This window comes from Richelia sinica FACHB-800 (assembly GCF_014698825.1).
Classification (GTDB): Bacteria; Cyanobacteriota; Cyanobacteriia; order Cyanobacteriales; family Nostocaceae; genus FACHB-800.
In genome coordinates, this window is record NZ_JACJTT010000013.1 from 57,672 (window position 1) to 115,342 (window position 57,671).

The 57,671-nt window shown below is 40.1% G+C and carries 50 protein-coding genes, 2 tRNA genes and 1 pseudogene (2 of these 53 cut by a window edge); 27 read left to right on the forward strand and 26 right to left on the reverse strand.

Annotated features, from left to right (window positions below; translation table 11 throughout):
* Both H6G73_RS11620 and mltA read left to right on the forward strand, forming a co-directional pair.
* Positions 1-67: the final stretch of a proton extrusion protein PcxA gene (locus H6G73_RS11620; RefSeq protein WP_390839734.1), read on the forward strand. The gene continues 1,244 nt to the left of window position 1, outside the view; only the last 67 of its 1,311 coding nucleotides appear in the window; its start codon lies off the left edge, out of view; it ends in the stop codon at positions 65-67.
* A gap of 164 nt (positions 68-231) precedes the next feature.
* Entirely contained in the window at positions 232-1,491 is a 1,260-nt protein-coding gene (gene mltA, locus H6G73_RS11625) for a murein transglycosylase A (RefSeq protein ID WP_190604514.1), read from the forward strand.
* Here mltA and H6G73_RS11630 read toward each other — a convergent pair whose 3' ends face one another.
* Positions 1,492-1,980: a YcxB family protein gene (locus H6G73_RS11630; protein WP_190604516.1), complete on the reverse strand. Its 489-nt coding sequence runs from the start codon at positions 1,978-1,980 to the stop codon at positions 1,492-1,494.
* 7 nt (positions 1,981-1,987) lie between these two features.
* On the reverse strand, positions 1,988-2,521 hold the full coding sequence (locus H6G73_RS11635) for a class I SAM-dependent methyltransferase (RefSeq protein WP_190604518.1): 534 nt from the start codon (positions 2,519-2,521) through the stop codon (positions 1,988-1,990).
* Positions 2,522-2,832: 311 nt separating this feature from the next.
* Between H6G73_RS11635 and H6G73_RS11640 the strand changes: the two genes are divergently transcribed.
* From H6G73_RS11640 to H6G73_RS11670, 7 genes are all read left to right on the forward strand, one after another.
* Entirely contained in the window at positions 2,833-3,258 is a 426-nt protein-coding gene (locus H6G73_RS11640; protein WP_190604520.1) for a hypothetical protein, read from the forward strand.
* Between the two features lie 142 nt (positions 3,259-3,400).
* Positions 3,401-5,977: a CHAT domain-containing protein gene (locus tag H6G73_RS11645; RefSeq protein ID WP_190604523.1), complete on the forward strand. Its 2,577-nt coding sequence runs from the start codon at positions 3,401-3,403 to the stop codon at positions 5,975-5,977.
* A 188-nt stretch (positions 5,978-6,165) separates the two neighbouring features.
* Positions 6,166-7,149, forward strand: coding sequence for a DUF928 domain-containing protein (locus tag H6G73_RS11650; protein ID WP_190604525.1), 984 nt, complete (start codon positions 6,166-6,168; stop codon positions 7,147-7,149).
* A 233-nt stretch (positions 7,150-7,382) separates the two neighbouring features.
* Positions 7,383-10,190, forward strand: a complete 2,808-nt coding sequence (locus H6G73_RS11655; protein WP_190604528.1) for a CHASE2 domain-containing protein — start codon at positions 7,383-7,385, stop codon at positions 10,188-10,190.
* Positions 10,187-11,491, forward strand: a complete 1,305-nt coding sequence (locus H6G73_RS11660) for a hybrid sensor histidine kinase/response regulator (protein ID WP_190604530.1) — start codon at positions 10,187-10,189, stop codon at positions 11,489-11,491. The genes H6G73_RS11655 and H6G73_RS11660 overlap by 4 nt, the downstream gene beginning before the upstream one ends.
* Before the next feature lie 493 nt (positions 11,492-11,984).
* Positions 11,985-12,758 carry a GTP-binding protein gene (locus H6G73_RS11665; protein ID WP_190604610.1) on the forward strand — a complete coding sequence of 258 codons (774 nt, stop codon included), beginning with the start codon at positions 11,985-11,987 and terminating at the stop codon, positions 12,756-12,758.
* The gene (locus tag H6G73_RS11670) at positions 12,755-13,564 is read left to right on the forward strand and encodes a metallophosphoesterase family protein (RefSeq protein ID WP_190604532.1); all 810 of its coding nucleotides are present in this window, start codon (positions 12,755-12,757) and stop codon (positions 13,562-13,564) included. The genes H6G73_RS11665 and H6G73_RS11670 overlap by 4 nt, the downstream gene beginning before the upstream one ends.
* 382 nt (positions 13,565-13,946) lie before the next feature.
* On the opposite strand, the gene H6G73_RS11675 is transcribed toward H6G73_RS11670, so the two are convergent.
* Positions 13,947-14,945: a transposase gene (locus tag H6G73_RS11675; protein WP_190604611.1), complete on the reverse strand. Its 999-nt coding sequence runs from the start codon at positions 14,943-14,945 to the stop codon at positions 13,947-13,949.
* 19 nt (positions 14,946-14,964) lie between these two features.
* Complete coding sequence (locus tag H6G73_RS11680; RefSeq protein WP_190604534.1) at positions 14,965-15,819, reverse strand: hypothetical protein; 855 nt, start codon at positions 15,817-15,819, stop codon at positions 14,965-14,967.
* Between the two features lie 97 nt (positions 15,820-15,916).
* Between H6G73_RS11680 and H6G73_RS11685 the strand changes: the two genes are divergently transcribed.
* Positions 15,917-16,078, forward strand: coding sequence for a hypothetical protein (locus tag H6G73_RS11685; protein WP_190604536.1), 162 nt, complete (start codon positions 15,917-15,919; stop codon positions 16,076-16,078).
* A 38-nt stretch (positions 16,079-16,116) separates the two neighbouring features.
* Here H6G73_RS11685 and H6G73_RS11690 read toward each other — a convergent pair whose 3' ends face one another.
* Positions 16,117-16,776: an Npun_F0813 family protein gene (locus H6G73_RS11690; RefSeq protein WP_190604538.1), complete on the reverse strand. Its 660-nt coding sequence runs from the start codon at positions 16,774-16,776 to the stop codon at positions 16,117-16,119.
* A gap of 350 nt (positions 16,777-17,126) precedes the next feature.
* Here H6G73_RS11690 and H6G73_RS11695 point away from each other — a divergent pair.
* Positions 17,127-17,199 (forward strand) — tRNA-Arg (locus tag H6G73_RS11695).
* 49 nt (positions 17,200-17,248) lie between these two features.
* On the opposite strand, the gene H6G73_RS11700 is transcribed toward H6G73_RS11695, so the two are convergent.
* Positions 17,249-18,211: a DNA polymerase III subunit delta' gene (locus H6G73_RS11700; RefSeq protein WP_190604540.1), complete on the reverse strand. Its 963-nt coding sequence runs from the start codon at positions 18,209-18,211 to the stop codon at positions 17,249-17,251.
* Between the two features lie 11 nt (positions 18,212-18,222).
* Positions 18,223-18,855, reverse strand: coding sequence for a dTMP kinase (gene tmk / locus H6G73_RS11705; protein WP_190604542.1), 633 nt, complete (start codon positions 18,853-18,855; stop codon positions 18,223-18,225).
* A gap of 132 nt (positions 18,856-18,987) precedes the next feature.
* On the opposite strand from tmk, the gene pgsA reads away from it, so the two are divergent.
* Entirely contained in the window at positions 18,988-19,512 is a 525-nt protein-coding gene (pgsA, locus tag H6G73_RS11710) for a CDP-diacylglycerol--glycerol-3-phosphate 3-phosphatidyltransferase (protein ID WP_190604544.1), read from the forward strand.
* A gap of 631 nt (positions 19,513-20,143) precedes the next feature.
* On the opposite strand, the gene H6G73_RS11715 is transcribed toward pgsA, so the two are convergent.
* The 6 genes and pseudogenes from H6G73_RS11715 to recQ all read right to left on the reverse strand — a co-directional run bounded on the left by H6G73_RS11715 (position 20,144) and on the right by recQ (position 25,459).
* Positions 20,144-21,085 (reverse strand): 5'-nucleotidase, lipoprotein e(P4) family, encoded by a 942-nt coding sequence (locus tag H6G73_RS11715; protein ID WP_190604546.1) that lies wholly within the window; start codon positions 21,083-21,085, stop codon positions 20,144-20,146.
* A gap of 313 nt (positions 21,086-21,398) precedes the next feature.
* Positions 21,399-21,536, reverse strand: a complete 138-nt coding sequence (locus H6G73_RS24980; RefSeq protein ID WP_313947784.1) for a hypothetical protein — start codon at positions 21,534-21,536, stop codon at positions 21,399-21,401.
* Between the two features lie 218 nt (positions 21,537-21,754).
* A complete protein-coding gene (locus H6G73_RS11725; RefSeq protein ID WP_190604548.1) occupies positions 21,755-22,111 on the reverse strand; it encodes a hypothetical protein in 357 nt (118 codons plus the stop codon).
* A 15-nt stretch (positions 22,112-22,126) separates the two neighbouring features.
* Positions 22,127-22,519 (reverse strand): hypothetical protein, encoded by a 393-nt coding sequence (locus H6G73_RS11730; protein ID WP_190604550.1) that lies wholly within the window; start codon positions 22,517-22,519, stop codon positions 22,127-22,129.
* 144 nt (positions 22,520-22,663) lie between these two features.
* Positions 22,664-23,191, reverse strand: a pseudogene (locus tag H6G73_RS11735) (nitrogenase component 1); the annotation flags it as partial.
* A gap of 105 nt (positions 23,192-23,296) precedes the next feature.
* A complete protein-coding gene (gene recQ, locus H6G73_RS11740; RefSeq protein WP_190604552.1) occupies positions 23,297-25,459 on the reverse strand; it encodes a DNA helicase RecQ in 2,163 nt (720 codons plus the stop codon).
* Positions 25,460-26,016: 557 nt separating this feature from the next.
* On the opposite strand from recQ, the gene H6G73_RS11745 reads away from it, so the two are divergent.
* Complete coding sequence (locus H6G73_RS11745) at positions 26,017-26,580, forward strand: DUF4114 domain-containing protein (RefSeq protein WP_190604554.1); 564 nt, start codon at positions 26,017-26,019, stop codon at positions 26,578-26,580.
* Positions 26,581-26,704: 124 nt separating this feature from the next.
* Here the strand turns inward: H6G73_RS11745 and H6G73_RS11750 are convergent, their stop codons facing one another.
* The 3 genes from H6G73_RS11750 to trhO all read right to left on the reverse strand — a co-directional run bounded on the left by H6G73_RS11750 (position 26,705) and on the right by trhO (position 29,022).
* The gene (locus H6G73_RS11750; RefSeq protein WP_190604557.1) at positions 26,705-27,412 is read right to left on the reverse strand and encodes a M15 family metallopeptidase; all 708 of its coding nucleotides are present in this window, start codon (positions 27,410-27,412) and stop codon (positions 26,705-26,707) included.
* A gap of 44 nt (positions 27,413-27,456) precedes the next feature.
* The gene (locus H6G73_RS11755) at positions 27,457-27,987 is read right to left on the reverse strand and encodes a retropepsin-like aspartic protease family protein (RefSeq protein ID WP_190604559.1); all 531 of its coding nucleotides are present in this window, start codon (positions 27,985-27,987) and stop codon (positions 27,457-27,459) included.
* A 129-nt stretch (positions 27,988-28,116) separates the two neighbouring features.
* Entirely contained in the window at positions 28,117-29,022 is a 906-nt protein-coding gene (gene trhO, locus H6G73_RS11760; RefSeq protein ID WP_190604612.1) for an oxygen-dependent tRNA uridine(34) hydroxylase TrhO, read from the reverse strand.
* A gap of 99 nt (positions 29,023-29,121) precedes the next feature.
* Here trhO and H6G73_RS11765 point away from each other — a divergent pair.
* A tRNA-Ala gene (locus H6G73_RS11765) sits at positions 29,122-29,194 on the forward strand.
* Here the strand turns inward: H6G73_RS11765 and H6G73_RS11770 are convergent.
* On the reverse strand, positions 29,185-29,826 hold the full coding sequence (locus H6G73_RS11770; protein WP_190604561.1) for a DUF938 domain-containing protein: 642 nt from the start codon (positions 29,824-29,826) through the stop codon (positions 29,185-29,187). The two genes, H6G73_RS11765 and H6G73_RS11770, sit on opposite strands and share 10 nt — an antisense overlap.
* Before the next feature lie 85 nt (positions 29,827-29,911).
* Between H6G73_RS11770 and H6G73_RS11775 the strand changes: the two genes are divergently transcribed.
* On the forward strand, positions 29,912-31,321 hold the full coding sequence (locus H6G73_RS11775) for a lysophospholipid acyltransferase family protein (RefSeq protein WP_190604564.1): 1,410 nt from the start codon (positions 29,912-29,914) through the stop codon (positions 31,319-31,321).
* Between the two features lie 16 nt (positions 31,322-31,337).
* On the opposite strand, the gene hemW is transcribed toward H6G73_RS11775, so the two are convergent.
* On the reverse strand, positions 31,338-32,519 hold the full coding sequence (gene hemW, locus H6G73_RS11780) for a radical SAM family heme chaperone HemW (RefSeq protein WP_190604566.1): 1,182 nt from the start codon (positions 32,517-32,519) through the stop codon (positions 31,338-31,340).
* A gap of 252 nt (positions 32,520-32,771) precedes the next feature.
* On the opposite strand from hemW, the gene H6G73_RS11785 reads away from it, so the two are divergent.
* Both H6G73_RS11785 and H6G73_RS11790 read left to right on the forward strand, forming a co-directional pair.
* The gene (locus H6G73_RS11785) at positions 32,772-33,848 is read left to right on the forward strand and encodes a PIN/TRAM domain-containing protein (RefSeq protein ID WP_190604568.1); all 1,077 of its coding nucleotides are present in this window, start codon (positions 32,772-32,774) and stop codon (positions 33,846-33,848) included.
* A gap of 86 nt (positions 33,849-33,934) precedes the next feature.
* Positions 33,935-34,483 (forward strand): DUF3124 domain-containing protein, encoded by a 549-nt coding sequence (locus tag H6G73_RS11790; protein WP_190604570.1) that lies wholly within the window; start codon positions 33,935-33,937, stop codon positions 34,481-34,483.
* Here the strand turns inward: H6G73_RS11790 and gloA2 are convergent.
* The 4 genes from gloA2 to H6G73_RS11810 all read right to left on the reverse strand — a co-directional run bounded on the left by gloA2 (position 34,480) and on the right by H6G73_RS11810 (position 40,201).
* Positions 34,480-34,863 (reverse strand): SMU1112c/YaeR family gloxylase I-like metalloprotein, encoded by a 384-nt coding sequence (gloA2, locus tag H6G73_RS11795; protein ID WP_190604572.1) that lies wholly within the window; start codon positions 34,861-34,863, stop codon positions 34,480-34,482. The two genes, H6G73_RS11790 and gloA2, sit on opposite strands and share 4 nt — an antisense overlap.
* 256 nt (positions 34,864-35,119) lie before the next feature.
* Positions 35,120-37,021: a macro domain-containing protein gene (locus H6G73_RS11800; protein ID WP_190604575.1), complete on the reverse strand. Its 1,902-nt coding sequence runs from the start codon at positions 37,019-37,021 to the stop codon at positions 35,120-35,122.
* A gap of 622 nt (positions 37,022-37,643) precedes the next feature.
* On the reverse strand, positions 37,644-38,948 hold the full coding sequence (locus H6G73_RS11805) for a vWA domain-containing protein (protein WP_190604577.1): 1,305 nt from the start codon (positions 38,946-38,948) through the stop codon (positions 37,644-37,646).
* Positions 38,945-40,201 carry a vWA domain-containing protein gene (locus tag H6G73_RS11810; RefSeq protein ID WP_190604580.1) on the reverse strand — a complete coding sequence of 419 codons (1,257 nt, stop codon included), beginning with the start codon at positions 40,199-40,201 and terminating at the stop codon, positions 38,945-38,947. Before H6G73_RS11810 ends, H6G73_RS11805 begins: the two co-directional genes overlap by 4 nt.
* 370 nt (positions 40,202-40,571) lie before the next feature.
* On the opposite strand from H6G73_RS11810, the gene H6G73_RS11815 reads away from it, so the two are divergent.
* The 10 genes from H6G73_RS11815 to H6G73_RS11860 all read left to right on the forward strand — a co-directional run bounded on the left by H6G73_RS11815 (position 40,572) and on the right by H6G73_RS11860 (position 49,754).
* Complete coding sequence (locus H6G73_RS11815) at positions 40,572-41,234, forward strand: ATP-dependent Clp protease proteolytic subunit (RefSeq protein ID WP_190604582.1); 663 nt, start codon at positions 40,572-40,574, stop codon at positions 41,232-41,234.
* A 109-nt stretch (positions 41,235-41,343) separates the two neighbouring features.
* Entirely contained in the window at positions 41,344-41,937 is a 594-nt protein-coding gene (locus H6G73_RS11820; protein ID WP_190604584.1) for an ATP-dependent Clp protease proteolytic subunit, read from the forward strand.
* 205 nt (positions 41,938-42,142) lie between these two features.
* On the forward strand, positions 42,143-42,751 hold the full coding sequence (locus tag H6G73_RS11825; RefSeq protein ID WP_190604586.1) for a J domain-containing protein: 609 nt from the start codon (positions 42,143-42,145) through the stop codon (positions 42,749-42,751).
* 5 nt (positions 42,752-42,756) lie between these two features.
* Positions 42,757-43,017, forward strand: a complete 261-nt coding sequence (locus tag H6G73_RS11830) for a MoaD/ThiS family protein (protein WP_190604588.1) — start codon at positions 42,757-42,759, stop codon at positions 43,015-43,017.
* A gap of 253 nt (positions 43,018-43,270) precedes the next feature.
* Positions 43,271-44,296: a multicopper oxidase domain-containing protein gene (locus tag H6G73_RS11835; RefSeq protein ID WP_190604590.1), complete on the forward strand. Its 1,026-nt coding sequence runs from the start codon at positions 43,271-43,273 to the stop codon at positions 44,294-44,296.
* Between the two features lie 523 nt (positions 44,297-44,819).
* The gene (locus H6G73_RS11840; protein WP_190604592.1) at positions 44,820-45,329 is read left to right on the forward strand and encodes a ferric reductase-like transmembrane domain-containing protein; all 510 of its coding nucleotides are present in this window, start codon (positions 44,820-44,822) and stop codon (positions 45,327-45,329) included.
* 154 nt (positions 45,330-45,483) lie between these two features.
* The gene (locus H6G73_RS11845; RefSeq protein ID WP_190604594.1) at positions 45,484-46,704 is read left to right on the forward strand and encodes a WD40 repeat domain-containing protein; all 1,221 of its coding nucleotides are present in this window, start codon (positions 45,484-45,486) and stop codon (positions 46,702-46,704) included.
* Positions 46,705-47,094: 390 nt separating this feature from the next.
* Positions 47,095-48,132 carry a helix-hairpin-helix domain-containing protein gene (locus H6G73_RS11850; RefSeq protein ID WP_190604596.1) on the forward strand — a complete coding sequence of 346 codons (1,038 nt, stop codon included), beginning with the start codon at positions 47,095-47,097 and terminating at the stop codon, positions 48,130-48,132.
* A gap of 173 nt (positions 48,133-48,305) precedes the next feature.
* A complete protein-coding gene (locus H6G73_RS11855) occupies positions 48,306-48,740 on the forward strand; it encodes a ferritin-like domain-containing protein (protein ID WP_190604598.1) in 435 nt (144 codons plus the stop codon).
* A gap of 66 nt (positions 48,741-48,806) precedes the next feature.
* Positions 48,807-49,754 carry an FTR1 family iron permease gene (locus H6G73_RS11860; protein ID WP_190604600.1) on the forward strand — a complete coding sequence of 316 codons (948 nt, stop codon included), beginning with the start codon at positions 48,807-48,809 and terminating at the stop codon, positions 49,752-49,754.
* A gap of 514 nt (positions 49,755-50,268) precedes the next feature.
* Here the strand turns inward: H6G73_RS11860 and H6G73_RS11865 are convergent.
* The 4 genes from H6G73_RS11865 to H6G73_RS11880 all read right to left on the reverse strand — a co-directional run.
* The gene (locus H6G73_RS11865) at positions 50,269-50,583 is read right to left on the reverse strand and encodes a nucleotide pyrophosphohydrolase (protein ID WP_190604602.1); all 315 of its coding nucleotides are present in this window, start codon (positions 50,581-50,583) and stop codon (positions 50,269-50,271) included.
* Positions 50,576-52,771 carry a tetratricopeptide repeat protein gene (locus H6G73_RS11870; protein ID WP_190604604.1) on the reverse strand — a complete coding sequence of 732 codons (2,196 nt, stop codon included), beginning with the start codon at positions 52,769-52,771 and terminating at the stop codon, positions 50,576-50,578. The genes H6G73_RS11865 and H6G73_RS11870 overlap by 8 nt, the downstream gene beginning before the upstream one ends.
* Positions 52,771-53,283 carry a phospholipase D-like domain-containing protein gene (locus H6G73_RS24800; RefSeq protein ID WP_190604605.1) on the reverse strand — a complete coding sequence of 171 codons (513 nt, stop codon included), beginning with the start codon at positions 53,281-53,283 and terminating at the stop codon, positions 52,771-52,773. The genes H6G73_RS11870 and H6G73_RS24800 overlap by 1 nt, the downstream gene beginning before the upstream one ends.
* A 128-nt stretch (positions 53,284-53,411) precedes the next feature.
* Positions 53,412-57,671, reverse strand: partial view of a DEAD/DEAH box helicase gene (locus H6G73_RS11880; protein WP_190604606.1) — the 3' portion only. It continues 696 nt past the right edge of the window; 4,260 of the gene's 4,956 nt are visible here — the last part of the coding sequence; the start codon falls outside the window, past its right edge; it ends in the stop codon at positions 53,412-53,414.

A 57,671-nucleotide genomic window follows, 5' to 3' on the forward strand; every position in this document is an offset into this window, starting at 1 on the left:
GATTTTCCGATATTTAAATCGTATTTCTCCCTCTGCCGTGGCTACATATCACAATATGAATGAATAGCCTCAGTGTAGGGTAAGTGTACATTTAATGCACCAAGTAACAGATTGATTCAATAGCAATTTTAAATCTATCTAAACCCAAAATGTTTTATAGCATCAACAAAATCTCATTAATGTTGATTTGCTGATTTATCTGCCAAATTTATTTACAGTAAAAACTTAACAATGAAAAGGATTATCTCTAATTTAACACTCAGTTTGCCGATATTTACATCGGTTTTTCTGGTGTCCTTACAACCAATTAGAAATCAAGAAATAAGTAATCCTGAATGCCGAGTTACCAAATGGCAGTTACCCACATCTTTAACCGATAAAACTGTCAAAACATCATCTGTACTTTTAGCACGTACACCAATTACTTGTTGTGAAAAGGATAGTTCTTGTTTAGATGACATGATCTATGCAGATGAGGATGGAGATAAAAAAGCTTTATTACAGGCAATTGACCAGAGTTTAAAATATTTACAGACCCGTAATGCGGCGATCGCATATCAAAAATATCCCGTTCCCACCATCACCCGCGATCGCGTTTACAAAAGTTTGCAAAGATTCCGACAATTATTACTCACCACTACCTCCCCCCAAGCACTCCAAGCAGCGATAGAAAAAGAGTTTGTGCTCTACCAATCCGTAGGTAAAGATAATCAGGGTACAGTGTTATTTACAGCTTATTATGAACCACTATATTTAGCTAGCCGCACTCCCACCGAGGAATTCCGTTATCCTGTCTATCGTCTCCCCTCGAATTTAGGGTCTTGGTCACGACCCCATCCCCAACGCTTAGAATTAGAAGGAGCAGATGGTTTACAAGGCAGCAAAGGCAAATTAAAAGGGTTAGAATTGTTTTGGTTTCGCGATCGCCTCGAACCATATATTATCCAAATTCAAGGTTCTGCTAGACTGCAACTGACAGACGGAACCCAGACCACCATTGGTTATGCAGGGAATACTGCTCATAACTATAAAAGTTTAGGACGCTCTTTAGTCGATGCTGGTAAACTGCCTTTAGAAGGGCTAACCATGCCCATTATTCTCGACTATTTCCAAAAATATCCCCAAGATTTAAATATTTACATTCCCCGTGACCCTAGCTTTGTTTTCTTTCGGGAAACCCACGGCAAACCAGCACAAGGTTCTATTAGTGTACCATTAACACCAGAGCGTTCCATCGCCACAGATAAATCTCTCATGCCTCCTGGTGCATTGGCTTTAATTCGTGCCCCTTTTCCCTATGTGAATGCTAATAAACAACTAGAACATCGCATAGTTAGCCGTTATGTACTGGATCAAGATACAGGTGGTGCCATTAAAGGTGCAGGTAGAGTAGATTACTTTTTGGGAACTGGTAAAATAGCAGGCGATCGCGCGGGAGTAACAGTAAGTAATGGACAATTATTTTATCTACTATTGAAGCCCAAACAATAATCATTTCCACAGTTTGATTAATTGTTTGCCTTCTAAGAGCAATTCAAACCGATGAATATCCTTTTCTGATTCAAAAGCAGACACAGGTAAATAATTGAGTTGTCCAGCAGCAGTCAGGTACAAACAATAAAATTCCTGCTGTTTCACAACATTAATTAAATGCTCAAACCGGAATTTAGTAAGACTGCCATCTTCATAATAAATACAGATAAATTCCTCATCTATTTCCCAGTATCTGGCAATAAAATTGCACACTGGCATAGTCTTTTTAAAATTAATGAGAAACGGCACTATCATCATATATATAAAGGAAACTATTAAATATATTGATAAAAGTCTGCCAAATTCGTTATTTGCTGAGAGCAATATCAAAACAGTCGTAGCTGCATACAACAGTAGTATAATCCTTCTTTGTTGGAAATAAATACTAGTAATTAACCGACGTAGTTCTTGGGGTGTGATATTGAATTCTTTGGTTTTAATGAGCATAAAAATCTTAAATTGATTTTTGAGCAACTACATTTAAACTAATCAGCGTTTCTAGAATCCGCAGAGAACTACAATCGTTGAATAAATTAAATTCGCTGACTCGTTCGTAAATTTGAAATCCTGCTTCTTCTAAACAAACAGCTAAAATTTCAAAATCAAACCCTACTTTATGCACATCATAAATATTCGTCTGTCCTCCAAACATAATTTTCATAATTTTGACTCTATCAACCAAAGTCAAATCTGGATGAAGATACATCCAGCATAATTTTTGTAAATCGGGAACGCTAATTAATAAATCTCCTCCTGGCTTGAGAACCCGATGCCATTCTTTAAGAGTATTGATTAATTCATTATCAATACCATGATAAAAATGCTCTAAAACATGGCTAGCATAAATAGCTGCAATGGAATCATTGGCAAATTGACTTAAATCAGTAGCATTGCCAAGATAATCAACCTCTGGACGTGCTTCAATATCCAAAATTTTCCAATCTGGATGAGATTCTTTACCACCAATATGTAATTTTATTTCAGACATATACAACCAATGAAAAACTAAAAATTCAACTGCGTGGCTAAATCAGAGTATGCAATGCAGCAATTATCCTTATTTTTTCTTTATACCTTGGCATGAAACAAATTCATATTCTCAATCAGCAACGCTAATTAAATATGAATCAATGTGATTTGACAAGGGTTTCAAAGTGGGCATCTGTTGCTGAATTTGGGTGAGTTGGCAATATTGTGTTTATTGGGCAATGCAAGTATATTTAACCACAGAAGTGAAGAGAAAGACCTTCGCTTGGCATAGAGATTTGTTGAGTAATTTATACAAGGTGTGAAGAATTTATGTCTAAGTTAGCCTCTGCTACGTTCTTAGCGACAGCCTTGACAATATTGACTGTACCAGGCAATTCACAGATTTCCTTAGCGGGTACTTGTGCCTCACATTGTGGTCAGCGTCCCATCCAGTTTACACCTGGCCAATATCTTCGAGTCCAAGTAATTAATAGCACTGCCAAAGTAATCAAGTTAGAGAAACTACCGGAAATGCAACGTTTTTCTCTCCCATCTGGGCAAAAATTTCAATTAGATATTCCCGGTGGTGCAGAATCCAACCTATCTTTATTGTTTTGGGATGAAGCAGGAAAGTCTTTAAAAGCTGTAGTTTCTAAACCAAATTTCGGGACTTTGCGTGTAGAAATCAGACCTGGTGGTGCTAATAGCCATCGCTCTCTAGAACTGCTCAATGATGGTCGCATTCGTTTATTTTAGCCACTAAGCTTAGATTGTATACAGCGATCGCTCCTCCTCAAAACAAAATTTTTCGATCATGTTAGTCTTAGGTCAATTCTGGGAATACTCATACCATAGGGATGACTGTCATTGACATTGAACACTCACCAGCGGTAAATTTATGAATCTTTTTATTAAACAGCGCCATTGGCTGTATACCTGTTTGGGTATTCTCAGTCTTTGTATAGTAGTTACAATTAAACCAGCGCGAGGTGCTTCCCCTGTAACTAGCACTCCTAACTCAAATCCAGCCCCATCAGCTTCTCTGTTATCTACCAAAAGCAGCAACTTGTTAGAACAGGGAAGAAACCTTTATCAATTGGGTAACTTTACAGAAGCTGTGAAAGTTTGGCAGAGTGCAACCCAACATTACCGCAATTACCATGATCACCTCAATGAATCCCTGAGTTGGAGTTATCTATCATTAGCACAGCAAGAACTCAACCAGTGGGAAGCAGCCCAGGAATCTATTAACAATAGCTTAAAAATTTTACAAGCAGTCCAACCCGCTGGTGATGCCATGATCTGGGCCCAGGTACTCAATACCCAAGCTAGTTTACAACTCCAGACTGGTAAAGCAGAAACCGCTATTACAACTTGGCAACAAGCTCAAAAATATTACGAGCAAGCAGGAGATACCATAGGTAGTCTAGGTACTCAAATTAATCAAGCCCAAGCTTTACAAAATTTAGGATTTTACCGCCGTTCTAAACAACAATTAGAAAGTATTGCCCAGAAATTGGCACTGATGCCAGACTCAGAAATTAAATTGAGTGGGTTGAGATCCCTCGGTTTAACTTTACAGATTATTGGTGATATACCTAAAAGCCAAGAAGTTCTGACCCAAAGTTTAGCGATCGCTGAGAAAATAGGAGCAAAACCCCATTTAAGCTCGATTTTACTACATCTGGGTAAATCTGCCTCCGAATTACAAGACCCCCAAACCGCCTTAAACTACTTTGATGAAGTTGAACAAGTAGCCACCAATCCCAGTGAACAGTTACAAGGACGGTTAGCCCAATTAAAATTATTTTTGAATTACAATAAACCAGAATTAGCTGCTCCACTGGCACCACAAATCCTCAAACAATTAAAAGAATTACCCCCCAGTCATACTTCCCTCTACGCAGCCATTAATTTTGCCGCTACCCTCAATCGAGAAAATAATCCTGAAAAATTCTTGCCCCTCAAGGATTTAGGGGAGTTGATGGCCTCCACAGTCAAATCTGCACAACAGATTCAGTATGCCCCAGCCGAAGCCTATGCACTGCACCAATGGGGCAAACTTTACATTAGAACCAAACAATATGCACAGGCACAGAAACTAGCAGCAAAATCCTTAGCCATTGCCCGTCAAATCCATGCCGACGATATTATTGCTCAATCTGCATGGCAAGTAGGCAGACTATATAAACAACAAGGTAACATTCCTGCTGCTATTGATGCTTATACAGAAGCAGTCAAAGCCCTAAGCGCACTACGGGGAGATTTAGTTGCCATTAACGCCGATGTGCAATTTTCCTTTCGAGAAAGTGTTGAACCCGTCTATCGCGAATTAGTGGGTTTACTCCTCGAACAACAACCAACTCAAGATAAATTAGTCAAAGCCCGTGATTTAATTGAAGCATTACAAGTTGCGGAATTGGATAACTTTTTTCGTGAGGCTTGTTTAGATAAAGCTAAACAAATTGACCAAGTTGATCCCACCGCTACGGTTATTTATCCCATTATTTTACCTGACAGATTGGCCGTAATCATCTCACAAAGTGGTCAACCTCTGCACTATTATGTTACTTCTAAAACCCAAGGGGAAATCGAACAAGTTTTAGATAAGTTATTAGCCGGATTAAACCCAGTTTCTGACTCGAAAGAAAGAGATAGAATTTCCCAACAACTATATGATTGGTTGATTCGTCCAGCGGAAAAAGACCAAATCTTTAAAAATACTAAAACCTTAGTATTTGTCTTAGATGGTAAGCTGCGGAACATTCCCATGGGGGGATTATACGACGGTGAAAAATATTTAGTTGAAAAATATGCGATCGCCCTTTCCCCCGGTTTGCAATTGATGACTGCCCAGTCCATTTCCTCACACCGCATCAATGCAATTGTTGGTGGTATTAGCCAAGCTCGTTCCGGGTTCAGCGCCTTACCAGCCGTAGAAGCGGAAGTCAAGGAAATTGCCAAAGCTGTATCCTCAGACATGTTGCTCAATCAGGAATTTACCAGTCAAGCTTTAGCAGAAAACGTTAAATTCAGCAGTGCCAGTGTAGTGCATTTAGCCACCCATGGACAGTTCAGTTCCCGTCTAGAAGATACTTTTTTACTGACATGGGATGGAAAAGTTAATGTTAAAGAATTATCTGAACTATTACAAAATCGCGGTAGTGATCCCAGCAAAGCGATCGAATTATTAGTGCTGAGTGCTTGTGATACAGCCACTGGTGATGACCGGGCTGTTTTGGGATTAGCGGGATTGGCAGTTAAATCAGGTGCCCGTTCCACCATTGCTACCCTCTGGCCTGTCAAAGACAAGGCAGCCGCAACCCTGATGACTAATTTCTACGAACAATTAAGAAAACCCAATATTACCAAAGCTGAAGCACTGCGGCAGGCACAAATTAACCTGATTCGCCAAACAGATTTTCATGATCCTTTCTTTTGGTCTGGCTTTGTATTAGTTGGTAACTGGTTTTAAATCAATGTTATTACTTAGGAAATTGGAAATAATTTATGCAAGTCTTCACAAATTTACTACTTTATTTTCGTTTATATTAGAGTAAGTAATTCCCCAGTAGACTTGTAGCCAGACTTATTATAAAAGCCTCTTCCTACAGTCACAGTTGATTGTATTTCTGCTCAGGGTTAAAACATGAGGTACAAGTGATGAAACATCGATATTTAGCTAGTACATTGAGCATCATAGCTATGCTGGCTAGTGGTACATGGAATAGTGCCAGTGCGGTGACATTTAATCCACCCACAAAAAATCCAGCACCGAGCCAAGCCACAGGTGGTGCTTCCCGTGGCACACTTTTCACCCCTGCTGTGGGCAAAAATGCACCGAGCCAAGCCACAGGTGGTGCTTCCCGTGGTACCCTTTTCGCCCCTGTAGCTGGGAGACAAGCTCCTAATCAAGCCACAGGTGGTGCTTCTCGTGGTACCCTTTTCGCCCCTGTAGCTGGGAGACAAGCTCCTAATCAAGCAGCAGGTGGTGCTTCTCGTGGCAACATTTTCGCCCCTGTAGCTGGGAGACAAACTCCTAATCAAGCAGCAGGTGGTGCTTCCCGTGCTGGTATTTACTACTTAAATAATTCCACAGTATCAACAGGTCCAGCCGCGTTGATTGCCCTTCTGCCCCAAAACTTCTATGGGACAACAGTTGCTGAACGTCCCACCATCTTGGTCTATCTGCCTGATTCCAATGCCGAAGAAGCTGTTTTCAGCTTGAAGGATGAAGCTGGTAACATGCAGTACCAAATGACCATCCCTGTGGCAGAAAAATCAGGGGTAGTAGCCATTAAATTACCAGCTGATGCACCTGCATTGGCTGTTGGCAAAAACTACAATTGGTTTTTGGCCTTAAAAATCAACGGCACTCTCAGTCCTAGCACACCCTATGTGGATGGTTGGATTCAGCGTGTCGAACCCAATGCCGAATTAGCAGCAGCCATGAAGCAGCCAGATGGACTCAAACAAGCCGCTGCCTTTGGCAAAAATGGAGTTTGGTATGACTGTGTAGCCACACTGGCAGCCCTCAACACAGTGACATCCGACAATGACACAATCGCCAAGGAATGGGACGAACTGCTCTCTTCTGTAGGCTTAAAGGAAATTGTCAAAGCCCCAGTAGTAGCGTTTGCTAACTAAATACTTAACTCAATCCATACCCTCAGTGAGTGTTGGTGGCATTCATCCCCATCAACACTACAACTAGAGTCAACAGAGAAAAAAGAAATTATTGGGCATTGCTAAAGAGAAATATGAACCATGAATCCTTAGACCCCTAACATCAGGATGATTCATAGGACTTGATAGCGATCGCCCTTCCTACACCACATTTTGGTGCTTAAATATTAAACAATTAATTGCATAGCGCAAATATGTGGCGCAAAATCCAGGCTTTTATTCAACGTACTCGCAGCATTCTGATTATTACCCCTAGTGTTGCTATGACAGTGATTGTCGGGCAGTCCTTGGGGCTTTTAAATTTACCTGAATGGAAAATTCGTGACCAATGGTTTCATCAACGTGCTGCTGATGTCGTGGCTGATGAAATTGTGATTGTGAGTATCGATGAACAAGATATTCAATCGGTGCGTAAATGGCCAGTTCCAGATTGGGCCCTAGCCCAATTACTAGATAAAATTCGCCAACAAAAACCCCGTGCCATTGGTTTGGATCTCTATCGAGATTTACCGGAAGGTAAGGGACATGAAAAACTGGTAGAAATATTTCGTACAACCCCTAATTTGATTGGTGTGGAGAAAATCACTGGTGAGCGTGTGAAACCACCCCCAGAATTGAAAAAACTCAATCAAGTGGGTTTAGCAGATTTAGTCTTAGATGGCGATCGCTATGTACGTCGGGCCCTGCTGACTGCGGGGGATGAACAAGAAGAAGGTACCCTCAAAGCTGGACTAGCAACCTTAGTCGCCCTCAAATATTTAGAAGCAGATGGCATTACCTTAGAAAATATTGACCCTCAACAGCAAAAGTATCGATTGGGTAAACAAGTTTACTTACCTTTGCAAAGTCAAGAAGCTGGTTATAGTGATGCTGATGTAGGTGGTTATCAAATCCTGCTGAATTGGTATGGCCCAGAAACAGCTTTTCGCACCGTAGCCATGCGGGATGTTTTAGCTGGGAAAGTACCAACTAACTTAATGCGCGATCGCATGGTCTTTATTGGTTCCTTTGCCACTAGCACCAATGACTTCTTTAGTACCCCCTTCAGTTCTGCCTGGATGTCTGCCCAAAAACCTACGCCAGGGGTAGTTATTCACGCCAATATTGCCCATCAATTAGTGTCCGGGGCAAAAACAGGTCAAACATCCCTCCATGGTTTTTCCGGTCAAGCTTTGTATATATGGGTGTTCTTCTGGTCAGTCCTGGGTTCTACAGGTAGTTGGTGGTTATCTGGGGTGAATCTCAAATTCCGCATCCCTGGTGGTAAAGTTTTGTGGGCAACTGTAGGCATTGGTGGGGCTTGTTTATTAGTTGGTTATGGCCTGTTTTTACAAGGATTGTTAATTCCCATAGCACCCTCCTTAGCAGCATTCTTTGGCAGCGTCATTGCCACAACCAATGCCTATAAGCAGCAAAAGCTAGAAGAAACCAATCAACAATTAGAAGTAGCCAATGGTCAACTGTTGGATTATTCCAAAACCCTAGAACTAAAAGTGGAAGAACGCACCCATGAACTGCTAGAAGCCAAGCAAGCCGCTGATGCAGCCAACCAAGCCAAGAGCGAATTTCTCGCCAACATGAGCCATGAATTACGCACACCCCTCAATGGTATTCTTGGCTATGCCCAGGTGTTAGAGCGATCGCCCAACATGACCCCTAGTAATCTGGAAGGAGTCAGCATCATCCACCAGTGCGGCTCTCACCTGCTCATGCTGATCAACGATATCCTCGACCTCTCCAAAATCGAAGCACGCAAATTAGAATTGGTTGCCACCAGTGTACATTTACCGAGTTTTTTACATGGTGTCACCCAAATTTGTGCCATCCGCGCTGAACAAAAAGGTATCGACTTTAATTTTGCCATCAGCGATAAATTACCTGTCGCCATTGAAATCGATGAAAAACGTCTGCGTCAGGTGTTGATTAATTTGCTCGGCAATGCCATTAAATTTACTGACAACGGCAGTGTCACATTTACTGTAGAACCCATTGACACTGAATCTCAACCCAGCCAATCACCCAGCGCGGGGATTCGCTTCCAAATCAAAGATACAGGTATTGGCATGGCCCCTGAGCAGCTAGAAAAAATCTTTTTACCCTTTGAACAAGTAGGCAGCTTGGGACGACAATCAGAAGGCACCGGTCTAGGTTTAGCCATTAGTCAACGCATCGCTAAATTAATGGGTAGCCAAATCCAAGTTCAAAGTGCCCTCGGAGAAGGTAGTATATTTTGGCTAGACTTGGCAGTACAAGTACCAATAGTTACTGACTGGGACCTCCAGGCGATCGCTTGCCTACCCCAAACTATTGTCGGTATTCAGGGTGCAAGTCTGCACATGCTCATTGTTGATGATGATGAAAGTCATCGTTCCATCTTGAAAAATCTGCTCGAAAACATTAGTTGTCAAACCCTAGAAGCCGATGACGGTAAAACAGGCTTACAAATGGCCATTGAACATCAACCAGATGTGATATTGCTTGATTTGAATATGCCTAACATGGATGGCTTTGAACTCATGGTAGCTCTTCAAGCTCATGCAAAAACTGCCTCTATCCCCATTATTGTTTCCAGTGCCAACGTCTTTGATGAAAATCGGCAACGTAGTCTCAAAGCAGGGGCTAAAGCATTTGTCCCTAAACCATTAGACAGAAACGAACTCCTAGCGGCTTTACAATCTGCCTTTAGTACCAATACTAATGCCTCCTCACCAAACATTGAGTGGGTTTATGTCCCCTTAGTCACCGAAAAGCCCCCTTCCTCTCCTGTCTCCTCATCACAGAAGGAAATGCTCTTACCTGCCCAAGAAGTTTTACAAGAACTTTATCATCTAGCAATGATGGGAGATATTCCCGGTATTGAGGGCATGATAGAGAATATATCCCAAGAGAATACAGAATTAGTTGCTTTTGTATCTGAATTACGTAAATTGACCACCAATTTTCAAACTGGAAAAATTCGTAAATTTATTAAATCTTTGATAAAAACGGAGTCAGATCAATGACCACTGATAATATTTCTCCATCAATACGCATCTTGTTGGTAGATGACAATCCCAATAATCTCAAAGTCCTATCCGAAGCTATTCAGGGACATGGTTGGAAAGCCCTCATGGCCACCGATGGGGAATCAGCCCTAGAACAAACCGAATATGCCCATCCTGACCTCATTCTCCTCGATGTCATGATGCCTGGTATGGATGGCTTTGAAACTTGTCGCCGCCTCAAAGATAATCCCATCACCCAGAAAATACCCGTTATTTTTATGACTGCCCTAGCAGATGCTAAAGATAAAGTCCAGGGATTAGAAATAGGAGCCGTTGACTATATCACTAAACCATTCCAACAAGAAGAAGTTATTGCTCGATTAAAGTTACATCTGAAAATTGCTCATCTGACAATGACTTTGGAAGAAAAAGTCAAAGAACGTACCGCAGAATTAAGTAATTCTCTCGAACAATTACAACAAACTCAACTTCAGTTAATTCAAAGTGAAAAAATGTCTACTTTGGGTCAATTAGTTGCGGGCATTGGACATGAAATCAATAACCCTGTGGGTTTTTTAGGTGGCAACTTTTCCCATATTGAAGGATATGTACAAGACTTGGTTAGGTTAGTCAATCTTCAACAACAGAAATTACCTACTGTAGATCCAGAAATTCAAGAATTAGTTGAAGAAATAGATTTAGAATATCTGATTGAGGACATACCACAATTACTGGCATCAATGCATCAAGGAATCAGTCGGTTAAAGGAAATCAGTCTTTCTTTAAGAACTTTTGCCCGCTCAGATATTTCCTCGAAAGTAGAGTTCCAAGTTCATGAAGGTATTAATAGTACGATTATGCTCTTGAAACATCGACTCAAGGGTATGGGTAATCGTCCAAAAATCCATGTAATTACAGAATACGAAGATTTACCACCTATCTATTGTTATCCTGGGCAATTAAACCAGGTTTTTATGAATATTGTGGCCAATGCCATTGATGTATTCGATGAAATAGACACGAAAAATTATTATAGTCAAAATGGCGATTTAAACCCAACAATTACAATTACGACATCCTCAAGTCCACAGCTAAATCAGATTCATATCTGTTTCGCTGATAATGGTTATGGAATGACTGAGGATGTCCTAAAGCGGATCTTTGAACCATCTTTTACAACCAAACCAGTAGGTAAAGGAACCGGTTTAGGTTTAGCAATTAGCCGTCAAATTATTGTCAATAAACATGATGGAGATATTCAATGTCTATCTAGTCCTGGTGCCGGGACAAAGTTTATAATTACCTTACCAGTTGAGTAATTTCTGAAGGGGCATTTTGCAGTATATCAATTTGATTTGGTGATGAGGGTTTATCCCGACGGGACATAAAAAATTAAACATATAAAATTAAGATTCACAATTTATAATTCCAGAAATTAAGAATACAAATTACCATCTTTACAGTAAAAGGCGGGAGGCATAGATAATAATTACCACTGGTGTAGAAAAATTGGTACAATCTTTCTCTCCCCATCCTGCTCAAGCAAAGCCAACTGTGGCATCACTAGACACATAATTATATCCACATGCAATAATGATAATAATTATCATTGATGTTTTTGCAGAAAAGGAAAATCAAACACCCTACTAATACCAAATCTAAAAGTGTTGGCAACAGATGATTACCCCACCCGCGCTGCCGCGCACCCTCCCCGCTTGCTCTGAGGGTTGGGGAGGGGTTTTCTCAATGTGTTGGTTGCTTTTGGCGAATTGGTATAACACCTAATCTTAAACAAATAATGTTGAATTTATGATGTCTAAGCCAAAAATTACAGTCATTGCTGGTGTATCTGGTACTGGAAAAACTACTTGGATTTGCCAACAAATACAAAACCAACCCGATGTTAATAACATCATTTACTTTAGCCCAGGAACTGGTAATGTTCCCATTGACCAAAACCGCATAGCAAGCGAATATCCAGGGTTGAAAGTTTTTGGTGATGGTCAAGAAATTGAATTTATCAACCAAATACCCAAATCCAGGGTAGTTTACATTGAATTGGGGTTTTATTTAGAGTTAAATGCCATCACACCCATCTTAGAAAATTTCACGTACCATACCGTAGCAGTTATACCCAAGCATCTCCAAAATTCTGAGTACCATACTTGGGGAAAGCAAATTGTTCATGGTGCACCAATCCCAAGTGATAATGTTGATGCTTTATGGCGGGTTAGCACCCAAGGAGAGGTGATAGACGAAAATAGTTTAGAGGAATTGTGGTACGAAATTACCCATGGTGCTTATGGGCAAGTGGCTCGTGCTAAAGGTATCTTTGACGTGAATGATGGGCGATCGCTTTATTGTGATTTTGTAGCTGGGATTCCGCAAACAGATTTCCTGGAATTAGACTTACCACGTCATTTGCAAGGTAGGCCCCAAAGATTTAGTGGTTTAGAGGTAGTAGGACATAAATTAGATCAAGTAGGTTTAAAACAAACTTTATCGGATTGCTGTTTACCAGAAACGGCAATTTTACAGTACCAAGAACAGGTGAGACAGGTGTTATTGACGGGACAAGAACTATGAAAATAGCTGTTATGTCATGTATTCATGGCAATTATGAAGCATTAGATGCGGTACTCTTAGACATCGACCGACAAAAAGCTGAAAAAATCTTTTGCTTAGGTGATTTGGTCGGTTATGGCCCTTATCCCAATGCGGTTGTTACGCAAATTCGTTCTTTAGATATTCCCACCTGTGCTGGTTGTTGGGACGAAGATATTGTGGAAGGCTTGAATGCTTGTGAGTGCAGTTATCCCTCATTATTGGCAGAAAAGAGAGGCATCCAGGCTCATGAATGGACTAACAAAGAAATTCATCCTGAGAATCGTGAATTTCTAGCTAATTTACCCTACAGTCTGCAAGCAGATAATTTAGCTTTTGTTCACGGTAGCCCCTATAGTAACCATGAATATCTATTGCCGGAATTGGATGCTTTTGTCGCCCTAGAACGGGTACTAGCTACAGGAGCAGATGTATTATTTTGTGGGCATACCCACATTCCCTATGTCCGTACTCTCGATGGGGGACAGTTACAGGTGCGAGTGGATACTCAAGGGGAATCGCAAAATCTCAGCTTTACCACTCCCGTCAAACAAATTGTCAATGTGGGTTCGGTAGGAGAACCCAGACATGGACGACCCAATGCCACCTATGCCATCTACGACACAGACACACAAGAAGTGACATTGCGAGAAGTACCCTATGATTATCAGCAGACCTGTGCAGCTATCATCGAGAAAGGATTACCAAAAATTTTTGCTTGGCGGCTAGCTCATGGTTTGGAGTTTGCAGAAAGGGCAGACGATCCCACACATGTTTGTACAAGATGAGGAGTATGCCTACGGCACGCTGCGCGAACAGAAGTTCAGGAGTTCAGGAGTTCAGGAGTTCAGGAGTTCAGGAGTTCAGGAGTTCAGAAGTTCAGGAGTTCAGAAGTTCAGGAGTTCAGAAGTTCAGGAGTTCAGGAGTCAGTAGGGGCGGGTTTACAGATATCATCAACTATGAACGAGAATTTTGGTAAACCCGCCCGTACAGAAGTATGCCTACGGCGGCACACTACGTGAACGCGAACAGGAGTTTAAAAATTCAAGAATTAAACAGTAATGGTATGAATTATTCTGTAACTCCTGCAACTTCTGTAACTTCTGTAACTCCTGAATTCCTGCAACTCCTGCAACTTCTGTAACTCCTGTAACTTCTGCCCCCTGCCTCCTATACCATAGACAGAGAATATACCTGGCCATCAATCAATAGCCGGGTAATACCTTTGGCTTGGAGATGGGTACGGGCTTTATGGAGCATTCTGCTGTCAGGCACTTTAATCACGCGATCGCGTTTGGTGGAGAAACGTTTTGCCACTCGGTGGTTATCAAAAACTGGCAGGGTTCTCTGCTGGGTTTCGATGATGGGAATGGTGCCTAAATCACCAAAATCCTTGAGTGGTCTAGTAATTAACTCCGCCGACCGGTCAATGACCAAGTAGCAAGTTTTAGGTAGATGGGCGACTGACAATGGTAAGACTTGAACAGGGGCTTCCCCTGGTCTGCGTCTCGAAACTAAGGGTGTTGGCTCCCCATAGTCTTCATCGTCAAAGTCTTCATCATCTTCATAAAAATCGTCGTCTAAATCATCTAGATCATCACTATCATCTAATTCCTCTCCTAACATCTCCGCTAAAGCCGTGACTTCTGGACGGTCATCATCCAGTAGGGGGCGGCTGATGGGAGGGCTAATGGGAGAAATTTGGGGTGGTTTGTGTCTGATGATTTCTAATTCTTCATTGACCTCTGGTGCTGATGCTGGCGCTGGTGGTTGTTCGTTGGCAGAAGAGCGTGTTTTCACCCTTCTAATGACTGGCACAGGACGGGGCACCGTTGGGGCTTCAGCGACTGCTTCTAATTTTAGTTTGGCCGGCTGTACCTCCGGTAGTTTTACTTCTACACTGGGGCTAAATTGCTCTGTTTCTGGCTCTGGTTGAGTCAATAGAGGTATTTGCTCATAACTCACCTGCGCTCTGCCTTCAGGGGTTCTAGCGGCGCGTTTGAGAGAAACCAGATATTCGTACTCTTCTTCTGCTAAAGTGCTCTTGAGCAGACGGCTAATGGTGGAATTGCTCACGTCATATCTTTCTGCCAATGTTGAAGTTGTTTCGGCAGTCTCTCGATATAACTTGAGAATTTCTTTTTTGTCGGAATCGGTTAATTTTCTCACGGTAGATACCAAATTTTTGCTAAGTTCGTTTGCGTCCACTGGCACGCCGCTTGAGGCTTAAGGATGCGTCGTATTCTAGGACAGCGCCCATACCAAATAACACTCCACTAAACACCCAAAATACTTCTAGTATGTCTCCACTTTGATAATTGGGAAGATCCTTGGCATACCCAAACCACATATCTGCAATGTAAAGGGAAAATGCGGCGGCGGCAATCATCCGCCAGGATAGAGAAACTTTTCCTCCCCAAAAAGCTAGGAGCATGATGGTGGCGATAATTAATAGCACCACATCACTAACTATGTAAAACCAGTTGAGGAGCAAGGCCAGTTGATTTGAGGAGGGTTGCTGTTGTTGAGAAATCCACCAAGCTAGAAAGCTTCCCAATCCTCCTACCAAAACCACAGTTAACCATTGCCATGCTTCTAAATTGATTCGTCGGGAGAATAAGGCTAAAACCATTCCTGTTCCCAAGCACAAATAAGTCAAAACAAAAAATATATCACCTATAGATACATCCGGCTCCTCTTTTAACACTAGCTCTGTATAGCCAAAAAAGATGCCACCGACAAAATAGGCCAGCATACCTATACCAATCAGCATCCATACTTTACGGCTACTAATGATTTGGTTACTACGCCAATTCCTCAAGCATAGAAGACTAGCACCTAAATATGCCACAGCTTCAAAAATATTTGTGCCAATTACATACCATTCGGCGCGGGTTTCTATGCCTGTTGGTCCAGGAATTTTGGCACTAAATAGCAAAAAGTACAGCAGGGCTAGGACTCCCCAACTCAAACTTGCCAAGATGAGGTTTTGAGTGGTTAAAATCGATTTAGAGCGATATGAATTTTCGTAGGATTTACTCATAGGATTCAACTAGGTAAATGCTAGTAGTATTTTTGGCATAATTGTTGCTTTATTTCTGGGAGAAGGAACGGGGGTCAAGGATAAAGGCAATGGGTGAATGGAAAGGGATAAAAAACAACAGCTATATCTGAGTTGGAGTCAACTGGTGGTTAAATTCTTGTTGTCTGCATGGGATTTAACTTTTGATTTGCCTTTGGTGGGGCGGTCTGAAGTTAAAAGTTTCGCAGACTATACATATTTTGGCGTAAAAAGCAAGTAGTTAAAGGCGGTGCCTTCAATCATGAATTAAGATCCATGCTACTGCCAAACCTTGCGGAGTGGGGATTGATTTAACCAATTGAGAAACAGCGATCGCTCGTCATCTTCCATGTCTTGTAACCGTTCATCTAGTTGATGAGCAAAGTTAGTATCACCAAAATAAGTTTTTCCTAACCTGTACAGTTCTTCCAGGAGAATAATCACATGTGTTTCTTGCCAAGGTGGCAATTGGGGCATCTGGGTTATGTCTGAGGTTAATAAGGCTTTCACTGAGTCAATGGAGGATATGGCAGGAAATTGCTTTTGCACTAGGACTGTGGCCATATCTTTTTCAAATAACCCAGCTTGGCGATTACCTAATAACTCTTCAATGTCTAAATACACAGCTTGCAGCAGTGTCAGTGTACCTACAGTTAACGCTTCTGTTTTACTGTGGTTACCTGTGTCATTAGATAGCTGCTCTAGGCGGATTTTACCCCAAACGCTGTAACGTTCTGGTTCCTCTAGCAACACACAAGCTTTGCGTCGATTGTCAGTAAGCGATCGCCAAAAGGCTTTAGCTTCTACTTCTTCACTAGCTTTGAAAACGCTGATTAGGCGAAAGGTCTGCCCCTGATAATAGAGGACCGGCACCTGCTGATCTTTTGATGGGTGCTGAATAGTCGAAATTTCAACATCCTGCCGCTTAAGAATAAACATGGCACTAGCAAATAACTCCTCTCAGGGGCATTGGTAGGATAAAGTATATAGTCAGAGGTGAAAACATTACCCTGAGTATAATTTATTATTAAACATCAAGGATTTTTCTGGAGCAAAATACATCAATTTAGTATGAAAACTAACGAGCATTTGTACTAGTCAGAAATTTGCCCTTGACACCACAATATATCTAAATATTCGATTTATTTCGTTTTTAGTGTACATCAGCTAACCAAAGTCGGAAATCACAACTGGGAAATATAAATTTTTCTATTGACTATTGCCAATAAATAGAAATTATGAATATAATCACATAGGTGCTTTGTTGGAAGTACCAAACATCGAGGAAAGGGCGCGTAGCTCAGTGGATAGAGCAATTGCCTTCTAAGCAATCGGCCGCAGGTTCGAACCCTGCCGCGCTCGTAATTACCCAGATTTGATAGTGAATTTTATCACCCCCAAGCATCTGGGATCATCTGATGGTATTGGCTTTGGATATTTGCCACAAGGCAAGAAATGTACATTCCCACACTAAGCGAGGCTGGGCGTAACAAAGCAAATTTTTGCGAGTTTTTTCTAATTGTGCAATCATTTCCGGCTGGTGTTGTAGCTGCCAATAGGATTGTTGCAGATAATCAATTAACCATAACTGAGTTTCTGTATCTAGTTCTTTGTCGATTTTTTTGGCTACTTCCAAAGCTTGACGCTGGGATGAGGGAATTTTGGCAACTTGTTCTAGTAGTTCCTGGGGGATATTTTGCAGTTGTTGGTAGGAAGCGATCGCACTACCTGGGCTACCAGATGCTATGTTGAGAATGGCGGGATACTGTAAAATTTCACTGTGACCTGTTTGGGTCAACACCTGTGCCACACCAGCATTATCTAACCGATAAAAGGGAATGCGTTGACAGCGTGACACCAAGGTAGACAAAATTGACTCTGGAGAAGGGGCAATTAAAATTAAAGTTGCCTGTCCTGGTTCTTCCAAAGTTTTCAGTAAGGCATTGGCCGCAGCTTCCGCCATAGTTTCCACCTGTTCCAGTACAACTATATTTCTTGGTGCTGACAATGGTGGACGGGATAAAAACTCTGTGATTTGGCGAATTTGTTCAAGACGTATCACCGGCGGTGCTTTACGTTTTACCCCCTTTTCTGCGGCTTCCGCTGCGGTCAAACGTTGTCCTTGGTATTGGTAGGTGGGTTCCACCCATAACAAAGCTGGGTGGTTTCGCTGACGAATTTGATTTTGTAAAATGGGAATTTGCTCAGGTGCCAGTTTGGTAGAGAAAATGAGTTCAATCCAACATTGTGCCGCTAAACTTCTGCCCACACCATCAGGGCCAACAAATAGATAAGCTGGTGCTACTCGGTTGTGCTTGACAGCTTGGGTGAGTAATTCCACAGCTTGTTGTTGTCCGACTAATGGTGCAAACATAAATTCTCAAATTAGCAATTTAACAAGCGATCGCCTAAAATTTTCTTAATTAGTTGATGTACAGCATCTGGCTGTAAGTTGCCATCTATAGCCACAATACGAGATGGGTTTTGGCTAGATAACTCAGAATAGCCTTGTTGAACACGACGATGGAAAGAAATATTTTCCTGTTCAATGCGGTCTAAAACCTCTTCACTACCACGTTTTCTGGCTAGTCCTACTTCTACATTTACATCTAACCAAATTGTTAAGTCACTTTCTAGCCCACCAGTGGCAATATGATTGAGTTGATTGATTAAACTCATACTTAAACCACGGCCATAACCTTGATAGGCAATGGTAGAGTCAATATAGCGATCGCACAAAACATACTTACCTGCCGCTAGGTGCGGTTTAATTTCCTGTTGTACATGCTGGGCCCTATCTGCTGCATACAATAATAATTCTGTCACTTCACCAACAGGCTTATCCTCTGACTTTTCTAATAATAACCGCCGTAACTCCCTTCCTAACTCCGTTCCCCCCGGTTCGCGAGTTAAAATTACAGGCACTCCTAAATCTTCTAACCACTTCGCACATAGGTGCATTTGTGTTGTCTTGCCGCAGCCTTCCACACCTTCAAAGACAATAAATTTGCCAGCCATTTCTAGGTATTTATGTAAATTTTTAATCTATAGCAATCCTAAAATGATAGATGAAAATACCTCTAACTATCTGTCCCCTGTAACCTGTAACCTGTAACCTGTCCCCTGTCCCCCGCTATCCGCATATTTCTTATGACCATACCCAACTGGATTACTTTTTCGCGACTGCTGGGAATACCGTTTTTGCTGTATGGATTATACAATCCTAGTATTGAAGCACAATGGATATGTTTGACAATATTTTTAATTGCTGCTTTAACTGATTGGTTAGATGGCTATTTAGCGCGGAAGCTAAACCAGATTAGCGATTTAGGCAAATTTCTCGACCCACTGGTAGATAAATTCCTGATTCTTGCACCTTTATTGGTGCTGGTGGAGTTAGGAAAAGTCCCAGCTTGGGGAGTATTTGTAATTTTAGCGCGAGAACTAGCGATCGCTGGTTGGCGAGTCAACCAAACCAAAATTTCCGGTGCAAACATTTGGGGTAAGCTGAAAACCGTCAGTCAAATTATCGCTGTCTCTCTCCTCATCGCACCTTTATCACCCCAGTCAGACATTCCTGCTATTATTGCCTTTTGGGTTTCTGTCGCTTTAACGGTAATTTCGGGAATTATTTATTTAATACCAACCCAGCATCAACAAACAAGCACCATGTGATACCAATTTAAAAAATGATTGTTACAGATGTAGGTTGGGTTTCACTTTGTTCAACCCAACCTACGCATCTGTCGCATTCTTTTATGGAATTGGTATGAGAAGGGAAAGACTTGTTTAGATATAAGACTTACGCAAGATTAATACCAATTCGCCAAAAGCAACCAACACATTGAGAAAACCCCTTCCCAACCCTCCCCGCTTGCGGGGAGGGTGCGCGGCAGCGCGGGTGGGTTAATCATCTGTTGCCAACATTTTTAGATTTGGTATAGCGTATTTTCATCATTGCGAACCCAGTAGGGGTTTAGCATTGCTAAACCCTGTAAATAAGTCGGTGGAAACAATCTAATGTATATGAAGAAATATAAATTGCACGTAGGGTGTGTTATGCCGTAGGCTAACGCACCTTATAGAACTGAGAGGGACATTCTCATCTGTCATTAGCATCATAAAATCTAGCTTTTAAGCCTCTCCCCGTTGCGGGGAGAGGTTTGGAGAGGGGTCATACTATTTTCGTCAAATTCACATTGATAAAACATCATTACATTAGCGAAGCTTGGCATTACCCATCTGCAACAAAGTGGAATGAAACAATCCCAATATTTCCATTTTAAGTTGTTTCATGTTGACCTATTTAGTCAGCTAACCAACGATTTAAAGACTCCTTCCGTTGTTGACTTCTTTCTCCAGGAGTCATTTCCAACGTAGTTTGTTTATTAAATGGTTTTGGGTCATACATTCCTATTTCCCAATTACCATACATAGGATTGGGTATAGCAATATAAGCTGGTTGTATCATACCTGCATTTGTGATATCAAAAACCCCATAAGAATTACGGTTTTTATCTACATAATCACGACGTTGCTGGTTATTTCTCCCTGCTGCCTCATCAAAGTCATTCAAACTATCACCAACAAAAGCAACAATTGTATGTTTATTTCCATCAGCGATACCATTGTTGATAGCATCTAATCGCCATTGTTTAGAGTTATTTTCCTTTCCATTAATAACTTTACTAAACTCACCTCTGAGCAATACAGTTTGTTCATTTACACCTGTAAAGCCAACAGATTTTAAATTATTAATAGTCGCTGCTTCCAAATCGTTAATTTTCCCATCCTTTGTACTTTTGGCATCTCGATTAGAGATGAAAAATACCTTGCCACCATTGCTATTTACATAATTAACAAATTCAACAGACCCTGGCACAGCTTTCGCCTTTGCAGCTTTTAGCCATTTATTCCAACTCTGCAATTCAAAGCCATTATTTGTATCGAATAGCCCTGCTTGATAAGGGCTATTATCCAGCACTGTTTCATCAATATCAACAATTACTGCTGGACGACTAATATTTTTGGTTTTAGCCGTGTCAAAAATAATTTTTCCTATATTAAATGCTTGATAAACTAAAGCTCTATATTCTCCCGATTGTTGCACCCAATTCACTGCCATCAGTGATTGTTCATTTAATTGTTTGTTGGTAAATGCTTCTGGTGTTTCAGCTTGTGTACCTGAGACTATTAATGTAGGAATTAAGGCAGTAATCGCCACAAATTGATATGGTAATTTAGGCATTTTGTTTAGCAGAATATACAAGAAATTGAGATAAAAATTTTTATCTACACAAATTAAAGTAGGTCTTTCTATTAATAAGACTTCCGCCAGATTAACATATTTTCGTCACTGCGACCGAAGGGAAGGAATCTCAAACTTTAATTTCTTGGTGTTTGGGTTCATCCTTCTTCTTCGTTATCAATTCCCAACTCCTGACGTAGTTCATTGATACTTTGCGGTTTTAAAGTTCTGGCTTTTGCTCTTTCTAAAGCAGTTATTAGACGCGCTGCATTGTTCGGAGAGCGCAGTAAATGAGTTGTTTCTAATAAACTTTCTAATTCGTCAGCAGCAATGAGGGCAAGTTTTCACCGTCAGGTCGGGTAATAATCATGACTTCTCTATCTGCTACTACTTCAGCGCAGATGTTATCTAGGTTATTACGCGCATCAGTTAAGCTTGTTTGTTTGGACATGGTGGAATTTTCCTCATACAGAAATTACATCTAGATTTTCACCATCTGCAAATACTTCTAAAATATATCCTGGTTATGGCTGCGTCTTTTTAGGGTTGAGATGATCAAAAAAACCCCCCTATTACCAGCTTTTACATGACTGTTGGGAACATCTTTTTTTTAGTTCTACCCACTGAAATAGGGTGGCTGTTTTCATGGTTTAATTTTCTGACTATCTCTTAAACATAAGCAGGAAGAGAAGATTCTAATTCATTCATATCAGTGACAACTTTACGCAAAGTTTCACTGAAATAAACAACTTCATAATTAGGTGTCAGTTCTTTTTGCAGTTGTTTCCACAAACTAATGCCTTCTGCTTCAAAAGCTGCTTTAGCCTCTAAACTGGGAAAACCTGATAAATTAGGGTTTTCCCAGTTCAATTTGGCATCATAACTATCTGCCCATTTTTCTAATCGGTTAATAGTTTCTTTGCTGAGTGGCAGTGTCTCAGGCTCAATATCTCCAGCTTTATCGGAACTAGCCCACCAGAGAGGGTAGCATCCATAATCAGCCATGAGTTTGATTGGTTCTGCCATAGTTACTTTACCGAATTATAGGGAAGTTCTGGGATTAGCTCCTACTATATATCCATTATCGCTTACAGTTACAGAGATATAGTGAGTTTTGCCATTAAAGTTAAATTCATAAATAGTGCGAGTTTTTTTTCTTCCCTGATAACCAACCATTTTACCTTCGGTTAAAGCTGTAATAATTGCATCTGGTATTTGGTCTGCTCCTATTCCCTGATCAGCAAATTGTGAAGAATGTTCTTCTAATATGTGCTGAAGTCCTGCGTCTGCGCTTCCCTCTTCTAAAAACACAATTTTGCCATTTACTTGCTTGGCAATTCGCACTATTTTTTCAGGAGTATGCTTAATGCCAGCCTCAGCTAGTTCTGCTAACAATGCTAGTCTGGCTTGGAATATATTCAGTTGTTTTTTCATTTATAGTTAATCTTAATATTTTTTATAATAATCTTAATATACTTTTAACTACAGGTATTTGTCAATCCTTAGAAGCAAAAAAATTAAGAGGTAAAGATGATAAATAAATCCTTACCTCGTAATGTTATCAATTCACTCCAAAATCTATGCCCCTACAGCCTCCTTAGCTGCATACAAAACCTCAGCCGAGATATCCTTAATTCCTCGTTCACGGGCAAACTTTTCTGTATTTCGCTTCACTTTACCCCGAACAAAACCAGGAATCTTATTCAATTCCGCTAAACCATCTTTAGTCCAATTCAAATCAGATTCTGCGGAAATTCCTTTGGTAATTACTTCTTTTGTATCGTGTCCACCAAAGATTTCTAACAGGTGGTCTTCCATTCCCAAAGTGAAGGAATTGTAGATTAAATCGGTGATTTGATTGGTACCTTCATAACCCATAAATGGTTTGTAACCTATGGGGAAATTTTGCACGTGAATAGGTGCAGCGATGACACCACAGGGAATGTCCAAACGCTTGCCTACATGGCGTTCCATCTGTGTACCAAATATAGCAGAAGGTTCAACTCGTGCGATCGCATCTCCAATGGCTCCATGGTCATCTGTAATCAGCACTTCATCGCAATATTCGCTCACCTGTTCTCGGAACCATTCAGCATCATATTTGCAAATAAATTTGTCTAAAATAGATGAACAAATACAAACACGAAATATTAGTCGAACGTGGAAATTTTTTAGCCCATCTCCCGACGAGGTTTATACAACAGCATAGTTTTAAACTTTTTTCGCCTTTTCTTTTCGCCATCTGCCTCTGACTAAACGAATTTCATCAAAACTATAACTATCGCCTAAATATTCTTTGATGGGTGTGAGGGAAATATCCCCTAGCACTTCTAAAACTTGCCAAATCTTTTTTTGTTTTTCTAAAGGAATTAATTGATTCAAATCTACAGGTTGATTTTTTTCAATTAAATCTGATAAATGGCGGATAATAGTTGTAGGACGAATGTTGCGTTTTTGGGCAATTTCTGTGACGGTTAAACCCTGTTGATATAAATGTAATGTGGTTAATTCTGTATCGGAAACAGATTCAGGGTAGAGAGAAGAATTGAGTTGCGTTTTTTGAGAATCTTTGTGATGAAGATAAGCTTGGATTTCCGCGATAAATCTTTCACCATATTGGTCTAATTTATGGCTACCTACACCAGAAAGTTGACCAAATTCATCTAAGGTTCTCGGCTGCATTTGGGCCATTAATTTGAGGGTAGAATCAGGAAAGACCATGTAAGGTGCGACATACTGTTCATCAGCTAGTTGCTTACGTAGCGATCGCAATCTGTACATCAATTCCTCTACTTCCGCAGCTTTGCCGGTTCTGTCTTCCCAGGTAATTTTGGGTGTTACAGGCACTGCAATTAGCACTTGATGCTGTTTTCGCATCACTTCCCAACTGAGGGGGTTCAGCTTTAAAATAGAGTAACCATCGCTGCTTTGGTCGAGTAAGCCTTGATGCAAAAGCGATCGCCCCAACATTCTCCACTGATCTACAGTTCTATCTTTGCCTATGCCATAGGTAGATAATTGGTCGTGTTTATTCTGGGTAATTTTCTGATTTTTCACACCCCGCAACACATCAATAATATAGAGCATTCCATATCTTTCTTTGCACCTAGCCACACAAGATAAAAACTTCATGGCTTCAATAGTCCAGTCTTCCACCGGTTTAGGATAGCGACAGTTATCACAATTGCCACAATTCCCTGCAAATCTTTCACCAAAATAACCTAATTGAATGGTGCGACGACACACAGTGCCTTCAGCGTAATCAATTATTTGTCGTAATTGTTGTTTGGCAATTAATTGTTCTTGGGAATCAGGTTTTTGATTAATACTCCATTCAATGGTTTTTACATCACTGTAACTATAAAAAAGTGTACATCTTGACGGTTCTGCATCTCGTCCAGCCCTACCTGATTCTTGATAGTAACTTTCGATGTTGCGTGGTAAATCATAATGGACTACAAACCGCACATCTGGTTTATTAATTCCCATGCCAAAAGCAATTGTAGCTACCATTACTCGCACATCATCCCGAATAAATCGCGTTTGATTTTTTGCCCTTTCTTCATCACTTAAACCAGCATGATAAGACAGGGCAGAAACTTTATCATTTTGCAGTTTAAAAGTTAATTCATCTACCTTTTTTCGAGTTAAACAATAAATAATTCCCGAACCTTCATTTTCTCGGACTATTTCTAATAATTCTGCATAGGTGCGTTTACTTTTGGCCCGGACTTCATAATATAAATTTTGACGATTAAAACTAGCAATGTGAATACTTGGCTGCTTTAATCCTAATTGTTGAATAATATCAGCCCGGACTCTATCTGTAGCTGTGGCAGTTAAAGCAATTGTTGGCACATGGGGATATCGTTTGCGGAGAAGAATTAATTGTCGATATTCGGGACGAAAATCATGGCCCCATTCGGAAACGCAGTGTGCTTCATCAATGACGAAATTAGCAATACCGACTTTTTCCGCAACTACATCAACAAGAGGCAGAAATCTTTCACTCACAAGACGTTCTGGGGCTACATAAAGTAGTTTAACCTTACCTTTCATCAGGGCATCTTCCCGCGATCGCACCTGATACTGATTTAAGCTACTATTGAGGAAGGTCGCTGCAATGTTGTTATTTCGCAACGCTTCCACCTGGTCTTGCATCAACGCTATCAACGGTGACACCACCACCGTTAACCCTGGCTTTAATAGGGCAGGTAATTGAAAGCACAAAGATTTACCGCCACCTGTTGGCATTACCACCATTAAATCCCGATTTTGTAGCGCATCTTCGATAATTTGTTGTTGTCCAGGACGAAAGTTGTCGTAACCGAAGTGATATTTTAACGCTTTTTCCAAATGGGGATACTGGAGCATGGTGAATAGCTATGCAGGTTATGCCTGTGTAGTGATGAAGATACCAGGATTTTAACAATTTCATCTCTATTCTTCCGAGGGGGCAACATCACTTGAAACCAGGAAGTACGGTATTTTGTCCCTCATTGATGATTAGGTTGCTAGTTAATCAACCTGATTCAATCCATTGTTAACCTGCAAACCCACAGCAGATTGACGTAATTCCTAGCAAACTAAAAACCTCACATTCATATTTTTACTACTCTGTCAGTAATTTCTGTGCCTGGGATTTTGAGGTTATGTATCAAGAGTAATATGAAATTTTCTCTACCTAAAGAGAAGCTTTACATTATCTTTATAAAGTTTTTGCGGATAATTGTAACCACTTTACTGACCAAGATAAGCCCAGAATCGTCTGATTATAAGCATTGAAGCACCACGAATAACACATGTATAACTATTCTGATTGTAATTTTTATATGAATTTTCTCTGTATTGGCTTGTCGTCAACTTTAACAACAGGGTATATTACTTAAGTATGTAAGACAAACAAATATCAGCACTTTCACTTAAGATATATGACACCATCAGCTCTTTTGCAAAAATTATCACTGGCTACTGCTGGCGCAGCAGTTATGGCGTTAGGAACCGCAGCAACTGCTGAAGCAGGAGTATTAGGTGGAAAACTCTTCGCTTCAGGTGGAGATGTTACAGTAACAATACTGCCTAGCACTGCTGGTTTCACCAACATCCTTGAGTTAGTTTCTCCCACTGGTATAGTAATTGGAAACAACAAGGACGATGTTGGTAAAACTTTTAACTTAGGACCCTTCGCTGATGGACAAGAATTAATCTTTGGTATAAATGTCACAAATACTGGAGATTTCTTCAAAAATGGACCCGGTAGCCGTAATGCAGATGGTTTGGCGCATAACCTCAACACCGATGAAGGAAACGGATCAATCCTGGTAGGATTTGAGGATCTTTTTGGCGGTGGTGACCAGGACTACGATGACGTTGTATACAGATTCACTGGACTCAAAGCTGTTGTTCCTGAACCAACTTCTGCTTTGGGTGTTGTAGGTTTTGCTGCTTTAGTAGCTATCTCTCAGCGCAAAAAACTGCAAAAAGCTTTCAAATAATTTTTTCTTGCTAGTCTGCATTCAACCAAATTCTTTGATTCTTCACTTAATTAGCGAAAGCCTAAAAGATAAATGTTGATGATATTGAAGGTGTGTTAACAATTGTGTAACACACCATTTTTATTTATATAACTCTGCCATAGCGTGCAGATGTAGAACCATCAGCATTAAACTGATTACACAACCAGGCCCACATTTGATCACCAAAAGAAAAGTGCCACCATTCCTTGGGATTCCGTTGAAACCCAGCTTTTAACATCACATCTTTTAATAATTCGCGGTGAGAATGATAGTTTTGGGACTGGGGATGGTGATGATGGGCATAATAATCTGGATGCGATCGCTCTGACATTTCATCAATTGGTGAACCCATATCGACAACTTGCCCAGTATCATCTACCAGTGTAATATCTACTGCTGCTCCTGTGCTATGGGGAGGAGGTGTATTTAAGTCTAAACTGGGGACTGCCCAAATTTCATAGACAGCTTGCCAAACTTCTTCTTGTTGCTGGGGTGATAATTCTGCTGCCTTCAGTCCCCGTTGTCGTAATGCTTCCCCAAAACTGTAATCAACCATAAACTGCTGCACTGCCACTGGACGATAACCATCAAAGATTTGGATGTGCCAATGGGGACGCAGGATATGTAGATAATTTTGAGCCTTGATTAAATTCGCGACCACCGTTTCCCGCAGATAGTAGGGTGAATATTCCCCATAGGTTGCCCCTAATTTTTCATAGGGATGGGGAGATTCGACGGCAAATAATTCTAGGGGAATCTTAACTAACGGTTCACCACATTCAATGATAGGGATTTGATGATAGGGCCGCATTCAGATGTTTAATAATAACTTAGCTGGAGTATGGCGATCACATTTTAACGCTGCCGCAGTTCAATATAGTTGTCTAGAATTTGTACATCATAATTCTCAAAGAAACCATGGCCTAGCAGACCTATGTTTGCCCTGGGAGCAATGGTAACTCTGGGATTATTCACCACCGCACTACCTACAGCCACAGATGCAATCATGCCTGTTGAGAATTCTACTATACTACCATCGGCAATAGTGGCTTTCATTGTTCCCTCTGGTTTCACCTTTAAAGCCGTTGCCATGGTCTGAGTAATTAAAATGCCACTAGCACCAGTATCAAACACCATCTCATACACTTGATTGCCATTAAATCTGACATCAATGATGGGAGTTTTCGCTTGACGACGTTTAATCGGTACACGAATTACTGTGTCCGTTGGAGTTGTCACCTTACACAGTTGACCCAAGCTGACAGTTTTGCCTGATGATGTCACCATAAAACACAGGCCAGGATCGTTAGCTGTGGCCACCGATGGCACAGAAACTAGCAACCACCCAAATACAACTGCAATCCATCTACTCTCTAGAGTTCTCATCCTTAGCTGCTCTCCGAGATGGGTATAATTTATGTTTAAATACTTTAGTTTTTCTGAGACTTACTATTTTCCCTTAAGTACAAATTATACCAAATCTGGAGAAGTTGTCCGTTACCTATACCTGAATTGTCAAAGAGAATGGCGCTGTATTTTTAATTGATACTGTCGCCATTTTTCCTGCTGACGCAATCTTTTTTCCTCAGTCAAACCATCAAAACAATGGGGACAAGAAATCCCTTCTGCGTATTTTGGTGAAGTTTTATCAGCGTCCGCAATAGGATGTCCACAACAGAAGCACAACTCATAATCTCCCGCTGCCAAACCGTGACCGACCCCGACTCGTTCATCAAAAACGAAACATTCCCCTTGCCATAAACTTTCCTCTGGGGGTACTTCTTCTAAATATTTGAGAATACCGCCTTTGAGGTGATAGACTTCCTCAAATCCTTGGGCCAGCATATAGGATGTAGCTTTTTCGCAACGAATACCCCCGGTGCAGAACAACGCCACCTTTTTATGGGTACTGGGGTCGAGATTTTGACTCACGTATTCTGGAAATTCCCGAAATGACTGGGTTTGAGGATTTTGCGCTCGTTGAAAAGTACCCATCATCACTTCATAATCATTGCGGGTATCCACCACCGTCACTTGTGGATCAGAAATTAGCTGATTCCATTCTTGGGGTGTGACATAAGTTCCCACTAACTGATTAGGGTCAACAGTCGGTATACCCAAGGTAACGATTTCTTTCTTTAACCGCACCTTCATCCGTTCAAAAGGTGGTGTATTTGTGTAGGACTCCTTATGTTCTAAATTTGCTAACCGGGGGTCAGCACGGAGAAATGCTAAAACAGTGTCAATAGATTGACGAGAACCAGCGATCGTACCGTTAATTCCCTCTTTTGCTAAGAGAATTGTCCCTTTAATTCCTTGCTCCTGGCAAAAAGATAAAAGGGGTGCTTGCATCTCGTTATAATCAGGCAAGGATACAAATTTATACAGGGCTGCTACAACTAAAATATTTTCTTGGCTCATCATCTTGGCAAAAAAAGAATATTAGGTTAAGATACTGTCAATACTTAAAATTTACTTTTTTCTTGCAAAAAAGAATATTAGTAATTTTAAATTATTCATGGGGGTTTAGCTCAGTTGGTAGAGCGCCTGCTTTGCAAGCAGGATGTCAGCGGTTCGAGTCCGCTAACCTCCATTACACCTTTTAAATACCACCGAAAGGTTATTAGCTGGCATAGGATGAACGCTTTGCAAAACTAAGCTCTGGGCTGTGGCTGCGGCAATCACATCTTCTAAATGGCGCACACCCCAAGCGGAATTTTGCGCTTTCAAAAACTGATCAAACGCCGCATTACTCGGTGCAGTATGTTCTCCATGTTGTTTGTAGGGCCCATACAAATAGAGGATACCCCCTGGTGATAAAATTCGCTTTGCACCTGCCATTAGTCCCAGACAAGCAGACCAAGGGGAAATATGAATCATATTAATGTTGACTATGGCAGTAATTGGGGATTTGGGTAAGGGTTCTTTCTCTACTACCCACTCTGAACTAGTGGCATCAATATCAATGGGGGGATAAAGATTGTCGCTAGGTAACAGTTCTGCCCACGCTACAATGCTCGCACGTAATTGGGGGTCAGCTTCAGAAGGTAGCCATTGACGAGGTGCAAGACGAGGTGCAAAAAACACAGCATGTTCACCAGTGCCACTAGCTATTTCCAAAATCGTACCCGTTGCAGGCAGTACCTCCAACAACAGTTCTAGAATAGGTTCCCGGTTACGTTGAGTAGCCGGTGCAAACTGTCTCAAGTTTTGTGATGTATTCATCTCCTCAACCCTGAATGATCATAATTAAGCTATCAATATAAATTTACCTTGGGGATCACTTTCACCATCTTATTAGGAGACTAAATTGCCTAAATCAATCCATTCTACCCAACCACCGCTCAAATTTATTCCTGAACGATATAATCCCTTGGTCTTGCAGCTATTTTCCTGGGTTCTTCCTTTTATTTTGCGGGTGAGAACTAGACCTTGGCTTCCTGCGGGTATTGTGCGGATAGAAGCCAAAAACGCGGAGATATTAGCCAAACTATATCAAGAATTTCAAGCCGGGAAAATTCGCTTTTTATTGGCGTTTCGTCACCCAGAAGTAGAAGATCCTCTTTCTATGCTATATCTGCTATCCCGTATTGTCCCCCAAGTCGCGCGTCAGCAAGGAATTAAACTGCAATACCCAGTTCACAGCCATTTTATGTATGAACGGGGAATGACATTATGGGCAGGAAATTGGTTAGGATGGTTATTTTCCCGTGCTGGTGGTGTTCCTGTGCGTCGTGGTAGAAGGGCTGATAGACAGGCGATTCAAAGAGCGCGAGAATTATTTTTAAATGGGAAAATGCCCATTGCTGTTGCCCCAGAAGGGGGAACTAATGGACATAGTGGTATTGTTAGTCCTTTAGAACCGGGGGTCGCACAGTTAGGATTTTGGTGTGTGGAAGATGTGCAAAAAGCCAACCGAGAGGAAACGGTGTTGATTGTGCCAATTGGGATTAAATATAGTTATATTAACCCTCCTTGGACAAAAATAGATTGGTTATTAACTAAGTTAGAAAGGGATAGTGGTTTACCAGGTGCTGAAATCAGTCAAGGTGGTAAGAAAGAAGATATTTTATATCAACGCTTGTTGCGTTTGGCTGAACATTTAATCACCGAAATGGAAGAATTTTATCGTCGCTTCTATCATCGAGATTTACCAGAAATTACAACAGATAATGATACTGAAAAAAATGAAATTTTAATCGCCAAACTACATCGACTCATGGACACAGCTTTACAAATTGCTGAAGAATATTTTCATGTCCAAGCCCAGGGTAATTTTATTGATAGATGTCGGCGGTTAGAAGAAGCTGGTTGGAATTATATTTATCGCGAAGATATTGAAGATATTGGTAGTTTATCTCCCTTAAAACGTGGTCTGGCTGACTGGATTGCAGAGGAAGCTGATTTAAGAATGCAACATATGCGAATAGCTGAAAGTTTTGTAGCTGTTACAGCTAATTATATTCAGGAAAAACCAAAGGCGGAAAGATTTGCAGAAACTGCTTTATTAATGTTTGATATGTTGTCCCGCATTAAGGATTCTACGTTACCGGGAAGACCCCGTTTAGGTTGGAAACAGGCAACGATTACGATTGGAGAACCGATTTCTGTTAGTGAAAGATGGGAGAATTGTCAGGGAAATCGACAAGCTTTAAGAACAGGAGTGAGTGATTTAACCAGGGATTTATTTGTAGCTATAGAAGAGTTAATAAAAGATTGATGTTTCCAGGAAATCATTACGCCAGTTTTTCAAATAAATCTGCTAACACAACATTAGAAAACAAAAATCCTTGGGGGTCAGTTAAATGGAGTCTATCTTGATAGATTTCTACCCAACTCTGTTGAAAATAAGGCTGTAAATGTTGTTGAATTTCCCCTACTATGTGCTGACCAAATTGGGTGGCTAAAGTGGGTAAATGAATTCCTTCAGCTAGACGCAATCCTAACATTAATGTTTCTAACAAAACTTCCTCTGGAGGAGTGATTTCACAGTCAATTACAGCACCAGCTTCTAACCATTGATAATAGGTTTTTGTGGTGCGGGGACGGGTGAAGCGTTTACCTTGCACATAACTAGCTGCACCCATACCAAAACCATAGTAGGGAAGATTTTGCCAATAAACTCGATTATGCTGGCATTGATGGCCTGGTTGAGCATAATTGGAAATTTCATAATGCTGATAACCGGAATTGGTCAAAACTTGCTGACCCAATTGGTACATTTGCACAGTGGTTTCATCTGTAGGGAGGGGAGTATCACCTGGATGGTAATAACGACCAAAGGGTGTTCCTGGTTCAATAGTTAGGTCGTAGATAGAAATGTGAGTTGGTGCAATATCCACCACTTTTTGCAGAGATTCTTGCCATTGCTCTAAAGACTGATGTGGCAAACCGGATATCAAGTCTATACTAAATTCGGGAATCTCGACTTGGTTTATTAACTCTACAGATGAGAAGATATCTGCAACTGAGTGCGATCGCCCAGCAATCTTTAACAATTCCTCCTGAAAAGCTTGGACTCCTAAACTCACCCGGTTGACCCCCGCGTGACGATAACCAGCAATATGGGCTAAATCAAATGTGCCTGGGTCTACTTCCATAGAAATTTCTACCCCAGACCCAATTCCAAACCGCTTGTCTATCGCTGCTAATATCCTCTCCAACTGTTCTGCTGATAACAGCGAGGGAGTACCCCCACCAAAGAAAATAGTCTTTAGAGGTTGATGAAAAACAGGTGCAATGGCGATTTCCTGACATAGTGCCTCAACATATTGGGAAATAGTAACAGATGTTTCCCCTCGCAAGCGATCGCCCACCACTGATACCGGGAAGTCACAATAAAAACACCGCCGCCGACAAAAGGGAATATGTATGTAAGCAGAACTAGGAACTCCAGAAATAACCGCTGGTTGACTCATTCTCAGCAAAAATTAAATTGATTTTCTTAACAATTAAAACCATTGAAAATGCAGAAATTATTGACAAATGTTGATCATTTACAAACCAAAATAAGACTAATATGAAGCAAAAAACCTTTAGTTATAATATTTGCATATCTTAGCGGCTTCCGAGCTTAGTCTAACTCTATATTTCTTAATCAAACTAACCTAAGAAATAAAAAATACCTTAATCTATAGGGTATCTACATGTTGTAGGAAAACAACTCAACCATGCTGGATGTCATTATCATTTTCTCATTCATTCTAGCCGCAGCAGGCATAGGGTACTACAGCACCGACTTAGTACCTACGGCAACACTCGCGAGGGTAACAAATCTGGAAGCCCTCCGTTTAGTTGTTGCTGTATTTGCGGCCATTATCGGTGGTGCTATTGGCTTAAGTTTCCAGACTACATATCGTCGTCTTGAGTCCCAAGTCCGAGAAATGCCCCTGGAAGCCATTTTAACTCGCGCCATTGGCTTAGTAATTGGTCTATTACTGGCCAACCTCATGTTAGCCCCGCTATTTTTACTTCCCATTCCCCCAGATTTCAGCTTCATCAAACCTCTAGTGGCAGTGGTCGGTAGTATTATTCTCTCCGTCACTGGTATGAACTTGGCCGATGCTCACGGTCGTGGTTTATTAAGATTAATTAACCCCAACACCGTTGAAACTTTGGTGGTGGAAGGAACTCTCAAACCTGCCAATACTAAGGTATTAGATACCAGTTGCATTATCGATGGTCGCATCGAAGCCTTACTAGAAACAGGTTTTCTAGAAGGGCCAATAATTGTGCCCCAATTTGTTCTCCAGGAACTGCAACAAGTAGCTGATGCCAGCAAAGACCAAAAGCGGGTGCGTGGTAGACGTGGGTTAGAAATTCTAAACCGAATTAAAGAAGCTTATCCAGAAAGAATTCTGATCAATGCTTCTGACTATGATGATATTGCCACAGTAGACGCTAAATTAGTGAGATTTGCTCAAGAAATCAATGCCACACTCTTAACTAATGATTACAACTTATCGAAAGTTGCTAGTGTGCAAAAAGTCCCTGTTTTAAATGTTCATGACTTAGTAAATGCTGTCCGTCCTACCTATTTACCTGGAGATAATCTAGACCTCAAAATTCTCAAGGAAGGTAAAGAACCTAGTCAAGGCATCGGTTATTTAGATGATGGGACAATGGTTGTTGTAGAAGAAGGTAGTGGTTATGTGGGTGGAGAATTGCGGGTAGTTGTCACCAGTGCCCTGCAAACCTCCGCAGGAAGAATGATTTTTGCCAAACCCCAAGCTTCAGCATTGACGTGAGGGTCATGGCTTGTGTCAATCGATTCATTCAAACAATCGGTGTAGTTTTGCTGCACCGATTTTGTATTTATTCATAGTAGGAAAAAATGAGATTAGCTCTCAATATTTGTTTAGGAATAATTCTTATTTTTCTGACAGCTTGCCAAATACCGAATACTCCTAATCAATTATCAACCACTGCTCAAACCTTGTCACCATCTCCAGCAGTGGTAATTAATAAATTAAATGACAATATTAAAATCAAAATCGGCCAAACTGTATACGTACCTATTTATGCCCATATTTATTACGAAAATCAGCAAAAAGTGTTTAATTTAACTTCTACTCTGAGTATTCGTAATACAGACTTTATCAATTCAATTATTATTACTGCTGTCAATTACTATGATTCCGCAGGTAAATTGATGCAAGAATATCTAGCCCAACCTATGCAACTTGGCCCCATGGCTTCAACAGAGTTCGTAGTCAATAGAAATGATATTGGAGGAGGTGCGGGAGCTAACTTTATAGTTGAATGGGCAGCAGAGAAAGAAGTATCTGACCCTGTAATTGAAGCGGTGATGATTGGTACTCAATCAACCCAAGGCATTTCTTTTATTAGTACAGGCAGGGTAATTAAAAACCACAACAGCTAAATTTCGTAAATTTCTAAGGGCAAATTATCTGGGTCTTTAAAGAAAGTAAATTTCTTCCCTGTAATCTCATCAACTCTGATCGCTTCTACATCGATATTGTGAGACTGTAAATATTTAACAGAGGCTTCTATGTCTTCAACTGCAAACGCTAAATGCCTTAATCCACAGGCTTCAGGGCTACTCATCCTGGGTGGTGGTTCAGGAAAAGAGAAAAGTTCAATTTGGGTATTGCCAACTTTTAAATCTAATTTATAAGAATTTCTAGCTACGCGAAAGGTTTCTTGAATTACTTCAAAACCTAAAATATCTACATAATATTTTTTCGATACTTCATAATTAGAGCAAATAATTGCTACGTGATGCACACCAGATATTTTCATAGTTTTAACTTATAGATAGCTATTTCTATCCAGTTGAGGTACAAGTAGTAATAATTAAACGCAGATGCACACAGATGGACGTAGATAATTTTCTACTTCATTAGACTAGAAAATGCTATACCATTTTAATGATTTTGGATGGCTAGCAAAATATTCATCCAAAATATTTTTATACTGAAGAAATATCTTTTGTCTACCTGCGATATGTTTTATTTTTTTCTCAGTAATACTTCTGTATCTTGTTACGACTCCTTTATTAATTAGCTAGTAGAGGTGTAGAAGACGTGACTGGCATAAGTTTTAATGGTTCTCCCAACTGTGAGCCAATGATTTCTTCCAACGTTTGTCTATAAATTTCATAACTTTCCTCATCATGACATACAAATTTTACTTTTATGCTTAAATACTTATTTAAACAGTCAAGAGTCTCAGTCACAGCAATTTTTGCAGCCTGTTCGAGAGGAAATTTACCTTGTCCTGTACCTAATGATGGAAAAGCAATCGTACTTATCGATTTTTTGTGTGCCAGAATTAGGCTATTTTGATAGCACTTTGCTAATTTTTCTTGACTATTAGATTCACTATAAAATGGACTAACTGTATGTAATATCCACTTAGATGGAAGATTATACGCCTGTGTTATTTTTACTTCTCCAACATCACAATTATTTAGATTTTGGCACTCTTTTTGTAGTGCATGTCCGGCAGCATTGTGAATAGCTATATCAATTTTTTTATTGTTAAAAGGCAAAGATAACCAACCTATTCTATGTCCTGGCATTAAGTTTTTATTGCTAGAATTAACAATTGCATCAACTGATTCTTGGGTAATATCTCCCTGGATTATAGAAATTCTTTCCCTAATATTAATGCCTGATTTCAGCAAAATTAATTGTCTAATTTCGGTAACTTCTTCAGCCGAAATCTTCATAAATTCTGCCATACGATTATGCAATTCAACTTCTTTTGTACTGATTACACCATCAGATGTTGCTAATTCCCAAGCAGTACATAATAATAAGCGATACTTGAGTCTTGCTTTATCAGGATTTTCTTCCTTAAGAATTCCAGAATATAGAATTTCTTCAAAACTTTTCTGTTCAATCATAGCAGCACGGACACGCTTTACATCTCGTTCATTAATTGCAGAGTTAAGAAGCAATTTTTCCAGAGTATCTTGTTCATGAATAGAAAAATCTCCATCAATCCAAGCCATAGGTAATCCAGCAATCAGAATATCTGCCATAAATGTACTTATTTTTCGTTTTTCACCTTCATTTCTTATTTGCATTACTCCATGAAATACTCCTCCCCCGATAATAGCTGTTAAACCAATTGGAGCCGCAACAGTTAATAAGGAGTAAGCAGATCCACTGATAGCTATTCCACTGGATAAGCCAAAGGCTGCTTTTAGCGAAGTTAATAAACCAGCTTGAGTAAATATAGTTGTTGCTGTACCGTGAGCACTTATTCCAGCAAGAGTACCTGCTGTAATTCCTTCCGTTATGGAACCACCTATTTTTGCTAGCGGGGGTAGACCTTCTGCAATAATTCGGTGTCTAATTTCTTCCATAGAGAGAGAACCATCATCTTTAGGAGGTCTTAAATACGAAATAAACGAATTAGTTAATGTTATAATTGTGTCGTCATAATTAGTATCTGCATCTATTTTCTCCTTGGCTGAATCCAGAAGATTCTGTGTTTGTTTAATGACGTTTTCCCAAGGTTTACCTAAAACATTACTAAGTGCATCAATTTCTGAATTAATAAACTGCAAATCTTCAGGATATTGACTCAATAAATAGTCGCGATTCAGCTTCAATATTATATCTAAAGATGCTAAAATAATAACAATAGCAAGCATTGCTGCAACAGGAGTCGTCATCGCTCCAATGATTGGCACACCTGTTAATGGAACATAGGAATATGCCATAAAACTTAGAATGCTACTAATAATCAGTAAGAGACAGGTAAGGTATTTTCTAGCTTCGGAATTAGTTCCAGAATCATTATATATAGTCCATAATAATTGTAGATAACGAGGAATATTAATAATTCGGGGTAAAGTAAATTTCAATAATTGTGCAGATAAAGGAAGAATTACTGATGTAAAAAACTGTGATAATCCAGGCAGAAACATTAAAATTTCACGTATCATTTTTCTGTTCTCCAATTACAAAAAATTATTGTTTTACTTTTTTCAAATTCAGAAATGTGCAGTTAATTAAGGCTAATTAGAGAATATGAGTTACTAATTATTTATGAAATTTCGTAACGAATTAGATTAGTAAGTTCATTTTTTTCAATTCCTAGAAATTTTTAATAGCATTTGATTCACTAATTTATGTAGTAAATAACATACTAATTGCTATATTAATCACATTTAACTGTAGTTGCAAATTATTTATAACTATTTATATGTAATTTTGTTTTGAAAAGACTAAGCGTATATAGTAATAATTAGTACATTATTAATGCAGAATGATACACATATTAAACAAGCAAGTTTATATCCTTAAGTGATAACTCTGAAAATGATGTTTGATTAGAAGATGTTTATAAGATAACAAGCATAACTGGAATTCTTGATACAGCAAGATTAGAACATGATGCAAGCTATTAATAGTCTAATGTTTTCACTGTAGATAAACAGGGTAAATACTGCTAAAGAAATGCCGATTTTTTCAGTGAGATCACGTATATTTAATTTTTTACGATTTATTAAAAATTCACAATTATATTTTTAATGTTGTGGATGGGCAAATGCCCACCCTTGCAGACTATTCCCGTAACACAGTTTTCGATACAATTCTCGTTTTCTTGCGTTCGGCAGAGGTGAGTTCTTGGCCGGCTTGGAGACGAGTGGCAGAAGTTTGCAGGACTGTGGCTGCACTGGTGTCGCCAATTTGTAAGGCGGTTTTGGCGGCAGTTTGCAACATAGTTGCTGCACCAGCGCGATCGCCCTGTTGTAGTTTAGCCTCTGCTAGTTGGGTTTGGCGATACTTAGCTAATACCAAAATAGCCTGTTGCACCTGAGGATTAATTGTTGGGTGGTAAGTCTTGGTGACATGGGCATAAATTGGTATTAAGGGAGAAAGCAAACCCTGTTTATCTTCAGCTGGGTCATCGTAGCGGACTTGAATATGACCAATGACATGTTTACCTTCAGGTAATTGTCCTAAGTAAATATTCGCTAAAACAACTCTTTCTTCCTCACGCATCAAGTCTCCCAACCGAATCACAAAACTACCACTGCTTTCTACATCGAATGGTAATTCAATGGTGTCTGGTGCTACTTGAGCAATGGGTTTCAAGTCTGCAAGACGAACACCGGGAACTAAAGACAGCAATAAATGAGCATTAGTTAACCCTACAGACTGAATCCGTCGAAACAAGCGACCAAATTGATTGACAGCTTGTTCAGGATGCTCAATATAAGCCAGACTACCACCACCGGCATCAGCGATATCCTCCAGTAAATCGTGGTTCCAGTCATGACCAAAACCAAGGGTGTTGATAGTTAAGTTGACCTTAGTGGCTTTTTTCGCCAATTCCAAACACCGTTTATCATCGCTGGGGCCAATTTGCCATTTCCAAATCCGTAAACCCTCATCTCCATGCCCATCGGTGAGAAGAAAAGCTTGGGAAACAGCACCTTTTGTCCCTTTCATCAATTCTGTAATCCCCAAGGACAAGCCCTCAGCAATTACCGTCCCTCCAGCCGCCTTCAGCTTATCCTTGAGTTGGGCTTTGATGCTTTCGATGTCTTGGACAATTTGATTAGGGATAATGACCTCAGCAGTGCCAGCAAAAGCAACGATAGAGATGCGATCGCCTACATTCGGTGTCACACCATCCCCTGGCTTGAGTTGATCTAGTAATTGTTCAACCGCTTGAATCACAATATTCATTGGTTCCCCATACATGGAACCGCTAGTATCGAGAATCAAGCACAAATTCAAGGGTAAATTTTGGTCGAACTCACCAGGGATAGCGGAAATAGAAATTGCTAATTGACGTTGGCTACTCGATTGGGCCGCATCAATATTCGGATCATTTAGCGCCGAGAGTATTTGCACTTTCATTTGCGGGGAGCATCTTGCAACACGGTTTTTGAGACAATCTTGGTCTTCTTGCGATCGCTTTCTGATAACTCTTCCCCTGCTTGCAAGCGGGTAGCAGAAGTTTGTAGCACTGTTGCCGCACTTGCATCTCCCATTTGCAGAGCGGTTTTTGCCGCCGTTTGTAACATTGTCGCCGCCCCAGCGCGATCGCCCTGTTGTAACTTCATTTCTGCTAACTGGGTTTGGCGATATTTAGCCAAAGCTAAGATATATCTTTGCACTTGGGGGTTAGGAGCAGGTTGGTAGTCCCCGGTGGAATTAACGTGAATTGGTAGATTTTGAGAATATAACCCGACTTGGTTGATGGCTGGATCATCATAGCGAACTTGAACATTCGCGATCGCCTGTTTTCCTTCTGGCAACTGTCCCAAATAAATATTAGCCAAAACCACACGCTCCACGTCTTTCATCAAATCTCCCAAGCGCACCGCCAACCGACCATCGGGTTCTACTTGTACCCCTAATTCGATAGTATCGGGAGACACTTGCGCCACTGGTTTTAATTCTGCTAATCGTACATTAGGTAACAGAGAAATTAACAGATAAGCATTGGTCAAACCCACAGTTTGCATCCGCGTAAATAGACGGCTAAACTCAGCCACAGCTTGGTCTGGCTGTTGAATGTAAGATAAACTGCCTAAAGCCGCATCAGCGATTTTTTCTAAAATATCGTGGTTCCAATTATCACCAAAACCCAAAGTATTCAAAGTCAAATTATAACTAGCCGCCAATTGAGCAAACTTCAAACAGCGATCGTTATCCCCATGCTCATTTTCACCATCTGTTAACAAAAAAATCTGAGAAATCGCATCTTTCTTACCCTTAGCTAACTCCTCAATCCCCAAGCGCAGACCTTCATCTATAGCAGTTCCTCCATCTGCACTCAGTCCCTTAATTTGTTGTTTAATATATTCTCTATCTTCTATAAATTGATTGGGGATTAAGACCTTAGCCCGGTGGTCAAACACCACAATGCTTAATCTGTCTTCAGACCGCAACCTATCAACCAACAGACATGCAGCTTGCTTCACCGTTTCCAAAGGCCGCCCACCCATAGAACCGCTATGGTCTAGAGCTAAACATAAATTCATTGGTGCATTGCGATCTAAAGTTTCACCTGCCGCCGAAATCGAAATCGCCAACTGACGTTGAGTAGTAGCTTGATGCAAATCTACATTGACATCACTCAGGGTAGGCTGCAAACTTACCTTCATAATCTATATTTCCTAATGTGGCACTTCTATACTATTTATTTATTAAATAACTTCAAAAGCAGGCTTTTGAACTACGGAAAGAAGATAACAGCCTCAAACAAGGCAGTTAAGACATTAACTATAACTAAAACTGAAACACTCAAAGGCTTTTTACCCTGTCACCTGTCACCTGTACCCTGTCCCCTGTCACCTGTACCCTGTCCCCTGTCTCCGTCCACCAATGACTAATCGCCAAACATCGCCTAATATTCAAAATATCCTAGTTACCCAAATTTTTGAGGGATGAGAGAGGAATCCACACCCTCAATATAGCTGGCATCGCGCTAGGATGTATTACAGTTAACGGCACAATTTCAGGCTATCAGTTGCTATGGACATTTCCCCCATCAAGGCTGTGCAAGCCCCCTACTACGGCGATAACTTCTACCGGACACCGCCGCCAGATTTACCTTCCCTGCTTTTGAAGGAGCGAATTGTCTATCTGGGGATGCCACTGGTGCCTGCGGTTACAGAACTAATTATTGCTGAGTTGCTGTTTTTGCAGTCCGACGACCCAGACAAACCTATTAAAATTTACATCAACTCTACTGGCACTTCTGGTTACAGTGGCGAACCTATCGGTTTTGAAACTGAAGCTTTCGCTATCTATGACACCATGAAATACATCAAGCCGCCCATCCACACCATTTGTATTGGTTCAGCAATGGGTATGGCAGCAATGCTCCTCAGTGCTGGTACTAAAGGTTGTCGTGCTAGTTTGCCGCATTCTTCAATTATTCTGCACCAGCCCAAGAGCTACGCCCAAGGCCAAGCTACAGATATTCAAATTCGCGCCAGGGAAGTTTTAGCTAACAAAGCTTCTATGGTTGATATTCTGTCTCGTACTACTGGACAGTTACCAGAAAAAATTACTAAGGACATGGATCGCCTGTTCTACATGACTCCCCACCAAGCGAAGGAGTACGGTTTAATTGACCGAGTTTTTGAGAAAGAAGAACTCGCTAATCCGCCTCTTCCCGCTAGTGTGCTTTAAAGGAAACAAGGTCAGCTGAGGAAGAAAATTCTGACTCTATCACCTCTTCTTCTCTGTTACCTGTTACCTATCCCCTGTCACCTGACTCATTACAAACGGAGTAGTTAAAATGCCTATAGGTGTTCCTAAAGTTCCTTACCGGATGCCCGGAGGGCAATTTACAGACTGGATTAGCATTTACGATCGCCTCTACCGTGAGAGAATCATTTTCTTGGGCAGAGATGTAGATGATGAAATCGCTAACCAAATTATTGCCGTCATGCTCTATCTGGATTCAGAAGATCCAGGTAAGGATATTTATCTATATATCAATTCTCCCGGTGGGATGGTCACATCCGGTTTGGCGATTTATGACACCATGCAACACATCAAGTCTGATGTGGTAACAATTTGCGTTGGTTTGGCTGCATCCATGGGTTCTTTCCTGTTGGCTGCTGGTACTAAAGGCAAACGTCTCGCCTTACCCCATTCTCGAATCATGATTCACCAACCTTCTGGTGGCACTCGTGGACAAGCTTCTGATATCGAAATTGAAGCTAGAGAAATTCTCCGCATTCGTAACCAATTAAACCAAATTTATGCTGATAATACTGGTCAATCTTTAGCCAAAATTGAAAAAGATATGGATAGAGACTTTTTCATGTCTGCTCAAGAAGCTAAAGAATATGGTTTGATTGACCGTGTAATTGAAGAACGCCAGTAATCTGGTATCAATAACGGGAAGCAAGGCACGAAAGATCACAAAATTGTGAATCTTCACCATTTGCTTTCCTTTATTCATATTGACAAACGGTCAATTGTGAACATTAAAGTATAAAATTCTTTCTTATGATTGGCAGTTCCAACATTTAGTATTCAGCGCTAATTGTTGATATATACAATCAATATTGATTAACTGATGGCTCAAGATGGAACTTGGAGATTGCTATCGTTTATTGGGCTTGAGATCAGGAGCTTCATTTTCTGACATTAAAGCCTCTTATCGGCGATTGGTGCAACAGTATCATCCCGATATTAACCCAGATGATTTAAAAGCTAAAGAAAAGTTTATTGCTCTGACGGAAGCTTATAAATTTCTACAGACGGTTGTTCCCCCAGATGACTCACCTGTCCCAGCAAACTCATCTTCTGTTCAACCAGGGAGTGATGGTGAGGCAAAGGCCTCTAAAGTAGGCAGGAAAACAACTGTCACACCCCATCCACCCAAATTAGAAGATATAGAGCAGCAGCTAAAATGGAAAACCTACGAGCAGTTGCAGCGATTTTTGCAAGCTAAACGTTTTCCTCAAGCGATCGCTCTGGCGGAAGCGTTAGCAGCCAGATTACCAAAAGATGCAGAAGTTCGTCAATGGCAGGCGATTGCTTATCAAATTTGGGGACGGGCACTCATTACCGAAAAGCAATTGCCAAAAGCTAGAATTTATTTACACAAAGCCTTAAAAACAGACCCCTATAACAAGGCTTTATGGAGTGAAGTACAGCAAGATTTCCAACGCTTGAAGCAAATTGTTCGCTGAGTTTTATGTCGTCATATACCATTACCGTTACGGTGAAGTTATTCGCCGCTTATCAAGAAGCCTGTGGAGTGAGCGAACTAGTTTTAGATTTCCCCCCTGGTACAACTGTAGCCGCAGTATGCGATCGCTTAATTAACCAACATCCAGAACTAGACCAATGGCGTAACCTCACCCGCTTTGGCATTAATTTTCAATTTGTTCAACCAGACACACCCATGGAAAATGGTGATGAAGTTGTGTTAATTCCCCCAGTCAGCGGTGGCTAAATGTATCTGAATATGCTGCCCAACACTGTGCTCTATAATGAGAAATATTAGCAGTATTTAATTAACAATATTTTCCCTACCCCCCAAACAATAAAACCTGAAAAATTGTAGCCATCAATACATTCAAAGCTCAACCATTATTGTCATTAAATGATTGACAATCATTGTTCAGTCCTATATTATACCCACAGCTAATTGCAAATCTTTAGCAATTTTTCTACAGCAGTTCCTTTTAAAAGTCTTCACCCAGATCATGTCTAACCGCTTTACCCTGAGTAAAGAGCAACTTTGGAACCGTCGTCAACTGCTGAAACTGGGATTAACAAGTGCGGGTATCGCTGGCGCAGCAGCCATATGGCAAACACTTAACGTCAAAAATCAGTCAAAAGTCAAAGTGCCACCCATGGGAATGATGGCAAATCATGTACACCATGATGCCGCCAACCCCATGCAAGTTTTACGAGAGTTTGAATACGGCACAATTAAACAAGAAAATGGCCGGACTATTCGCGAATTTCAACTAACTGCCGGTACTTCCACAATTCAGTTAAACAGTGCCGTCACCTACAATATTTGGGATTTAAATGGACGCATTCCCGGCCCCACATTACGAGTCAAACAAGGGGAACGAGTCCGAATAGTTTTCCTTAACCAAGCTGGACATTCCCATTCACTACATTTCCACGGTGTTCATCCTTCCGGAATGGATGGAGTTCGTCCAGTGGGAAACGGAAAAGCCACAATTTACGAATTTGATGCCGAACCCTATGGTGTTCATCTCTACCACTGTCACGTTGAACCAGTCACCCGTCACATCGCCAAGGGGTTATATGGCATGTTTATTATTGACCCACCTACACCCCGTCCCCCAGCCGATGAAATCGTATTGATTATGTCTGGCTATGACGTGAATGATGATAACCACAATGAATATTATGCTTTCAATGGGTTACCACATCATTACATGCACAACCCCATCCGTATTTATCAAAATCAATTAATTCGATTATATGTGTTAAATATCATTGAATTTGACCCCGCAGTCACTTTTCACCTCCACGCCAATTTTTTCGATGTCTATCGTTCAGGTATGACCATGACACCCAGCGAAAAAACTGATGTCATCACCATGGGTGTAGCGGAAAGGCATATTTTGGAATTTAGCTTCCGCTATCCAGGTAAATATATGTTTCATCCCCATCAGGATGCTGTAGCTGAAAACGGATGTATGGGTCAATTTGAAGTTGTGCCAGAAAATGATGCCAAAACTTCTATCTAGCGCACTTAGATGCCAATTATTGCGGATTATTTTTTAATCAGCATTAATCAACTTTAGCCACCCCTTACTGAATACTTGAGGTGAAGAATACCATAATTACAGTATTTTCAGATGGCATTGTCTTGTAGCAGGTAAAAGGTGATTAAAGGAAATGCCAACTCATTTAAGTAAAGGCAACTAACCCTTTGATTTAGTCAGGTTAGTAAACTCATGTGTTAGAAAGTAGATATGGCTTAAATCTTGGTAAAACAATGACCTTTTCCCTTCTGTTATCTGCCCTTTTTTTCTCATTTTAGTATCATTATTAAACAAGATTCAGTCAATATAATTGTACTGAAAAAAAGTTTATAAAAAAATGCTTAAAAATGATTTAGGATAGCTGTAGATAAAAAATAAAGAAATCATGAAGCGTTGCCTTTGATGATTGTTATCATCGATCAAATGCCTGATTTTGTATGCTTTATCCATTCAACCAATAACGAGAAAAGACTTATTCACTTCAATTAAATAACAACTAAATACTATGTTGACACTTGCTAGCTTACCCCTATCTAACATTTTTGGATTTTTATCCGTTATCTGTTACGCTTTAACTCTGTTGCCCACATCTGTCAAAATTGTTTTTCCACAATTTAAAAAAGCTAAATTTATCAGTCAATTATTAAAACATCGTCGCCAATTAGGAGTTTTAGCTTTTTTATTGGCTTGTTATCATGCTTTTTTATTAATTCTCAAAAGAAATATAGATTTATTAGACCTCCAAACCTACGGGCTAATTCTAGATGGTATTGCCACATTATTTATCTTCATGTTGTTGGCTTTAACATCCAATGATTGGTGTACTAAAAAAATGAAAAAAAACTGGCGACTTTTACATCAATTAACTTATACAGCCATGTTTTTACTCTTTTGGCATATCTCAGAAAAAATGTCTGGCCAATGGAATTTATTAACTATCATCGCCTTAACAATTAATAGTTTAGTCATAATTTTATTTATGAGAAGAAGATGGATAGAAAATGCCAGTATTTAATTTAAATTTAATTTTTTTTTGTTTTCATTCAGCCCAACAATAACTAACTTAATCACGATATGACACAAAAATTATGTCCAAATTTTGCAATCAAAAATAATCAGGCGACCGTCCAAAATTTCTTAAAATTAGAATTATTTATTTTTTTTCTGTGATGAGCTTGAATTTTATAGAGTATGCGATTCAAGCGAATTACCATAACCATACCCAAATAATTAATCAATTCATTCATCAGAAATATCAAACTTGGAAAACAGCAGGAATCCGTATTTATTCTTTAGCTATTAGTCCCAATGGTAAATATTTAGTTAATGGTAATCATGATAAAAATATCAATATTTGGAACATTAATACAGGTCAAATCTTTCATACATTACATGGACATAGCAATTCAATTAGTTCTGTCGCCATTAGTGGCAATAATAAATTTATTGCTAGTGGTAGTTGTGATAAAACAGTAAAACTTTGGAATTTACAAACTGGAGAATTGATTAAAACTTTATCAGGACATACTGATGATGTCAAAGCTGTTACCTTTAGCCCTGATAGTAAAATTTTAGCGAGCAGTAGTTGGGATAAAACAGTAAAACTTTGGAATTTACAAACAGGTACTGTTATTCACAATTTCCACAAATCAGAGGAAAATAGAGCCGTTGCTATTAGCCCAGATGGCAAAATTCTCGCTAGTGGTGGTGAAAAGGGTACAATCATGATGTGGTCTATTCCTAGTGGTGCCCTCAGAACTCCTCTAGCAGCCCATGAATCACCTATTTTATCTATAGCTTTTAGCCCCAATGGTAAATATTTAGCTAGTGCTAGTGCTGACCGTACAATTAGAGTATGGAATGTGGAAACAGGGCAATTATTTCAGGTTTTGAATGGACATAATCAAGCTATTAGTACTATAGCTTTTAGTCCTGATAGCAAAATCATGGCTAGTGGTAGTTATGATCAGACTATTAAGTTGTGGCATGTCAAGAATGGGCAATTAATCGACACTTTAACAGGTCATAATAAGGCTGTTTTATCTTTAGCATTTACTCCCAATAGTCAAACTTTAATTAGTGGAGATGGAAATGCCGTAATTAAACTATGGAATTTAGGGATTGTCTTCAAAAATTTCGATCACTATAATTTTCGTCAAGGGATAAATCAGGCCACAAAGGCTGCTCAATTAACTCAAACTGCAAAATCTTTTAGAGAATGGAAGACAGTAGCTAATAATTGGCAAAAATCTATTCACTGGTTGGAAAATATTTCTTCTGTAAGTAGTCATTATAATGTGGCTATAAACAAGATTAATGAATACCAATTGAATTTAAAATACGCTCAAAAAAATGCTCACACTGGCCGCACTCAAAGCCCTAATTTTTGAGTTTTTGATGGCAATGCCAGAGGTTTGGCAGTTTAAAGTAATTGATCAACTGAAACATAAAGGTAGTGACATAGTAGTGAACATATAGCCACTCTTGTTCTCTACACCCCCATCTCAATAAATAATTAATCTTCTCATTAGTTAACTGAAACTGTGAGTATACACTTCAACATCATCAGAGACTTTAGTAGCATATAAGCGAGAGAAAAAACCAGCAAAACATAGGCTTTCAGGTTATAACATGGACATTTTAATTAAAAAAACATAAAAATTATACATAAAATCACTACAACTATTTGATAAATACTTTCATTTATGATAAATCAAGATAAGATTTACTAGTAAATTCTTGCAAGTTCCCTATAAGTATCTCATCCTTCAGGATTAACAATGTTTAAGCCTCGCTATCTCTTTTTGGCTATTGCTAGTTGTGCCCTAGTTTCCCTGAGTTCTTGTACAGGAGGTACACCAACCAAAGAAGACCTGTCCGCATTGACAACTAACTCAACTCCTCAGGTGACTGAAACTAGCTCTCACAGCAGTCATAACCATCAAGCTAAAATCAATATTAATAATGGGATTTTATCGGAGTTGGATAAGTTAGAGGCAAAACTTGGTGTACCAGCATTGTCAAATAAAATACAAGCTAGTCGTCCTTATGCCTCTACTCAAGATTTAGTAGCCAAAAAAGTGATTAGTCAAGGGCAATTTGACGAAATCAAAGATATGGTGACGGTGGAGGATGTGGTACTGACAGGTGAAGCCAAAGATGTTGACTACATGACCAAATTAGGGCTGATGAAGGGACATCTGTTTGTGGCTAAGGAATTGCTAGACCAAAATCAACCAAAACAAGCTGAACCACACATTGGCCATCCAGTGGAGGAAATTTATGTTGATGTAGAAGAGCAATTAAACGAGCGTAAAGTCAAAGAATTTAAGACTGAATTGATTACTTTGCAAGATTTGGTCAAATCTAGCCCAAAAAGTGCCCAAATTAAGACCAATTTTACCAATTCTCTGCAAGCGGTAGATGGTGCGATCGCTGCTTTACCCAAAGAAGAGCTAGCTAAACCAGCTTTTGTCCTTCAAGTTGTCAACGGCTTACTTGATGCCGCTAACTCTGAATATGGTGCAGCTGTAGCTAAGGGCAAAATCACAGCACCCATTGAGTATCAAGACTCTCGTGGCTTCGTCTTCTATGCTAACGACTTATATAAGACTATTTCTAGTCAAGTCACTAAAGATAGTCCAGAAGCACACAAAGCAATTGATACTGCTCTAGCTGAATTAATTAAAGTCTGGCCTGCTGCTATTCCTCCTGCTCAAGCGGTGAAAACTCCTGAGGATGTGACCAAATTAATCAAAACTATCGAGGAAAACTCGCAAAAAGCTAGGGAAAAAACTAGCACCAAAGCACAGGTTTAAAATTCCCATACCATTGGACTCCCAAGGTAAGAAGTTTAAAATAGTTGAAAAGAGAGAAAATAGTCAAAAGTTAAGAGTGGAAACTAACCAGGTTGCCAAAACAGCTACATGTATAACTCTTCACTGAATACCAATTGCTCTCAACTTGTAATTCTGCTGAACTTAACAACATAATGCGCGAGCTTGACCAACAAAAAACCATCGACCTACTCAACGCCATCATGGAATTTGAACTAGCGGGGGTGGTTCGCTATACCCATTATTCCTTGATGGTAACTGGCCCAAACCGCATACCCATTGTAGCTTTTTTCAAAGCTCAAGCGAGTGAATCTTTACTTCATGCCCAACAAGTAGGCGAAATTCTCACAGGCTTAGATGGACATCCTACATTGAGAATTGCCCCTATGGAAGAAACTTTCAAGCATACAGTCAAAGATATTTTGGCAGAAAGTTTATCCCATGAAAGAAAAGCATTGGATATGTACAAAAGTCTCCTAGAAACTGTGACTGATGCCAGCATTTATCTAGAAGAATTCGCTCGTGGCATGATTGGACAAGAAGAGATGCACAATCTTGAACTGAAAAAAATGTTACGCGATTTTAGTTAATCGATAAATTCTCTGGGTGGTCAACTCCACCCATTGTAATTCACACCTGTTCAACAATAGCTAACGATGAATTTTAGTATTGCTTTACCCACTTTTGTCATTACTCTCCGAGAAGGAGTAGAAGCCGCCCTAGTCGTTGGTATTGTTCTTGCTTTATTAAAAAAAGCTAAACAATCTCGATTAAATTCTTGGGTTTATGCTGGTGTTGGCGTTGGTATTTTAGTCAGCGCTTTAATAGGTATTTTATTTACTTGGATAATTAAATTTTTAGGCTCAATTAACCCTCAATACACCTCCATTGTTGAACCGCTCCTAGAAGGTGTATTTGGTGTATTGGCAATAGTTATGCTCAGTTGGATGTTGATTTGGATGACTAAACAAGCCAAATTAATGAAAGCCCAAGTGGAAGGAGCAGTGACAGATGCAATTTCACAAAATGCTAACGCCGGTTGGGGGGTTTTTAGTTTAATTTTAATTGCTGTTGTCCGCGAAGGTTTTGAAACAGTTTTATTTGTAGCCGCAAATTTTCAACAGGGGTTAATTCCCAGTTTAGGAGCAATTGCGGGTTTAGCTGTAGCTACAGCCATTGGTGTACTTTTATTTAAATGGGGTGTCAAGATTAATATTCGCCAATTTTTCCAAGTGATGGGCGTTTTATTAGTTTTGATAGTAGCTGGTTTGGTGATGTCTGCCTTACATCATTTTGATGAAGCTATTGCCAATTTTTCTCTAGGAAATAGAGCATCAGAAAATCTGTGTTTTTATTACGAGCACTTTACGAAAATTCATTCCTGTATTTTAGGGCCAATGGTTTGGAATACAGAGAAAATTTTACCTGATGATGCTTTCCCAGGAATAATCCTCAAGTCATTGTTTGGTTATAGAGACCAGATATATATAGTCCAAGCAGTGGCATACCTAGGGTTTTTAATCAGTATTGGCGGTCTGTATTTCCGCAGTTTGTCCGGTAGTAGTAGCCAAAATATGAAAAAATTACCCTTAGTGCAAAAATAATCAACAATTTCCAGCAAATACCCCTCTTCTGTCACTTTCCGGTTTTCCTACTAATAAAAAATCCCAAAGAGACGTAATATCAATCGTTTGATGTTTCTGTAGCCACAATTTTGTCATCTTTTACCCTTGTGGAAATTATACTCCGAAATAACTGAGCCATAGCCGCAGGCTTAAGCTTCGCTTATCGCTTTCCACACAACTGTTCCAGAATTGAGAAATGGCAAGTGTTTTCGGAGACTGACAGAAGAGGGATATCCCTCTTTTGTCACTTTCCGGGAGGGCAATCTCTGAAAGCTTTATCAGTCCATCCATACAAGCTATCCTATTAGAAAAAAATGGGTATTACATTTGTGATTAGCAAAAAATTGTGCCATCGCTTCCTATGCAAAGACTCTAGAATTCAGAAATGGCAAATGTTTTCGGAGAGTGACAGAACAGGGTTAAGTCCCGCTCCTGAAAATTAGCAAGCAGTTTGCTAGATATAGCTATCAAAAATTTTTTCGGTCTACTAAATTTAATATCTTTCCTTATCTCGTGTGGTGTACTTGGTCATCATCTGCTCAAAAGCCTCCTGTAAATCAATGCCTTGGGAATTAGCTAGGCAAATCACAGCAAACAAAATATCAGCAAGTTCACCTGATAGTTCTTGAGCCGATTCGCTATTCTTCTTTTTCTTGGGGCCATACAGATGGTTAATCAATCGAGATGTCTCACCCACCTCCTCAACTAGTCGAGCTAACATTTCGTGGGGACTCCAGTATCCCTTACCTACTTCTAATACCCAAGCATCAACTTGTTGTTGAACTTCTCTGAGTGTATAATCAGCCATTTTGTTGCACCTTATTAAGAATTGCGCGAACTACTCCACTTTTGCCACGACAAGCGAGAAAAAATACTTCGCCTGTTAAAGCGCCATCTTTTTTTAAGTCAGATATGATTTGGCTTAAATCATGACCCATATATCCAGTAATTACTGCAATCAGATTACAGTTGCTTATTTGTGCCTGTACGTTACTACGACTTATATATGCCTCACTTGAGGGAGCAACCTCAATATAATTTTGTAATCCGTAATTTTCGCACAATTCACGGATGATTTCTCGTCTAGTTGCTTGGTGGCCACCGACCAGTGCAAGACGTATGGATGCCAAGTTTTGAGTTGTTGATACTGTATTTTCATCTAAAGCGACTTGTACATCCAACTTAGAAGCGTCAGCACGAAGTTGTTGGCGATACTTAACAAGGTCATTTGCGAAATCTGAGTTAAGACAGAATAAAGCCAGTTTCAAATCTTGAAAAAAAGATGCTTCGGCTTCTCCTTGACGTAATGCGTTATCTATTTCAGCGATCGCTAAACCAAAGTAATCATTTGCTAAAGTTGGACGTAAAGTGGGTTGTAAATTAATGTAGCCTTCCAGCCCTTCAAGTAATTCAAAATACTGTAGTGAACTGATTTTTTGTTGGAAGGCAAAATTTCTTAAAATATCTAATTCTTTGTTTAAGGATTCCCACTTTTCCTTGTTAGCGAGCCAATCTAGCCAGTCAGCATAAGCCTTAATAATCCCTTGCGTATTTAGTAATTTTTTCCATAAATCTAATCTATCTTTTAATATTTCTTCTGCCTCTGGTAAATCCAGCAAGCGTACTCCAGCCAAATTTACACATTCCTCATAATAACTAAGTTTCTGCTCGTCATCAATATTACCAAAACCATCTAAATTAGCTACTCTGGCTATTAAAGCGCGGTCTTCCAAGGTCAACTTTTCATTAGATGTTTCTAGAAGTATTTGATATACCTCTCCTGCTTTTACTGGATCACCTACTGTAGCCCATAATTTTGCTAAAGGTAGCAGGATTTGAACGCTACGTTCCCCTCCTTCCCAAGCCTTTTCTAGAAATTCACTGGCTTGGTTTTGTTGCCCTAAGTTATAAAGAGCAGCACCACGCAAACCCGACAACGCGGGTGATAGTTCAGAAATTACACTTGGCAATAATTCCGTTACTTCTTGGAAACGATAAGTATTTAAAAGTAGTTCTGCGTAACGTTGTTTAACTTCTTCTGTTTGTTCGGGAATGGATTGATATATTTTTAAAGCATCTTCTGTATTATTAATTGATATATAAGAATCCGCTAAAATTAGTATTACATTAATAGCTTTGGGATAGTTTTGTTTGAGTTTCTCAAGTTGGGCAATACGTTCGCCTGGCTCAATTTCTAATAACCCTGCTAATTGTTCGTTGAGTGTAGCTCCTTCTATTTTTGGTGGATTTTCTTGAGAAACCAAAGGCAACTGCAATAGTTTCCGCACTCCGTTGGCTTGGCGTAAACGCTCTAATTCAGGTAAAAATTCTTGTGCTAATGCTTGTACAGAACCTAATAACTCTTGTTTTTTTGTTTGTTGATAATATTGGAGATGAGCAGTTACTAACTGCTCTACCAACCTTCCAGAAACAGGTAAAGCTAAAATATTGCTATATTTAGCTTTGCAAAGTTCTACTAATTGTTCATGCTGTTCTGTCTTGGCGTAAAGAGCAATTAATGTTCGCAAAGCGTTACTATCATTAACATCAGCTTGCCGAAGCAAATAGTTTTCAACTTCAGTAATACGTCCAGCCGTAATTTTTTGTTCAAGGATATTTTGATTAATTTCTTGGACTGAACTGATAGGATTTTGATAGTCGCTATTTAATTGTTTGATGGCTTTGCGAAATAGATTTTGCCATGTTTTAAAGTCTTTAATACTTGGTTCTTTTTTGACGCTATTAACATTATTTAAAGCTAAAATATTAGCGTTAATTTGTAGCATAGCACTACTGACGTGATCTTCTGTAGCATTTAGGTAGATAAAATGGGTATAATTTTCATCAATCGAAGACATCAGGCGAGTTACTTTAAAACCAGCTTGTCTGATTTCTCGATGAATTTCTTCTGCTTGAGTTTGACTATTACATAGCAAACGTAACCCCACTTGGTCAGCACTTCCCAGTTTTGCATTAATTTCATATTGAAACGACATTACAGTGGCAACCCTTGTTCAAAATGCTGTATGCAAACTTGCCGCAACTGAGCAATACTTCGTTCGTCATGATTGTAAGTGTACAACTCAATGTTTTGATTGACACCTCCTGCGGTCAAATTCAGGGAACCGTCAACTGCACCGTAACGACCAACATAGGCTTTGGCGTGCAATTCTGAGAGGATTCTTACCTGAATGCGATCGCTTTTGTTGCTCAGTTGTCTTAATAAAGGATGATATTCTTTATCGCTACCTATTGTGATGTACACTTTACCCCCATTGGCAGCCATTTGATGCAGTATGTCAAATAGATGTAGTGCTTCCTGCTTTGTCTCTACAATTTCCCCGAATGAGACATAATAGGGTTCTTCTAAACGGAAATTTGTAACCCAAGGTGAGACAATCCAAAATTCATAACTGCCCTCTAGTTGTGATGCTAAAATCTCATTGAGTAGAAAGTTGTAAAACATTGCCTGACCACTGCGTTGCAATTGCGTTGATTGCTTTGCCACTGGCGAAACCTCATACTAATTCAAAATTCAAAATTCAAAATTCAAAATTCAAAATTCAAAATTAAGGAAATCAGACGTAGCATAGGTTTGGACGTTTGCATTTGTATCATATTTTTTGCGAAATGGTATTACTTAATGGTACGAACTGTTACTTGAATTACAGATGCTTGGCTTGGTCTTAAGTCGTTAGAGTATATGGTTTGAATATCGGTAATCATGGGGTAAACCATACCGATATCTGTGTCGATACCTGCGTCTGTCAAGTAGCTAATTGTGGCGCACAGGGATGCAAGATTATCGGTTTTCACCCGTAGGTAAATTGTTTGACAACCATTTTCCAGTAAGGAGCGCATTTTGTCGCAGATGCTAGCACCGCTTACAGTATCATCTAATTCTAGGGTTTGAGGGGTGCGAACCTGATTTAACCATTCGGTAAGTAGAGGACGGTTAAGCAGGTGACGGCTTAAACCAGGGGATTCGATGTCACCACTACGGTCATCTAGGCAACTGGAACAGTTGCAGCGACAATTTAACAGCATCCGCCGTTCCACCCCTGCTTCAAATGCTTTACGTGCTTCGTTAGCTGAATCACCATATTCAGTTTCGTAAATTTCCAGTAAACGTGTTAACTCTGGATAGGGTGGTGCTTGATTGTCACGTCTAGCTTTTACGAGTTTGCGGTAAACTAGTGCCGATGCTTCAGTGAATGTGGGGTCACGTCCTAGCTGTTCAGCACAATCAGGAAGAAACTCGTGGTTAATTTCCCGGAAAATACGCCAGTTAACCAGGGGAGTATCCCCTAATTGCTGATTGTAGTCGGGAATAAAAACCCGGAAGATAGCTTTGAGTTGGGTTTGGCGCATAGGTACACCCAGTTGTTGCCGTACCTGTGCCATTAACTCTTCAATTTTATTTTGGCGATCGCTAGATTTACCTGCGGTTGTAATTTCACTCACCCTAGTTGCACATTCCTCTAACCAAGACTCAGGTTGTGCTAACAAATGACGCAAAAACGCTTCCTCTTGGGCAGTTGTACAGCGAGTCATTTTGTTAGCAAGGGTTGTCCAGAATTTATCAGGATGGTTGCGTAGCAAGTCGTGGGTTGCCCGCATGACACCAATACCCCCCATACCAATTTCGTACAACCAAATTCGGTCAGCCGCCATTCCTTCAAAGTCGGCGTGTAACTCAGTCCAAGCTGCAACATAATTTAGTGCCTCAACACCTGCAACTTCCTGTGCTAGAGACTTTAAAGCTTGAGTCAGACTATATTGAAAGCTGTCGCGTAAGTATTGCTGATAGCGCAAACCACAGCTATGAATTTCTGCATACAGGTTCACAAATATTGATAAGTAATCATTACTACTCTCTATTAATTGGTAAACAGCTTGTTGATTTTTCCGGGACAACTGCTGTATTCCAGTGATTGCTTCTGTTAACCAACGGTCAAACTGCTTGTTACCACGAGTAAACCAATCACGCAGTCCGCCCGGTGTTCCTCCCTCTCCACCACACCATCTGTCTGCCATAGTCAGCAGCACATTAACAAGATATTCAGCCGCGAAGTAGTTTTCCTGATGTTCAACCGTGAGAACAGTCACGAAGGCATGGTGGATGGCATGGTAACACAGATTTTTCTGTGTCGAAGTAGATAATGGCAGCTTGGTTAGCAAATCGGGATTGAGGTCAAAACACACTCCCTCCGTCAATATTTTGTAGCCTAAAGCACAGTTGTTTAGGCTCTCCTCATCTGCTGTAAAACCCACAACTCCACGAATTTCTTCTGTTTGTGAATTATGGAATTTAATCGTGTATTCACTTCCTAAAATTATTCGCCGTACATCCAACAAATTCAAATTTGCGGTTTCATCACTGTGAAAAACAATTCGTTGGATTAATTCTTGCCCTAATGGGTCGCAAGTAAGTGAGGGATGGTCAGGCTTAAGGGTATATGCGGGTGTGGGAGTATCACCCCTGACTGGGCGAATTGCTACCGCGCTGATGGCATTCGCTGAACAGGAGTGGGCTAATTGTTGCGTATCTTGGGCTGCATTTTCGGATGTCCGGTTTTCAGATAACTCCTTTGTTTCCGGGTTACACCACCAATATGATGAGTTATGGTCTCGACTAAACTGCCTGGGCTTAATTGCAGTAGGGCGATATAAATTCAAAAAGTTGGTACTTTTTTTAATGATGTCAACTTTCTTCAACGCGCGTGTTGGCAAGTTAACTGTGTTAGGTCGTTCGTCAATTCGATGAAATTTGTAGTACTGATTCAGGGGTATTCGGGAAGGTTCTCCATCGAAAATTTCTGGTGGTATCCAAGTTGAACCTTCACCACCACGAAATGTCACATTACCAGGGATTGTTTCGCTTACCGCCAAACTGATACTTTCGGAGTTAGGCTTTTTATTGGGGTGGTTATTATCGGGACGGTAGTCAACTTGCACCTCTGGCAAGTTAATATCAGAAAATAAATTGTCAGGTAAATGCTTGTATAATAAGTTTCTAGCTCTGACTCGATGGGTATCTTCACGCTCGAACTGAGAATTTACTCCTTTCATTAAGCCTTCGTAGAAAATTTGACACAAAAATCCTTCTGACTCATCGTCAAGTACCTGTGTGATGGCATCATCTGGTATTGCAAAAGTTTGTTTGAGATAATCTTTAAATTCCAGCAATACTTTGAAATCGATACTTTGCTCCATTAAATACTCGTAACCCTGCCTGGATAAATTATCGAGTTCCAGGTCGATACCAGCGCAACTTGCACGATAAGCTAACCAGTCGAAGAAAGCATAAAATCCATGTATTCTTTGCAGATATCGGTTTTGGGAATTGAGAGGTAGTTTTTGGAAAGTAGGGTCTGTCAGTATGTGTTCGTTACGAAACAAAAATAAATCAGTTGATTTATAGGGGCTAAGTACCGTAACTACAATTGGTCGCGTGCCGACTTTCCGCCCTCCTCGACCTTTACGTTGTACAAAACTAGCGACATTTGCAGGTGCGGTGTATTGTAAAACACACATTAAGGCTTCATCATCGTAACCAACTTCTAAGGCTGTTGTGGTAATGATTAAGTCGTCATTAGGCTCAATGGTAATTGAGCGATCGCTTCCCGTTTTCCGTTTAATATTTAGAGATTCTTGCCTTGCCTTATCTTTCTGGCTGAGTACCCACCAGCATTCCCCAGCTTGGAAGTATGGACAAGTCAAATCTGGGCTACTACTGTTATGGCAATCACAGTTATAAGTAAAATTGCCACCAAAGAAGTTAGGAAAGAGTTGCTGATTAAATGGTGGATATCGATAAGCATATAATGGAACATAGCTAATTTGCCTTTGGTCAAGAGGCGTTTTTTCCGATTTATATCTTTCTCTGACTCTGCATTGTTCTGGCTTTACTTTCTCCGCATCTTCCATCTGGTATAACCAGCGACCAGCAATATCTAAAGACTGCACAAAGCCAAATGTGCGATAACGTTTAAGGTCTGAATCTGCGGATGGTTGCGGCATAGTGTGTAGGACGCACATCGCCGTTTGAATTAAAGTAGAAATTACCGCAGTATCTTCGTTATCCTCAGCCCGGACAAAGATGTAACGTTCAGCACCAATGGTTTGCATTTCATTTTCTTCAGGATTTACCCGGCGAATGCGAGGGGTGGGTATACCAGATAACTCTGAAAGAAAATTTATTGGTTCGGAAATAGTCGCGCTTAGTCCTACAAATGCTAAATTACTTTGTTCTTGGCGATGCTGCTTACCTAAACGAATCCTGGCCATCAAGCGCCGCAGTAAGAGTGCTACTTGAGTTCCGGCTGTGGAAGTTTGCAGATGAATTTCATCTAACATGACAACGGAAGGCGCACAAAACTTGTCATTACCAAACAGGTATTGATATTTTGTTGATAACAACCGTCGATGCAGTGATTCTGTTGTAGCGATGAGCAAATCGGGTGGATGCTCTGCCATGATATCCCTAGAAAATTTTATAAAGGGATAGCGTTTATCACAAATCGGGCAGACCAAAGTTTTGGCATCTGTGGGACGGACAAGCAGTCGTTGTTTATCTTTTTTACAAGCTTGACCATCTGTGCCTACGCAGTAAGCAAAAGGGGACAGATAACCTGTATACTCGTCGTTATAAGTCCAACCGCGTTGTTTAGATAGCTTTTGTTGGCGATCGCTAGTTATATCTTGGAAGTCTCGGATTTGATAAACGGCTGCTCCACTTTCTACGCCAATTGTCAGTTCTGGAAGATTGTTCTTTGCTAAAACTTGGTTGAGATAAAATAATACTTCAATAAAATCAGTAAGTTGGTTTTCAGACAGCGCCACCCGTGGGTAGATGCAAATGGCTTTCACCCCTTCTCTACCTCGCAAGCAACG

What these genes read in the sequence shown, in the direction of transcription:
- mltA (WP_190604514.1), top strand. Translation starts at nt 232, where the DNA reads ATGAAAAGGATTATCTCTAATTTAACACTCAGTTTGCCGATATTTACA.
- H6G73_RS11630 (WP_190604516.1), bottom strand. Translation starts at nt 1,980, where the DNA reads ATGCTCATTAAAACCAAAGAATTCAATATCACACCCCAAGAACTACGT.
- H6G73_RS11635 (WP_190604518.1), bottom strand. Translation starts at nt 2,521, where the DNA reads ATGTCTGAAATAAAATTACATATTGGTGGTAAAGAATCTCATCCAGAT.
- H6G73_RS11640 (WP_190604520.1), top strand. Translation starts at nt 2,833, where the DNA reads ATGTCTAAGTTAGCCTCTGCTACGTTCTTAGCGACAGCCTTGACAATA.
- H6G73_RS11645 (WP_190604523.1), top strand. Translation starts at nt 3,401, where the DNA reads ATGAATCTTTTTATTAAACAGCGCCATTGGCTGTATACCTGTTTGGGT.
- H6G73_RS11650 (WP_190604525.1), top strand. Translation starts at nt 6,166, where the DNA reads ATGAAACATCGATATTTAGCTAGTACATTGAGCATCATAGCTATGCTG.
- H6G73_RS11655 (WP_190604528.1), top strand. Translation starts at nt 7,383, where the DNA reads ATGTGGCGCAAAATCCAGGCTTTTATTCAACGTACTCGCAGCATTCTG.
- H6G73_RS11660 (WP_190604530.1), top strand. Translation starts at nt 10,187, where the DNA reads ATGACCACTGATAATATTTCTCCATCAATACGCATCTTGTTGGTAGAT.
- H6G73_RS11665 (WP_190604610.1), top strand. Translation starts at nt 11,985, where the DNA reads ATGTCTAAGCCAAAAATTACAGTCATTGCTGGTGTATCTGGTACTGGA.
- H6G73_RS11670 (WP_190604532.1), top strand. Translation starts at nt 12,755, where the DNA reads ATGAAAATAGCTGTTATGTCATGTATTCATGGCAATTATGAAGCATTA.
- H6G73_RS11680 (WP_190604534.1), bottom strand. Translation starts at nt 15,819, where the DNA reads ATGAGTAAATCCTACGAAAATTCATATCGCTCTAAATCGATTTTAACC.
- H6G73_RS11685 (WP_190604536.1), top strand. Translation starts at nt 15,917, where the DNA reads ATGGAAAGGGATAAAAAACAACAGCTATATCTGAGTTGGAGTCAACTG.
- H6G73_RS11690 (WP_190604538.1), bottom strand. Translation starts at nt 16,776, where the DNA reads ATGTTTATTCTTAAGCGGCAGGATGTTGAAATTTCGACTATTCAGCAC.
- H6G73_RS11700 (WP_190604540.1), bottom strand. Translation starts at nt 18,211, where the DNA reads ATGTTTGCACCATTAGTCGGACAACAACAAGCTGTGGAATTACTCACC.
- tmk (WP_190604542.1), bottom strand. Translation starts at nt 18,855, where the DNA reads ATGGCTGGCAAATTTATTGTCTTTGAAGGTGTGGAAGGCTGCGGCAAG.
- pgsA (WP_190604544.1), top strand. Translation starts at nt 18,988, where the DNA reads ATGACCATACCCAACTGGATTACTTTTTCGCGACTGCTGGGAATACCG.
- H6G73_RS11715 (WP_190604546.1), bottom strand. Translation starts at nt 21,085, where the DNA reads ATGCCTAAATTACCATATCAATTTGTGGCGATTACTGCCTTAATTCCT.
- H6G73_RS24980 (WP_313947784.1), bottom strand. Translation starts at nt 21,536, where the DNA reads ATGTCCAAACAAACAAGCTTAACTGATGCGCGTAATAACCTAGATAAC.
- H6G73_RS11725 (WP_190604548.1), bottom strand. Translation starts at nt 22,111, where the DNA reads ATGGCAGAACCAATCAAACTCATGGCTGATTATGGATGCTACCCTCTC.
- H6G73_RS11730 (WP_190604550.1), bottom strand. Translation starts at nt 22,519, where the DNA reads ATGAAAAAACAACTGAATATATTCCAAGCCAGACTAGCATTGTTAGCA.
- recQ (WP_190604552.1), bottom strand. Translation starts at nt 25,459, where the DNA reads ATGCTCCAGTATCCCCATTTGGAAAAAGCGTTAAAATATCACTTCGGT.
- H6G73_RS11745 (WP_190604554.1), top strand. Translation starts at nt 26,017, where the DNA reads ATGACACCATCAGCTCTTTTGCAAAAATTATCACTGGCTACTGCTGGC.
- H6G73_RS11750 (WP_190604557.1), bottom strand. Translation starts at nt 27,412, where the DNA reads ATGCGGCCCTATCATCAAATCCCTATCATTGAATGTGGTGAACCGTTA.
- H6G73_RS11755 (WP_190604559.1), bottom strand. Translation starts at nt 27,987, where the DNA reads ATGAGAACTCTAGAGAGTAGATGGATTGCAGTTGTATTTGGGTGGTTG.
- trhO (WP_190604612.1), bottom strand. Translation starts at nt 29,022, where the DNA reads ATGAGCCAAGAAAATATTTTAGTTGTAGCAGCCCTGTATAAATTTGTA.
- H6G73_RS11770 (WP_190604561.1), bottom strand. Translation starts at nt 29,826, where the DNA reads ATGAATACATCACAAAACTTGAGACAGTTTGCACCGGCTACTCAACGT.
- hemW (WP_190604566.1), bottom strand. Translation starts at nt 32,519, where the DNA reads ATGAGTCAACCAGCGGTTATTTCTGGAGTTCCTAGTTCTGCTTACATA.
- H6G73_RS11785 (WP_190604568.1), top strand. Translation starts at nt 32,772, where the DNA reads ATGCTGGATGTCATTATCATTTTCTCATTCATTCTAGCCGCAGCAGGC.
- H6G73_RS11790 (WP_190604570.1), top strand. Translation starts at nt 33,935, where the DNA reads ATGAGATTAGCTCTCAATATTTGTTTAGGAATAATTCTTATTTTTCTG.
- gloA2 (WP_190604572.1), bottom strand. Translation starts at nt 34,863, where the DNA reads ATGAAAATATCTGGTGTGCATCACGTAGCAATTATTTGCTCTAATTAT.
- H6G73_RS11800 (WP_190604575.1), bottom strand. Translation starts at nt 37,021, where the DNA reads ATGATACGTGAAATTTTAATGTTTCTGCCTGGATTATCACAGTTTTTT.
- H6G73_RS11805 (WP_190604577.1), bottom strand. Translation starts at nt 38,948, where the DNA reads ATGAAAGTGCAAATACTCTCGGCGCTAAATGATCCGAATATTGATGCG.
- H6G73_RS11810 (WP_190604580.1), bottom strand. Translation starts at nt 40,201, where the DNA reads ATGAAGGTAAGTTTGCAGCCTACCCTGAGTGATGTCAATGTAGATTTG.
- H6G73_RS11815 (WP_190604582.1), top strand. Translation starts at nt 40,572, where the DNA reads ATGGACATTTCCCCCATCAAGGCTGTGCAAGCCCCCTACTACGGCGAT.
- H6G73_RS11820 (WP_190604584.1), top strand. Translation starts at nt 41,344, where the DNA reads ATGCCTATAGGTGTTCCTAAAGTTCCTTACCGGATGCCCGGAGGGCAA.
- H6G73_RS11825 (WP_190604586.1), top strand. Translation starts at nt 42,143, where the DNA reads ATGGAACTTGGAGATTGCTATCGTTTATTGGGCTTGAGATCAGGAGCT.
- H6G73_RS11830 (WP_190604588.1), top strand. Translation starts at nt 42,757, where the DNA reads ATGTCGTCATATACCATTACCGTTACGGTGAAGTTATTCGCCGCTTAT.
- H6G73_RS11835 (WP_190604590.1), top strand. Translation starts at nt 43,271, where the DNA reads ATGTCTAACCGCTTTACCCTGAGTAAAGAGCAACTTTGGAACCGTCGT.
- H6G73_RS11840 (WP_190604592.1), top strand. Translation starts at nt 44,820, where the DNA reads ATGTTGACACTTGCTAGCTTACCCCTATCTAACATTTTTGGATTTTTA.
- H6G73_RS11845 (WP_190604594.1), top strand. Translation starts at nt 45,484, where the DNA reads ATGAGCTTGAATTTTATAGAGTATGCGATTCAAGCGAATTACCATAAC.
- H6G73_RS11850 (WP_190604596.1), top strand. Translation starts at nt 47,095, where the DNA reads ATGTTTAAGCCTCGCTATCTCTTTTTGGCTATTGCTAGTTGTGCCCTA.
- H6G73_RS11855 (WP_190604598.1), top strand. Translation starts at nt 48,306, where the DNA reads ATGCGCGAGCTTGACCAACAAAAAACCATCGACCTACTCAACGCCATC.
- H6G73_RS11860 (WP_190604600.1), top strand. Translation starts at nt 48,807, where the DNA reads ATGAATTTTAGTATTGCTTTACCCACTTTTGTCATTACTCTCCGAGAA.
- H6G73_RS11865 (WP_190604602.1), bottom strand. Translation starts at nt 50,583, where the DNA reads ATGGCTGATTATACACTCAGAGAAGTTCAACAACAAGTTGATGCTTGG.
- H6G73_RS11870 (WP_190604604.1), bottom strand. Translation starts at nt 52,771, where the DNA reads ATGTCGTTTCAATATGAAATTAATGCAAAACTGGGAAGTGCTGACCAA.